Source organism: Agrobacterium sp. (assembly GCF_059499945.1).
Genome location: NZ_JCABZP010000009.1, coordinates 1 through 56,571, shown reverse-complemented (window position 1 = coordinate 56,571; position 56,571 = coordinate 1). Strand labels below are relative to the sequence as shown.

At 57.5% G+C, this 56,571-nt stretch carries 51 protein-coding genes and 8 pseudogenes (1 of these 59 only partly in view); 35 read left to right on the top strand and 24 right to left on the bottom strand.

All coding sequences use genetic code 11. The features are described 5' to 3' along the window. The 6 genes from AC5I5B_RS06285 to AC5I5B_RS06260 all read left to right on the top strand — a co-directional run. On the top strand, positions 1-1,083 hold the 3' portion of the coding sequence (locus tag AC5I5B_RS06285; protein WP_495752548.1) for an aspartate transaminase. Its footprint begins 126 nt before the window's first position; the window shows 1,083 of its 1,209 coding nt (coding positions 127-1,209); its start codon lies beyond the left edge, outside the window; the stop codon is at positions 1,081-1,083. 175 nt (positions 1,084-1,258) lie between these two features. Further along, positions 1,259-2,197, top strand: coding sequence for a nitrogen assimilation transcriptional regulator NAC (nac, locus tag AC5I5B_RS06280; protein ID WP_495752547.1), 939 nt, complete (start codon positions 1,259-1,261; stop codon positions 2,195-2,197). A gap of 146 nt (positions 2,198-2,343) precedes the next feature. Next, on the top strand, positions 2,344-4,407 hold the full coding sequence (locus AC5I5B_RS06275; RefSeq protein WP_495752546.1) for a hydantoinase/oxoprolinase family protein: 2,064 nt from the start codon (positions 2,344-2,346) through the stop codon (positions 4,405-4,407). 11 nt (positions 4,408-4,418) lie between these two features. Then, the gene (locus AC5I5B_RS06270) at positions 4,419-6,095 is read left to right on the top strand and encodes a hydantoinase B/oxoprolinase family protein (protein ID WP_495752545.1); all 1,677 of its coding nucleotides are present in this window, start codon (positions 4,419-4,421) and stop codon (positions 6,093-6,095) included. A gap of 8 nt (positions 6,096-6,103) precedes the next feature. Next, positions 6,104-6,910 (top strand): SDR family oxidoreductase, encoded by an 807-nt coding sequence (locus tag AC5I5B_RS06265; RefSeq protein ID WP_495752544.1) that lies wholly within the window; start codon positions 6,104-6,106, stop codon positions 6,908-6,910. A gap of 13 nt (positions 6,911-6,923) precedes the next feature. Beyond that, positions 6,924-7,625: an HpcH/HpaI aldolase family protein gene (locus AC5I5B_RS06260; protein ID WP_495752543.1), complete on the top strand. Its 702-nt coding sequence runs from the start codon at positions 6,924-6,926 to the stop codon at positions 7,623-7,625. Positions 7,626-8,658: 1,033 nt separating this feature from the next. On the opposite strand, the pseudogene AC5I5B_RS06255 reads toward AC5I5B_RS06260, so the two are convergent. After that, positions 8,659-8,892, bottom strand: a pseudogene (locus AC5I5B_RS06255) (hypothetical protein); the annotation flags it as partial. On the opposite strand from AC5I5B_RS06255, the pseudogene AC5I5B_RS06250 reads away from it, so the two are divergent. The 3 genes and pseudogenes from AC5I5B_RS06250 to AC5I5B_RS06240 form a co-directional block, all read left to right on the top strand. Next, positions 8,886-9,302 (top strand): annotated as a pseudogene (locus AC5I5B_RS06250) (MBL fold metallo-hydrolase); the annotation flags it as partial. The pseudogenes AC5I5B_RS06255 and AC5I5B_RS06250 sit on opposite strands and share 7 nt — an antisense overlap. A 569-nt stretch (positions 9,303-9,871) precedes the next feature. Then, complete coding sequence (locus AC5I5B_RS06245) at positions 9,872-10,246, top strand: hypothetical protein (protein ID WP_495752542.1); 375 nt, start codon at positions 9,872-9,874, stop codon at positions 10,244-10,246. A gap of 117 nt (positions 10,247-10,363) precedes the next feature. Next, a complete protein-coding gene (locus tag AC5I5B_RS06240; RefSeq protein ID WP_495752541.1) occupies positions 10,364-10,573 on the top strand; it encodes a glutathione S-transferase family protein in 210 nt (69 codons plus the stop codon). Positions 10,574-10,950: 377 nt separating this feature from the next. On the opposite strand, the gene AC5I5B_RS06235 is transcribed toward AC5I5B_RS06240, so the two are convergent. The 5 genes and pseudogenes from AC5I5B_RS06235 to AC5I5B_RS06215 form a co-directional block, all read right to left on the bottom strand. Continuing rightward, positions 10,951-11,469, bottom strand: coding sequence for a P-loop nucleotide/nucleoside kinase family protein (locus AC5I5B_RS06235; protein ID WP_495752540.1), 519 nt, complete (start codon positions 11,467-11,469; stop codon positions 10,951-10,953). Between the two features lie 11 nt (positions 11,470-11,480). Further along, a complete protein-coding gene (locus tag AC5I5B_RS06230; protein WP_495752539.1) occupies positions 11,481-12,224 on the bottom strand; it encodes a hypothetical protein in 744 nt (247 codons plus the stop codon). A 550-nt stretch (positions 12,225-12,774) separates the two neighbouring features. After that, positions 12,775-13,790 (bottom strand): annotated as a pseudogene (locus AC5I5B_RS06225) (transposase); the annotation flags it as partial. Between the two features lie 224 nt (positions 13,791-14,014). After that, positions 14,015-14,419, bottom strand: coding sequence for a RidA family protein (locus tag AC5I5B_RS06220; RefSeq protein ID WP_495752538.1), 405 nt, complete (start codon positions 14,417-14,419; stop codon positions 14,015-14,017). A gap of 12 nt (positions 14,420-14,431) precedes the next feature. Beyond that, entirely contained in the window at positions 14,432-15,871 is a 1,440-nt protein-coding gene (locus AC5I5B_RS06215) for an FAD-dependent oxidoreductase (RefSeq protein ID WP_495752537.1), read from the bottom strand. Between the two features lie 74 nt (positions 15,872-15,945). Between AC5I5B_RS06215 and AC5I5B_RS06210 the strand changes: the two genes are divergently transcribed. Both AC5I5B_RS06210 and AC5I5B_RS06205 read left to right on the top strand, forming a co-directional pair. Continuing rightward, positions 15,946-16,572 carry a TetR/AcrR family transcriptional regulator C-terminal domain-containing protein gene (locus AC5I5B_RS06210; protein ID WP_495752536.1) on the top strand — a complete coding sequence of 209 codons (627 nt, stop codon included), beginning with the start codon at positions 15,946-15,948 and terminating at the stop codon, positions 16,570-16,572. Between the two features lie 30 nt (positions 16,573-16,602). Then, positions 16,603-16,749: a hypothetical protein gene (locus tag AC5I5B_RS06205; RefSeq protein ID WP_495752535.1), complete on the top strand. Its 147-nt coding sequence runs from the start codon at positions 16,603-16,605 to the stop codon at positions 16,747-16,749. A 50-nt stretch (positions 16,750-16,799) separates the two neighbouring features. Here the strand turns inward: AC5I5B_RS06205 and AC5I5B_RS06200 are convergent, their stop codons facing one another. Beyond that, the gene (locus tag AC5I5B_RS06200; RefSeq protein ID WP_495752534.1) at positions 16,800-17,720 is read right to left on the bottom strand and encodes a LysR family transcriptional regulator; all 921 of its coding nucleotides are present in this window, start codon (positions 17,718-17,720) and stop codon (positions 16,800-16,802) included. Between the two features lie 97 nt (positions 17,721-17,817). Here AC5I5B_RS06200 and AC5I5B_RS06195 point away from each other — a divergent pair, with 97 nt between their 5' ends. The 7 genes from AC5I5B_RS06195 (at position 17,818) to AC5I5B_RS06165 (ending at position 24,795) form a co-directional block, all read left to right on the top strand. Next, positions 17,818-18,609, top strand: a complete 792-nt coding sequence (locus AC5I5B_RS06195; protein WP_495752533.1) for an SDR family NAD(P)-dependent oxidoreductase — start codon at positions 17,818-17,820, stop codon at positions 18,607-18,609. A gap of 12 nt (positions 18,610-18,621) precedes the next feature. After that, positions 18,622-18,924 carry a putative quinol monooxygenase gene (locus AC5I5B_RS06190; RefSeq protein ID WP_495752532.1) on the top strand — a complete coding sequence of 101 codons (303 nt, stop codon included), beginning with the start codon at positions 18,622-18,624 and terminating at the stop codon, positions 18,922-18,924. 55 nt (positions 18,925-18,979) lie between these two features. After that, positions 18,980-19,822: a type 1 glutamine amidotransferase domain-containing protein gene (locus AC5I5B_RS06185; RefSeq protein WP_495752531.1), complete on the top strand. Its 843-nt coding sequence runs from the start codon at positions 18,980-18,982 to the stop codon at positions 19,820-19,822. A 277-nt stretch (positions 19,823-20,099) separates the two neighbouring features. Beyond that, complete coding sequence (locus tag AC5I5B_RS06180) at positions 20,100-20,474, top strand: VOC family protein (RefSeq protein WP_495752530.1); 375 nt, start codon at positions 20,100-20,102, stop codon at positions 20,472-20,474. A gap of 455 nt (positions 20,475-20,929) precedes the next feature. After that, positions 20,930-21,919 carry a DMT family transporter gene (locus AC5I5B_RS06175; RefSeq protein WP_495752529.1) on the top strand — a complete coding sequence of 330 codons (990 nt, stop codon included), beginning with the start codon at positions 20,930-20,932 and terminating at the stop codon, positions 21,917-21,919. 149 nt (positions 21,920-22,068) lie between these two features. Next, positions 22,069-22,986, top strand: a complete 918-nt coding sequence (locus AC5I5B_RS06170) for an ROK family protein (protein ID WP_495752528.1) — start codon at positions 22,069-22,071, stop codon at positions 22,984-22,986. A gap of 60 nt (positions 22,987-23,046) precedes the next feature. After that, the gene (locus AC5I5B_RS06165) at positions 23,047-24,795 is read left to right on the top strand and encodes an amylo-alpha-1,6-glucosidase (protein WP_495752527.1); all 1,749 of its coding nucleotides are present in this window, start codon (positions 23,047-23,049) and stop codon (positions 24,793-24,795) included. Between the two features lie 67 nt (positions 24,796-24,862). Here AC5I5B_RS06165 and nagB read toward each other — a convergent pair whose 3' ends face one another. Further along, a complete protein-coding gene (gene nagB / locus AC5I5B_RS06160; RefSeq protein WP_495752526.1) occupies positions 24,863-25,609 on the bottom strand; it encodes a glucosamine-6-phosphate deaminase in 747 nt (248 codons plus the stop codon). Between the two features lie 11 nt (positions 25,610-25,620). After that, positions 25,621-26,760, bottom strand: a complete 1,140-nt coding sequence (locus tag AC5I5B_RS06155) for an ABC transporter ATP-binding protein (RefSeq protein WP_495752601.1) — start codon at positions 26,758-26,760, stop codon at positions 25,621-25,623. A 284-nt stretch (positions 26,761-27,044) separates the two neighbouring features. On the opposite strand from AC5I5B_RS06155, the gene AC5I5B_RS06150 reads away from it, so the two are divergent. The 3 genes from AC5I5B_RS06150 to AC5I5B_RS06140 are packed head-to-tail and all read left to right on the top strand — an operon-like array spanning position 27,045 to position 30,048. Continuing rightward, positions 27,045-28,286, top strand: coding sequence for an ABC transporter substrate-binding protein (locus AC5I5B_RS06150; protein ID WP_495752525.1), 1,242 nt, complete (start codon positions 27,045-27,047; stop codon positions 28,284-28,286). Next, positions 28,283-29,233, top strand: a complete 951-nt coding sequence (locus AC5I5B_RS06145; protein ID WP_495752524.1) for a carbohydrate ABC transporter permease — start codon at positions 28,283-28,285, stop codon at positions 29,231-29,233. Before AC5I5B_RS06150 ends, AC5I5B_RS06145 begins: the two co-directional genes overlap by 4 nt. Continuing rightward, positions 29,230-30,048 carry a carbohydrate ABC transporter permease gene (locus AC5I5B_RS06140; RefSeq protein WP_495752523.1) on the top strand — a complete coding sequence of 273 codons (819 nt, stop codon included), beginning with the start codon at positions 29,230-29,232 and terminating at the stop codon, positions 30,046-30,048. Before AC5I5B_RS06145 ends, AC5I5B_RS06140 begins: the two co-directional genes overlap by 4 nt. Positions 30,049-30,122: 74 nt before the next feature. On the opposite strand, the gene AC5I5B_RS06135 is transcribed toward AC5I5B_RS06140, so the two are convergent. After that, positions 30,123-31,271 (bottom strand): ROK family transcriptional regulator, encoded by a 1,149-nt coding sequence (locus AC5I5B_RS06135; protein ID WP_495752522.1) that lies wholly within the window; start codon positions 31,269-31,271, stop codon positions 30,123-30,125. A gap of 443 nt (positions 31,272-31,714) precedes the next feature. Between AC5I5B_RS06135 and AC5I5B_RS06130 the strand changes: the two are divergent. Beyond that, positions 31,715-32,167: pseudogene (locus AC5I5B_RS06130) on the top strand (Fic family protein); the annotation flags it as partial. Between the two features lie 31 nt (positions 32,168-32,198). Here AC5I5B_RS06130 and AC5I5B_RS06125 read toward each other — a convergent pair. Continuing rightward, a complete protein-coding gene (locus tag AC5I5B_RS06125; RefSeq protein ID WP_495752521.1) occupies positions 32,199-32,429 on the bottom strand; it encodes a BrnA antitoxin family protein in 231 nt (76 codons plus the stop codon). A gap of 590 nt (positions 32,430-33,019) precedes the next feature. Here AC5I5B_RS06125 and AC5I5B_RS06120 point away from each other — a divergent pair. Further along, on the top strand, positions 33,020-34,273 hold the full coding sequence (locus tag AC5I5B_RS06120; protein ID WP_495752520.1) for an ATP-binding protein: 1,254 nt from the start codon (positions 33,020-33,022) through the stop codon (positions 34,271-34,273). Positions 34,274-34,745: 472 nt separating this feature from the next. Here AC5I5B_RS06120 and AC5I5B_RS06115 read toward each other — a convergent pair. The 11 genes and pseudogenes from AC5I5B_RS06115 to rutA all read right to left on the bottom strand — a co-directional run. Beyond that, positions 34,746-34,877 (bottom strand): annotated as a pseudogene (locus AC5I5B_RS06115) (DUF1488 family protein); the annotation flags it as partial. A gap of 155 nt (positions 34,878-35,032) precedes the next feature. Further along, positions 35,033-35,236: pseudogene (locus AC5I5B_RS06110) on the bottom strand (hypothetical protein); the annotation flags it as partial. 39 nt (positions 35,237-35,275) lie between these two features. Then, the gene (locus AC5I5B_RS06105; RefSeq protein ID WP_495752519.1) at positions 35,276-35,692 is read right to left on the bottom strand and encodes a hypothetical protein; all 417 of its coding nucleotides are present in this window, start codon (positions 35,690-35,692) and stop codon (positions 35,276-35,278) included. 270 nt (positions 35,693-35,962) lie between these two features. After that, a complete protein-coding gene (locus tag AC5I5B_RS06100) occupies positions 35,963-36,412 on the bottom strand; it encodes a hypothetical protein (RefSeq protein ID WP_495752518.1) in 450 nt (149 codons plus the stop codon). A gap of 376 nt (positions 36,413-36,788) precedes the next feature. Then, positions 36,789-37,196 carry a type II toxin-antitoxin system VapC family toxin gene (locus AC5I5B_RS06095; protein ID WP_495752517.1) on the bottom strand — a complete coding sequence of 136 codons (408 nt, stop codon included), beginning with the start codon at positions 37,194-37,196 and terminating at the stop codon, positions 36,789-36,791. Then, the gene (locus AC5I5B_RS06090; RefSeq protein ID WP_495752516.1) at positions 37,196-37,450 is read right to left on the bottom strand and encodes a type II toxin-antitoxin system Phd/YefM family antitoxin; all 255 of its coding nucleotides are present in this window, start codon (positions 37,448-37,450) and stop codon (positions 37,196-37,198) included. The genes AC5I5B_RS06095 and AC5I5B_RS06090 overlap by 1 nt, the downstream gene beginning before the upstream one ends. A 339-nt stretch (positions 37,451-37,789) precedes the next feature. Further along, positions 37,790-38,299 carry a flavin reductase gene (locus AC5I5B_RS06085; RefSeq protein ID WP_495752600.1) on the bottom strand — a complete coding sequence of 170 codons (510 nt, stop codon included), beginning with the start codon at positions 38,297-38,299 and terminating at the stop codon, positions 37,790-37,792. Between the two features lie 32 nt (positions 38,300-38,331). Further along, positions 38,332-38,922 (bottom strand): malonic semialdehyde reductase, encoded by a 591-nt coding sequence (locus tag AC5I5B_RS06080; RefSeq protein WP_495752515.1) that lies wholly within the window; start codon positions 38,920-38,922, stop codon positions 38,332-38,334. A gap of 46 nt (positions 38,923-38,968) precedes the next feature. After that, positions 38,969-39,109: pseudogene (locus tag AC5I5B_RS06075) on the bottom strand (pyrimidine utilization protein C); the annotation flags it as partial. A gap of 34 nt (positions 39,110-39,143) precedes the next feature. Beyond that, positions 39,144-39,884 (bottom strand): pyrimidine utilization protein B, encoded by a 741-nt coding sequence (rutB, locus tag AC5I5B_RS06070; protein WP_495752514.1) that lies wholly within the window; start codon positions 39,882-39,884, stop codon positions 39,144-39,146. Then, a complete protein-coding gene (rutA, locus tag AC5I5B_RS06065) occupies positions 39,881-40,966 on the bottom strand; it encodes a pyrimidine utilization protein A (RefSeq protein WP_495752513.1) in 1,086 nt (361 codons plus the stop codon). The genes rutB and rutA overlap by 4 nt, the downstream gene beginning before the upstream one ends. A 397-nt stretch (positions 40,967-41,363) precedes the next feature. Here rutA and AC5I5B_RS06060 point away from each other — a divergent pair, with 397 nt between their 5' ends. The 8 genes from AC5I5B_RS06060 to AC5I5B_RS06025 all read left to right on the top strand — a co-directional run bounded on the left by AC5I5B_RS06060 (position 41,364) and on the right by AC5I5B_RS06025 (position 49,784). Further along, a complete protein-coding gene (locus tag AC5I5B_RS06060; RefSeq protein WP_495752512.1) occupies positions 41,364-42,398 on the top strand; it encodes an ABC transporter substrate-binding protein in 1,035 nt (344 codons plus the stop codon). Positions 42,399-42,403: 5 nt separating this feature from the next. After that, positions 42,404-43,213: an ABC transporter ATP-binding protein gene (locus tag AC5I5B_RS06055; RefSeq protein WP_495752511.1), complete on the top strand. Its 810-nt coding sequence runs from the start codon at positions 42,404-42,406 to the stop codon at positions 43,211-43,213. Further along, positions 43,207-44,052, top strand: coding sequence for an ABC transporter permease (locus tag AC5I5B_RS06050; protein WP_495752510.1), 846 nt, complete (start codon positions 43,207-43,209; stop codon positions 44,050-44,052). The genes AC5I5B_RS06055 and AC5I5B_RS06050 overlap by 7 nt, the downstream gene beginning before the upstream one ends. Positions 44,053-44,134: 82 nt before the next feature. After that, positions 44,135-45,493, top strand: a complete 1,359-nt coding sequence (locus tag AC5I5B_RS06045; protein WP_495752509.1) for an FAD-dependent oxidoreductase — start codon at positions 44,135-44,137, stop codon at positions 45,491-45,493. Then, entirely contained in the window at positions 45,490-46,650 is a 1,161-nt protein-coding gene (locus tag AC5I5B_RS06040) for a CaiB/BaiF CoA transferase family protein (RefSeq protein ID WP_495752508.1), read from the top strand. Before AC5I5B_RS06045 ends, AC5I5B_RS06040 begins: the two co-directional genes overlap by 4 nt. Beyond that, entirely contained in the window at positions 46,647-47,420 is a 774-nt protein-coding gene (locus AC5I5B_RS06035; protein ID WP_495752507.1) for an enoyl-CoA hydratase-related protein, read from the top strand. The genes AC5I5B_RS06040 and AC5I5B_RS06035 overlap by 4 nt, the downstream gene beginning before the upstream one ends. A gap of 46 nt (positions 47,421-47,466) precedes the next feature. Further along, on the top strand, positions 47,467-48,390 hold the full coding sequence (locus AC5I5B_RS06030; protein WP_495752506.1) for a LysR family transcriptional regulator: 924 nt from the start codon (positions 47,467-47,469) through the stop codon (positions 48,388-48,390). A gap of 128 nt (positions 48,391-48,518) precedes the next feature. Beyond that, a complete protein-coding gene (locus AC5I5B_RS06025; protein WP_495752505.1) occupies positions 48,519-49,784 on the top strand; it encodes an amidohydrolase family protein in 1,266 nt (421 codons plus the stop codon). Here the strand turns inward: AC5I5B_RS06025 and AC5I5B_RS06020 are convergent, their stop codons facing one another. Beyond that, a complete protein-coding gene (locus tag AC5I5B_RS06020) occupies positions 49,785-50,675 on the bottom strand; it encodes a dihydrodipicolinate synthase family protein (protein ID WP_495752504.1) in 891 nt (296 codons plus the stop codon). Between the two features lie 18 nt (positions 50,676-50,693). Next, positions 50,694-51,041, bottom strand: a complete 348-nt coding sequence (gene fdxA, locus AC5I5B_RS06015) for a ferredoxin (RefSeq protein ID WP_495752503.1) — start codon at positions 51,039-51,041, stop codon at positions 50,694-50,696. A 539-nt stretch (positions 51,042-51,580) separates the two neighbouring features. Between fdxA and AC5I5B_RS06010 the strand changes: the two genes are divergently transcribed. The 4 genes and pseudogenes from AC5I5B_RS06010 to AC5I5B_RS05995 all read left to right on the top strand — a co-directional run. Further along, positions 51,581-53,206, top strand: a complete 1,626-nt coding sequence (locus AC5I5B_RS06010; protein ID WP_495752502.1) for a hypothetical protein — start codon at positions 51,581-51,583, stop codon at positions 53,204-53,206. 65 nt (positions 53,207-53,271) lie between these two features. Then, the gene (locus AC5I5B_RS06005) at positions 53,272-53,970 is read left to right on the top strand and encodes a hypothetical protein (RefSeq protein WP_495752501.1); all 699 of its coding nucleotides are present in this window, start codon (positions 53,272-53,274) and stop codon (positions 53,968-53,970) included. Positions 53,971-53,982: 12 nt separating this feature from the next. Then, a complete protein-coding gene (locus AC5I5B_RS06000; protein WP_495752500.1) occupies positions 53,983-55,977 on the top strand; it encodes a GMC oxidoreductase in 1,995 nt (664 codons plus the stop codon). A 358-nt stretch (positions 55,978-56,335) separates the two neighbouring features. Then, positions 56,336-56,571, top strand: a pseudogene (locus AC5I5B_RS05995) (methyl-accepting chemotaxis protein); the annotation flags it as partial.

Sequence of the window (56,571 nt, the reverse complement as noted above, 5' to 3'; positions counted from 1 at the left end):
CCGGACTTCGATACGCCAGAGGCCGTCAAGGCCGCGGCGCATGCCGCCATCGACCGGGGAGAGACCAAATACACCTCGGTCAACGGCACACCGGCACTTCGCAAGGCGATCATCGGCGACTTTCAGAAGCGTCTCGGCATCACCTATGGCGATAGTGAAATCTGCGTTGGCGGCGGTGCCAAGCAGATCCTGTTTCTGGCACTGATGGCAAGCGTGGAAAACGGCGTGGAGGTCATCATTCCCGCTCCCTACTGGGTGTCCTATCCCGATATGGTCATCGCCAATGACGGCACGCCTGTCATCGTCGCATGCCCGGAGGCAACGGGGTTCAAACTGACAGCCGAGGCGCTTGAAGCGGCGATCACGCCGAAGACGATGTGGCTGATCCTCAACGCGCCTTCAAACCCCACAGGTGCGGCCTATTCCGAGGCGGAACTGAAGGCCTTGGGAGATGTACTGTTGCGGCATCCCCATGTGATGGTTCTGTCTGACGATATTTACGACCAGGTCTGGTTCAAGGACGAGCCGATGAAGACCCTCGTTGCCGTCGTTCCGGAACTGAAGGACCGCGTGCTTCTGACCAATGGCGTTTCCAAGTCCTATGCCATGACGGGATGGCGGATCGGTTACGGGGCAGGGCCGGCCGCACTCATTGCCGCCATCAACAAATTGCAGTCGCAGATGTCATCCTGCCCTTCTTCCGTCAGCCAGGCCGCCGCCGCGCATGCGCTTTCCGGCGACCAGACATTCGTGACAGAAAGCGTGGCGGTCTATAAACAGCGACGCGACTATGCCTGTGAACGCCTGAACGCGATCCCCGGCCTCTCCTGTATGGTCCCGGACGGGGCATTCTATCTCTATCCGAGCTGCGCCGGCGTGATCGGCAAGACGACGGCGGATGGCAAGGTGATCGAAAATGATCTCGACTTTGTCCTCTACCTTCTCGACAGCGTCGGCGTGGCGGCTCTTCAGGGCGCAGCCTACGGGCTTTCACCCTATTTCCGCATCTCCTTTGCCACCTCTATGGAAGTGCTTGAGGATGCCTGCAACCGCATCGAACGTGCGGCGGAAGCGCTGCGGTAAGAAATAGATCGGGCGCGTGGAAGGAGCTGCCGGATTCTTTTGCGCGCCCCACAGAATTTGGTGTTCGAATGAACGCAAAAGCGCTCTATCCTATTGAAATTACGCATCGTCCTTGCAGAAATAGATTCCTGTTCCTGCGCTGATACGCTAGGGTTTCCGCAAAGAGTGGGGACCGATGAGCGTCGACTTCAAAAAACTCAAAAGCTTCGTCAAGATCGTCGATACCGGCAGCGTTTCGCGTGCCGCCGGCATCCTTCGTGTGGCGCAGCCGGCGCTGTCGCAGCAGATTGCGTCGCTGGAACAGCACTTCAAGCACCAGCTTCTGCTGCGCAGCAATGTCGGCATCACGCCAACGGAAGCCGGGCTGATCCTTTACCGCCATGCGCAGATCATGCTGAAGCAGATCGAGCAGGCGCAGACCGACATTGACCGTTCCGCGCGTTCCGTTTCCGGTCGTGTCTCCATAGGGCTTGCGACATATTCCTCATCCAGCGCTCTGTCGCTGCCTCTCATCAAGGAGATGAGGGCGCGATTTCCTGCTATCACGGTCCATATCAACGACAGCTTCGGCCATATCCTCAGCGAGCTGATCATGACCGGCAAGATGGACATGGCGCTCATCTATACGTCCGATCCGATCAAGGGCGTGACGCTGGAACCGCTGTTCCGCGAAGAGATGTTCCTTGTCTCGCCCACTGACATGGTGTTGCCTGCCGAACCCGGTCAGCCGCTTCCACTCTCTGTGCTCGATGGTCGTCCGATGCTGCTGCCAAGCAAGGCGCATTTCCTTCGCCGGCTTATTGATGAAGGGCTCGCACGGGCGCGGGCGAAGCCGGAGGTGATTTCAGAACTGGAATCCGTGCCTGCACTGGGCGCTGCGGTACTGGACGGCCTCGGTTCGACCATCCTTCCGGCCTCGGTCGTTCTGGAAACCTCCAGCTTCAGAGGTGCGCAGCTGCATCCCCTCACAACCCCCGTTATCGATGCCACGGTTTCGCTTTGCGTCTCCGATCACATGCCACTTTCCGAACCGGCGCTAGCGGCGCGTTCCGTGCTTCTCGAAATCGTGACGAAGCTGAAGAGCGGGCGTCATCCGGGCATTCGCGCTGTGTGAATTCGCTATAAGCAAACCATATGGCGGCAGACCGAGGTTGTGTTGGTAAAGGCCGGCCGAACGTTACAATTTCCCATCAGTGAACGGGCCCGACCTGCGGGTCCACAAAGCAGCAAAAGACGCTGCATGGTCGCTCGAGGGAAACAATGGCAAAACTGGCTTTCGATACTGGCGGTACCTTTACCGATTTCGCGCTTCTGGATGACAGCGGCGAACTTCACCTCCATAAAGTCCTGAGCACGCCGAAAAATCCGGCCGAAGCCGTTGTCCAGGGCGTGTCCGAATTGCTCGAAAAGCACGCGGATGCGATTGCGATAGAAAATCTGCAGGTGCTTGGCGCAACCACCGTCGTCACCAATGCCGTGCTTGAGCGCAAGGGCGTGGAAACCGGTTTCGTCACCACTGACGGCTTTCAGGACATGCTGCGTATCCGCAACGAGGGACGCTACGATCTATACGATCTGAACATCAAATATCCCGATCCGCTGGTCACCCGCGCCAACAGCTTCGGCGCAGAGGAACGCATCGCCGCCGATGGCGAAGTGATGACCGAGCTCAAGGAAGAAACCGTCCGCGAGATTGCCGGACGGCTGAGGGAAAAGGGCATCCGCTCTGTGGCGGTCTGCCTGCTGCATGCCTACAAATATCCGCAGCACGAGCAGCGTGTCGCCGCCCTTCTGCGCGAGGAAGACCCTGACATCTTCGTTTCGCTGTCTTCCGAGGTCTGCCCGGAAATGCGCGAATTCGACCGTGCCTCGACGACGGTGGTCAATGCCTATACCCGCCCGCAAATGTCCGGGCACGTCGCCCATCTGCAGAAGGAATTTGCCAACAGAGGCATCGACCGGCAGGTTCTCTGGATGACGTCTTCGGGCGGGCTTGTCCCGAGCAGCCGCGCGGCCGAGCTTCCCGTCCGGCTGATCGAATCCGGCCCCGCAGCGGGTGCTGTGGCCGCCGCCGAATTCGGCCGTACGGCGGGCGAGGCGAGCGTTCTCTCCTTCGATATGGGCGGCACCACCGCCAAGCTCTGCCTCATTCCGGATGGCGAGCCGAATGTCGGCACCGATCTCGAAGTTGCGCACTACCAGCGTTTCCGCAAGGGCTCCGGTTTTCCGCTGAAAATCCAGTCGATCCAGATGATCGAGATCGGCGCCGGCGGCGGTTCCATCGCGGCGAAGAACCCTCTCGGCCTCCTCGATGTCGGCCCGCATTCCGCCGGCGCAATGCCGGGACCGGCCGCCTATCAGCGCGGCGGAACCGAGCCGACGGTAACAGATGCCGATATCCTGCTCGGTTACATGGGAACGGAATCCTTCGTTGGCGGCTCGTTCAAGGTTTCAAAGGACGCTGCACATGAGGCGATGTCCAAGCTAGCCGCCTCGCTGGATGTATCGGTCGAGCGTTGCGCCTGGGGCATCCACGATCTCGTCAATGAATCCATGAGCAAGGCCGCCGCCATGCATGCGACCGACCTTGGCGTCGATCCGCGCTCGCTGCCGATGGTGGCCTTCGGCGGCGCCGGTCCGGTGCATGCCTATGGTATCGCCCGCAAGCTCGGCATCTCGCGCATCATCTGCCCGACAGGCGCCGGCGTCAGCTCCGCCATCGGCCTATTGATCGCGCCCGTTGCCGTTGATCTCTCCGCAAGCCATCCGATGGCGATTGATGCCTGGGATATCGATGCGATGAACCGTCTGCTCGACGATCTTTCCGCCCAGGGCGCTGAGGTCGTTTCGGCGGCGGGCATTCCCAAGGACACGATCACCAATCGTTATACCGTGGACATGCGCCACGTGGGGCAGGGACACGAGATCACGGTGGTGCTTCCTGACCGCAGCCTTCCGAAAGAAGCCTTCCTTGCAGAATTGCGCAGCAGTTTCTTCAAGCTCTATCGCGAATTGTTCGGCCGCACCGTCGCAGCACCGCTGGAAGTCATCACCTGGCGTCTGCGCGCCAGCGGCGAGAAGGATCAGGTCACCCGGCCGCATGAAACCGTCGTTGCCGAAGCCCGGAAGGGCAGCCGGCAGGTCTATTTTCAGGAAGCGGGCGGTTATGTCGAAACCTCGGTTTACGACCACTACAAGCTGCCGGTCGGCCACGAGGTCAAGGGGCCTGCCATCGTCGAGCAGCGCGAATCGACGGCTGTCGTCGGGCCAAGCGGCACCTTCCACGTCGATGCCCACGGCAATCTCGTGATCAACATTCTCTAAGGGGTAATCAGATGTCGAAACCCGCTACCGATTTCAACGATCCGATCAACCTCCAGGTCATGTGGAACCGCCTGATCTTCATCGCGGATCAGGCCGATAATGTGCTTGGCAAGACGGCGTTTTCGCCGATCGTGCGTGAGAACCACGATTACGTTACCGTACTGCTCGACAGTAAGGGCAGGGCGCTGGCGCAATGCACCTGGTCGATCCCGGTCTTCATCACTTCGCTGCCTGCGGCCGCGCAGAAATATTTCCTGCCGAAGTTTCCGGTTGATAAGCTGGAAGAGGGCGATGTTCTCGCCACCAACGACCCCGAAATCGGAACCGGCCATCTGCCTGACGTGACGATGATCACGCCGATCTTCAAGAACGGCAAGGTCGTCGCCTATGCGGGATCCATCGCCCACCTTCCCGACATCGGCGGTGCACCGCTGCATTCGGAAGCAAGCGACATTTTCGCGGAAGGCATCCGTTTTCCCATCGTCAAGCTGCTCAAGGCAGGCGTTCCGAATGAGGACGTGTTCGACATCATCGCAGCCTCCGTCCGCCTTCCCACGGAAGTGCGCGGCGATCTGGAATCGATGATCGCCGCCAACAACGTCATGGGCCGCGAACTAGTGAAATTCCTCGATGAATACGGGCTGGACGACGTCGACGGACTGGCCGACGCCATCCACACCCGTTCCGAGGCGCAGACCCGCAAGGCCATCCGCGAATGGCCGAACGGTACCTATTCCGCAGAGGTTCTGCTCGACGGCTACGATGTCGACGTCAAACTGAAAGCCTCTGTTATCGTCAGGGACGATTCCATCCATGTGGATTACACCGGCACGTCGGATCAGGTGCTGCACTCGATCAATTGCCGCACGAACTACCGTTATGCCCATTCGGTCTACGCATTGAAATGCCTGCTCGATGCGGAAACCCCCAATAATGAGGGCTGCATCGTTCCGATCACCGACGAGGCGCCGCTCGGCTGCATTCTCAATCCGCAGGAATGGACGGCTGGCAATTCGCGCAACCTGATCGGTCACGTTATCCCCTCGCTGATCTTCAAGGCGCTTGAGGGCATCGTGCCGGAAAAGGTGCTGGGCGACAGTGGCGGTGCGCCAATCTGGGCTGCCAATTGCGTCGGCCAGCGCAACGACGGAACGCAATATGCCTCCGTGCAGAATTTCCATGGCGGGCAGGGCGCGCGCGCCGAATTCGACGGACTGGACACGCTGAGCTTCCCGTCCAACTGCAAGGTCACGGCCGTTGAAATGTTCGAGGTTGCGGTTCCGGTCCTTACAGAACGCAAGGAATTGATCGCCGATTCCGGCGGTGCCGGCAAACATCGCGGCGGCCTTGGCCAGCGCGTTATTCTGCGCAATCTCGGCAAAAACCCGATGAACATCTACCTGGCGTCGGAACGCGTGCGCCATCCATGCTTCGGCGTCGTGGAAGGCCAGAGCGGCTCCGCCGGCAAGGTGATGAAGCAAGGAAAGTCGCATTTTCCGAAGGGCAAGGTGGTGCTTCGGACAGGTGAACGCCTTGAGGTCCAGACACCCGGCGGTGGCGGCTGGGGCCGTGCTGCCGAACGCTCGCGCGAATTGATCGAGCAGGATATTTCCGAAGGCCTGGTAACCTCGAAGGCGGCGAAGGAAATCTTCGGCTATTCTGGCGCCATTGCTGCCGCAGCCGAATAGGAGACGACATGGGACTGCTGAAGGGAAAGATCGCGCTGGTAACCGGCGCCGGCTCGGGCATCGGCCGCGAAACCGCAATCCTGCTTGCGAAGGAAGGAGCGACGGTCGTGCTGACCGGCCGCCGCCTCGATCCGCTGCGGGAAGTCGCGGAACTGATCGAAAAGAAGAAGGGCAAGGCCATCGCCCGCACGCTCGACATCGCCTCGCGTGAGGCGATCTTCGATACGGTCAAGTCGATCAGCGAGGCCGTCGGTCCCATCGATATCCTCGTGAACAATGCCGGTTCCGCCAGCAAGGTGCTCAACGCCCGCTTCATCGGTGAGGAGGAGTGGAACGCCACCATCAACGTCAATCTGACTGCGGTGTTCAACCTGACGCAGGCCGTGTTGCCTGAGATGATCGAAAAGGGTGAGGGGACTATCATTACAGTTTCTTCGCTCGCCGCCCTCAATCCCAACCTCCTGGGTGGCGTGGCCTATGGCGCGGCAAAGGCGGGCGTGAAGAACTTCATGACCTTCCTGCACAATACCTATCGCAATCAGGGTATCCGGGCGACCACCATCCTGCCGGGCGAGACCGATACGCCGATCATGAACAACCGCGCGCGGCCGCCCCTGAAGGAGGAACGCGCCGTGATGATGGACCCGCATGACGTGGCCCGGGCCATCGTGCTTTGCGCCAGCCTGAGCGACAGCGCGGTCATTCCGGAACTGCACATCTGCCCAACCCATATGCGCGACACTTCGAAGGACATAGAGATCGCGCGCTGGGTAGGGGCGCCGGACGACACGCCGGATATGCCGAAAAAGAACTGAGGGAGAGACTTCCATGAATGGAGCAAAGTTGCGCGCCCGTCTAGCGGCGGGTGAGGCTATCAGCATGTTCACGCCCCACCATACACATTCAGGTCTTTCCGCCCGGCTGGTGGAACTTGGCGCGGATGCAGTCTTCGTCGATTGCGAGCATGGCACATGGAGCTTCGAGGATGTGCGGGCAACAGGGCAGGTGGTACGCTCGGTGGGCGGTGCTGCCATCGTACGCCCGCATTCGCACGAACGGCCGATCATCATCCGCTACCTGAACGCCGGCGCTGACGGGATCATGGTGCCCATGGTCAGCAATGCCGACGAGGCCCGGGCAATTGTCGATGCGGTGCGTTACGCCCTGCCGTCCGATTATGAGAAGCGGCTGGTCATCGCCATGGTCGAGACCGTCGATGCAGTCGACGCTCTTGAGGAGATGCTGACAGTCGAGGGGATAGACGTGTTTTTCATCGGCCCCGGCGATCTGTCGCAGGACATGGGCTATCCGCCCGCACCGCCATTCGGCGAACCGCGCCCGGATGTGGTGATGGACAAGGTCGCCATCGCTGTCGACAAGATACGCGCGGCAGGAAAGATCGCCGGCACCCTTGCGACACTGGAAGAAATGCCGCACTGGCGTGAGCGTGGGGTCCAGTTCTTTTACGTGCACTCCGACCCGTTTTTACGCCGGGGCATCGCTGGCGTGAAAAAGATTCTGGCAGGGTAACTTTGTAAGACCTTCCTTTTTAGTCTTTTTTGGCCTTCGGGTGGGGGACTGGTTTTACATGACCATCACCGTGTAATGCCTTTTGGGGAGAAGCTGCGCGCTGCGCCGCTTTCTATCCTTTGGACAATGTGGCTGCTGCACTGCAGAACCACCATGTGTCTTGCAGGAGGATCATCCATGGGGCTATTCAGAGTGATTGAAACCGAGGAGCGTGAGGATATCTGCGCCATACTTGAAGAGATGGCTCATGTCGCGCGGCAAAAGGTGTTGGTGGATGAAATAGACGAGTGTCGAGAATGGTGATCCACCCGACAGCCCGAGCATTTGTTTCGGGATTTTTGCACATAACGCAAGCAAGGTGAAAGCTATATGAGGCGTTGCGGCATTTGTGGGCGACTGTTGGGGCTGCATCGGAATGATTGAAGCCGAATGCGGAGGTGACCCAACCGAGAATATTTCGATCGGCTTTGTGGCGAAGGAAATTGCTTGGCGTTGGCATGAGATCGATGGAAACCCCAAGCCACAGAACATATTTCTAGCAACTCCTGGTCTAAAAAAACGGCTTTAGAAGGCTCTTGCAAAAAAAGACCCGAAATTTTGTCCCATGAAACCGTTTCGGTTTACACTCGATCAACTTGAAGTTTGGTATTTCGCCACCGCTTGCGCCCAGAGAGAGTGTTGCAGCATCGGGCGGCGCAATGACAGTAGAATATATCCCATGAATTGGGTGGCCCAAGAATTTTTGCAACAGAGCCACATAGACTCGGCCGATGACGTTGCCCGGTGGAGGCGGACGTTGCCCAGAACTCAGAGCTTCGACCGATGTCAATCACCGGCGACAGCACATTCTATCTCGCCCCCGTGTCCGCCGAAAAGGATCGTGCATCCTCCGCCTTCGTGACTGCGACTGGCCGGGATGACGGCAAGAGCATGATAGATCGGCGCCACGCAAGACCGCACCGTCACTGATTGTGACCTGCGCCATCCATTGGGAGCGAACACGAATCTTCCCGCCGGAGGGCGGCATCCACCCCATCAGTTCACTACGCACGACATCGCCGGCCTTTTCAGCGCCAGCCCTTGTTCGAGCGACAAGAGATCCAGTCTCTTCAGCTCTTCGCGTGGAGTCGCGCATCGTCGTTGTAATCTGTTCAAGCGCCGCCGCAGTTTCCTCCACGGAAGCGGCTTGCTGTTCAGTTCGCTTGGCGAGATCATCGGCCACCGATCTGATCTTGTTTGCACCGCCATCGATACCGCGTTTATGTGACAACGCCCATCGACGACGTCGTTCTCACCCATATCCATACCGATCATTCCGGCGGCCTGATGAGCAATGGCAAGCGTACCCCCCCCCAACGCCACATTATGGGTCAATGAACGCGAGGCGAAATTCTGGCTGAGTGCGGCAAACGCCAAGGCGGCAACCGGCATTGTCAAGCAGCATTTTGGCGAAGCGGATCAGTGCGTGACGCCATATATTGAGGCCGGAAAATTCGAAACCTTTGCGGATAACGCAGCGCCCATTCCTGGTCTTGGTTCCATCCTATATGGAGGATATACGCCGGGTCACGGGAAGGCGAACATCTGGTGGCAGGCGCGCACATCGCCTTTCCTGGCATTGGCCATGTCCGCAAAGACAGCACGAATTACGATTGGCTGCCTATCAACTACGTTTAAGGGTCTGACAGCCGGCTCTCATCCGGCGAAACAGGCGCATCCGAGAAGAGGCTCCCTCCAGCCTCTTCTTCCATAACCACGAACGTCGATTTCTCCGCGGGTTTTGCCGCTCCGACCTTCAGAAGCCGGGTGTCCATTGTCACCGATTTGCGCTACCTTAGCTTGGTTCGGGCTGGCGAATCGGCGAATAGCTGGCACTAACCGCGTCCAACCCCACGCACAAAACCCAGTGTGCTCTGGCTATTGACAGCTAGGAAGACGTCGGTTTGTATGCACGAACGTGGTCGATGAGCGCGCGCAGCTTGGGCGCCATATTCCGGCGGTTGGGGAAGCATCCTGATCGCGTTTCTCGGCGCTTTGCTATCAGCGTCGATGTTCTTCATTCCGATCATGCTTCAGCAGATCTTGGGCTACGCGCCGATGGAAAGCGGCGGCGCAATGTTGCCGCTAGCCCTCATGCTCGGTCTTTCGCCGTTGTCTGCTCGCTTGCTGCTGCGGACAAGTGACAGACTTCCGGGGCCGCATTGGGGTTCGCCCTGACTGGCTGCGGTTTGCTCTGGCTTGCCCGAATGCCGGCTTTCCCGATCTATGGCCTGGATATCCCGCCCGCGACACTGCTGATCGGCGCGGGGATCGGGTTTGCCATGGTAAGCTTCACCCGGGTTCTGATGACCAGCGTAGCGAACGCCGATGCCGGGCTGGCGTCCGGTCTGCACAATAGTGCCCGCCAGCTCGGCGGCGCGATCGGCATCGCCGGGCTGGGTGCACTGGCCCAGACGCTAGTTCGGCCGGCAGGATCGGCCCCGGTTGGGACGACCGAGAAATTGCTTGGCTTCCATGTTGCTTTCTGGAGTGCCGGCATCGTCAGCCTGGTCCTGATCGGCATTGCGATGTTATTTGCGCCCGACGAGCGCGTTTCGCGTGCGACACCAACTGACCGATAAGGACTGGAGAGATGGCGGTTTCCGCTGAATATCAGCGAGTCGGCTAAGTCGTCGGGTCTTGGACCTCGAAGACCCAGCTTGGCGCTTCCGTTCTTGAGTTGATCACCGCTCGATAACGTGACAACTCCCTCGAATTTCTTGGGAGATAGTGTTTGGCTCGGCGGTGATCGTTTCTCGCTGGCCGATATCTATATTGCACCGATGCTCGAATATTTCCTGATGGTGCCCGAAGGGCGAGAGATGTTCTCCAAAAAGAAAAATCTTGAAGAATGGTGGCGTCGGACAGGCGATCGGGAAAGCAATCATGTCACTCGTCCCGCTGAGTAGCGCTACCAATTTCGCAAAAGTCCCGATTAAAGCGAAACTTGTTTTCCCGACTTTGCGACGTCGCAGAATACGTTATTCTGCGATAGCGGCAATGACCTGTAGAGCGGAAGCCGCCTATTCGGGCGGCTCCGCGAGAACCATCGCATCGTATGCCGCTTCTTCCTCGGCCAGTTGGCGCTCGGAATCAGAAAGCTCCTTGAGGATCCATTGCCGCTCGTCCTGATACACAGAGTTACGCAGCTCGGCGCGTTATCCTGACAGTCAAGGATCAAGTGCCGCTTCTGGCACCCAGATTGGACCAATTGCTAGACGCGAGATATTAGACGACCCAATTCTGAAGATTGCCGGGCTATGCGCTTGCCACGCATATTTCGAGGTTAAACATCCTTGAACCTCAAATACCAAAGGACGCGGTCAATCGCTTGTTCCAGGGTCAACGCTGAGGTGTCGACAATTTCACACCCATATGCCAACGCCTCATTTCTAAGGAAGCTGGCCCAGTTCATCATGTCCGTGTTGGCAAGATCAGGTTGGCCTCGATCGACCGTGAGCCGTCTGGCCCTCGTTTCGTCGTCACAATCGATGAGGATCGTGGTATAGGAAGTAATACCCGCGTGTTCGACGGCCTCAGTCAGAAACGAAAATCGTGACTGGCCTTCGAAAAGAACGCTCCGGCCTTGTGCCAGGAGCAGAGATAATCGAGCCATCCACTCGAAAGTGGCAGCTCTCTGCCACCCCTCGACAGAGCCGAATTTATCGATCATCTCTTGCACAGACGGAACACCGATACGGTCCTTGTAGAAAACGTCGAACTCTTGGCCGTGCCGGTGTTCGATCGCTTCCGCAATTGTGGTCTTGCCGGCCCCTGATGCTCCGGTGAGAATAACGAGTGGCATAGAAATCGCCTTCAGGATTTAGCAGCGCCGGCTGTGAGGTTGCTTTTTCTGAATAGCCATAGAGTGCGATGGCCATGACGATACTTGCCGGCTCGATCGAAGCCGGGATGGTCGAATTTTATTCCTTTGGCAGTTGCCAGAACCACGACTGGAACGTTGATGCTGGCTAGTGAGGTCAGCAGGGCAGGTTCGTGTGATCCCGTGCGCCATTGATCTCGCTTGCCGTAAGGCACATCTGCAATGACGAGATCAATAGGTGGTTGAGCAGCGAGCTTTGAAGCAACCAGATCGGCACGTGTCGCATCGGCCTGAAACACATTTGTAGATAAATGTCGGCACAGGGCGAAAAGCTTGTTCCCACCTTGAAGGGCGGCACGATGGCTTTGGCGGTCGTGCTGAGCAACAAGGTTGCTCAGCTCATTGAGACGCCGAGAGAGCCCTTCTGGCGTGAGAAGAGCTGCGTTTTTGACCGCGACCGAAACGGCATTGGCCGAAATGTCGGACATGCTGACATTTCGCAGCTGGTCGCCATGCAAAAAGCCCAACACGCTTGCGAGATAGCCGCCTCCGCAAGTTGGATCATAGATATGATAGGGCGGCGGTCGGCCCCCGCTTGCTAGAAGGGATGTCGCCCGCAGGAACAATTCACTGGCGAGGCGGACGGGAAAGGCAGTGAGTCCGGGTCGGCTGAACAGAACTTTACCGCTCGCCAAATCTTCGCATGGAAGATCGGCGCGAGAATACGCGAATTTCATGGAAGGCTCTCAGAATCGCAGCCAGCATTACAAGCTCGCCAAGGCGAGGCTGGCTCAACGTACCCAGGTGTGATGCACCTGCTTCGAACCCCTTCGGCAAGGGGAGAGCCTTTAGGCGTCGAAGAAGGCCGTTGCGATGTTGAGAACAAAGGTTTTCATAGGGAGGTGAGCTTACCGTCTGGTAGGCCCCTCTGCAAGAGTGTCACGTATCTTCCTCGATGGCCGCGAAGACTCCTGTTCACGCAAAGCGGAAGCCGCCCTATAGGGGCGGCTCTGAGGAAACCATCGCATCGTATGCGGCCCTCTTCCTCCGCAAGCTGTACTTCTGCCGCTGCAAGCTCGTTGAGGATCCACTGGCGCTCGTCCTGGTACACGGCGTTACGCAGCTCGGCCCGTTATCCTGACAGTCAAGCCTCGAGGACCGCTTTCGGCCGATATCGTTGAAAAACTCGCTGGACTTGCTGCCGAGCCGCTCAAATCTGCTCTCGGAACGAGATAGACGTAGCATATGCCCCCGCGCTCTAGCGCAGGATATCGATCAACGCCGTTATTAAGCGGCATTGATGCTACGCGTCGGCCTCAGTTTGGCTAATCTCCTCAGGTTTTGGGCGGTTGCGGCAAGGAGGAATTCGTCTCGCGCACCACACGGCCCTCTCAGTCTTAATCGCGCCATCCGCAGGATGGGCTTGAGGTGTGCGAAGAGCATCTCGACCTTCTTCCGGCGATGGCGCGACTGCACGTATTCCGGCGTCGTGGCAATCGCGCGGGCGACATCACGGGCATCCTCATTCAGATCACGAGGCACCTTGCGCATCGGCATGTTCGGGCAGCAGCGAGGTTTTAGTTCGCAGCGATTACAATCCCTCTTGCTGGCACGGGAGAGCCGCGTTCCTTCAGCCGTGATCCCTGATCTCGGCGTCGCATAGGTTCGGTGGAATTGTTTTAGCTCCTTGCCCGCCGGACAGATGTAGCGATCATTTTCGGCGTCCCATGAGAAGTCCGAACGAGAGAAAGTGCCATCCGTCCTGTTGGACTTGTCGAAGACCGGAATGTGCGGTGCTATCTTCTTCTCCTTGACCAGCCATGCGAGGTTGTCAGCAGAACCGTAGGCACTGTCAGCAGCGAGATAACCAGGTCGTAAACCGAAGCGATTCTCCGTTCGGTCGAGCATCGTGCGAGATGCTCTGACCTCCGCCTGGCGGATTGCGCGTGTCGCTTCCACGTCCAGAATAACGCCGTGCTCTGTGTGTCGATCAGGTAGTTGGTCGCGTAGGCGAAGAAGGCATGGCCTTTGTGGGCACCAGTCCATTGAGCAGCCGGATCGGACGGAGAGATAAACTTCGGCGTCACTGGCGATGCAGCCCCGAAAGCCGCATCATCAAGAACGACCAGATATTCCTGCACTCAACGGCCAGCTTCCTCTTTTGCTTCCCATTTTGCTCCCGGCACCGAGCGCTGCTTGTTGGCATCCGCCGCAATCAGACTGGCATCGACGGCAAATCCTTCTGCACCGACCAACCCTTGCGCAAGGCAGCGCTCCACCACCGTTTCAAACATATGCCGCAGGCGTAGTTCGATCACCGCTCGATAACGTGACAACTCCCCAAGCCAAGTTCTTGATGAGCTTACGGATCCCACTCTGAGGGAACTCGCGAATAACAGGGTCGTTTGGTTCAGCTCCTTTCAAGGCGTAGTGGTCATCCGAATTTAACTGGCTGTATTCGTGGGATGAGACGCCGGCCCTCGGTTCCCCCGACGACGTGCGTCTCATATTGCTGTGAGTGCGCGCGCTAAGGCAGGGCTACCAGAACCTCTATCTCGACAAGCCATTCGGGCATCGCGAGTGCTTCGACGCCGATCCAGATACTTGCGCATACCGGCCATTTTTCGCCGAATATGTCGGCGCCCGCAAGAAAGATCGCCGGAACGTGATCCGGAGTGTGCCGGACCACGTAGATCTTCATCTGCAGGATGTCATTAGGATCCGCCTTCATGGCCGCGAGGGCGTTGAAGACATTCCCGAAGCATTGCCTTGCCTGGGCGACGTGATCATTTCCACCAATGAGTTGACCTGACCTGTCGATCGCGACCTGACCCGAGACGGCGGCAAGACGCGCGCCGGGCGGAGTTATGGCGATTTGTGCGATCAGGTGCGAGAAGGCATCGGTCAGGGACGAGGGATTTAGAGTTTCCATCGATACCCTCCCTTACTCCTGATCGACCGCGGCGACATAACCGTCAGGCCTGACCAACAGCGCCCGAACGCCGCGAAGGGCCGTATGGCCGGATGGAACTGCCGCTACGGATTTGACGAGGCTGGATTGCAACCAGTCCGGCCCGGAAACCGATGCACCTGGTTTGAAGGAAAGGTGAAGCCAACGACCTTCGCCCATCTGGCTATAAAGCGACATGAATACGCCGTCCTTGCCGACCAGTTCTATATCTGGAACGCGGACCCCTGCCGCCAGTCGTCCGGCAGGAACGGCTGCCTTTGCATCGGTGCCATAGGCGACGTCAAAGCTGGAAAGCTCCCCGGCGAGACGATGATTGACCAAAGGCATTTTCAGGAGCTCGTTCAGGGTCTCGCGCAAGGCAAGGGTCGCCGGATCAAACCGGGTGACGAGCCCAACCTGTGCTAGGGTGTTGGTGTAGAGGATTTTTCCTATTGGACGACGTTCCTCATCATAGGTGTCCAGCAGTTTGTCGGGCGCTTCGCCCTTCACGACCGCGGCCAGTTTCCAGCCGAGATTCAAAGCGTCCTGCAATCCGACGTTCATGCCCTGTCCGCCCATGGGGGCGTGGATATGGGCTGCATCGCCGGCGAGCAGGATGCGGCCCTTGCGATAGGTTCCGGCAAGACGCGTCTCATCGGCGAAACGCGAAAGCCAGATCGGGTCGCGAGGCTGATAGTCCTCGCCGATAATGCGCGCGGTCGGTCCCGCTACTTCGTCCAGAGTGACCGGTTCGGTTCGTGGCACATGGGTCCGCCGGGGATCCACGAGCACGATGCGGTGGTGTTTGCCGTCACCGAGAGGCGCGATCATCACCGAGCCATGCTCATTGGTGGCCGATACGACGGGTTTTGCCGGTGGCAAGGCAAGAACCACGTCTGCAAGCATGAGTGAATTGCGGGCTTTTGCTCCCTCATATGAGATGCCCGCCTGTTCACGGACGATGCTGCGGGCACCATCCGCTCCCACCACATAGGAGGCGGAATACTCTCCGCTGTCGGTAGAGATGTGCACCCGGTTCCCGTCCTCCAGAATTCCGGTTGCTGCAACGCCCCGCACTATGACGACGCCAAGTTCAGTCGCGCGCTCCTCCAGACGCTCCTCGGTCACGGCCTGTGGAATGAACAGGGCGTAAGGGAAGCGGGTGTCGAACGGTGAGAAATCCAGCCGCGTATCGAGGACCCCATAGTGGCCGGTCGGGATCGGCTTGCCAGTGCTGAGGAAGCGGTCGGCAAGGCCGCGCAAGGCAAACACTTCCAGCGAACGTCCATGGATGGTGAGCGCTCGCGACTGTGCCGTCCGCTCAGTTCGCCGCTCGACAACGGCTACATTCACGCCGGCAAGTTTTAGTTCGCATGCCAGCCACAGTCCCACCGGCCCGGCGCCGACAATAACAACATCGTAGTTCAGTTTCATAAGGGTACTCCAATCTAACGTTGTTAGTTAGATCTAACAATGTTAGATAGTCAATCATAAAAGTGGAGATAAAAATGCGCATTGTGAAAACAGAGGTCATCGCGACGGCATTGAAACTGCTGGATGAGGTCGGCATAGAGGGGCTGACGATGCGCAAGCTGGCGAACGCCCTCGCCATTCAGGCGCCCTCGCTCTACTGGCATTTCGCCAACAAGGACGCCTTGCTCGAAGGGATGGCGGATGCGCTGATGGACGGGGTCGCAGCAGACAATCCAGAAGGCGAGGCATGGGATGCAAGGATCGGGCGTGTGGCTTCCGAAGTGCGTAACGCATTGCTGTCGCGCCGTGATGCTGCGCGCGTCTTTGCGGGCACCTATGCCTTGTCCGATAATGTGCTGCGCGTCGGCTCCCTTCTGATCGGCTCTCTCAAGCAAGCCGGCGCTGACGACCGGGTCGCAAGTTGGGGTGCGTTCACGGTGGTCTATTTCGTGATCGGCTTCGTCATTGAGGAGCAGGCGTTAGGCGCGGATAAGGCGAACGTCAGCTGGGAGCAGCAGCCGCACATCCCGGGTGCGTTCCCGCTTGCTGTGATCGCAATGCGGGAAACTACGGCTGCTAATGCCGAGCAGCGCTTCGCATTCGGCCTCGACATGCAGATAAGGGCGCTGCGAGCAGTAATCAGTGAAACGGCTACGAACTGACCGCCAGAAGGCCAATGCCTGCAAGCTTCCATGCTGCTCCAGTTTGCGGAAGCCTGGGACGATTTCTACAGTCTCGAATGTGTTGTCGAGGTTCAGCCAAAGGCGATGAGCACCGGCCGTAACCTGCTGCCGGTTTTGTCAGAGGTCGACCGGCAGGTGTCAGAGTATAGAGACTGATAGGATGAGAAAAAGAGAAGCTTCTGGAATTCGCTTTCTCGCTGTTCAGGTCAGAACGTCCCTTTCAACAGCGGTGAATCGCCGAGTGTCACGATCATATGTTCTATGAAGGCGCGGACACGATGGGGCAGGGGACCGCCGCCGACATAGATGGCATGAACCAGTTCGAGGTCACCTGGATTGTAGTCTTCGAGGAGGGGTATCAACCGCCCTGCTGCAATCTCGTTGGCCACATGAAACAGACCCACGCGGGCAATGCCAGCACCCGCCAGCACCATTTGCTTCATTGTCTCGCCGTTATTGACGACGATGCTGCCTTTGACCGGTTGCGCGATGTCCCGGTCATCGGTGCGAAACGGCCAGGACGGCCTTGCGCGCCGGAAATTGAACGTCAGGCAGTCGTGATGCTCGAGATCTGACGGGTTTCCCGGAAAACCCCGGCGCGCCAGATAGTCGGGTGAAGCACAGACCACGCGCCGGCTCTGTCCGAGCTTGCGGGCGATCAGCCCGCTATCCGGCAGGTTGCCCATGCGGATGGCGACATCGGTCTTTTCCGCCACCAGATCGACAATCCCGTCGGTAAAGGAAAGATCGACGATCAGATCGGGATTGCGCGCGATGAACTCCCGGATGGCCGGTGCGACGAACATCGTGCCGAAGGGTATCGTTGTATTGACGCGCAGCCGCCCGCGGACCGCACCACCCGCTGCCTCCTGATCCGCATCGTTCAGTTCCTGCAGAATCCGAAGCGCGGCATGATGATAGGCTTCGCCTTCTTCTGTCAGCGTCAGTGCGCGGGTCGTTCGCACCAGCAGGCGTGTGCCAAGCCTTGCTTCCAGGCGGGCGATCAACTTGCTGACTGCTGATGGCGTGATGTCGAGATTGCGGGCGGCGGCAGAGAGACTACCATCCTGAACTACGCGGGCAAACACTTCCATTTCGCCGGAACGTTCCATCAGAATGCGTGGCATTGACGATCCTCATTCACAGGTGCATGTCTTCTGCAGGCGGTAGTACCTCTGGCTTTCAAATCATAAATTGTCTCCAGTAACAATCTGGAGACGCGACATGGACCTGCAACTGAACGGAAAGACCGCCCTCGTGACCGGCGCCACCGCCGGCATCGGCCTCGAAATCGCCCGATCTCTCGCCGCAGAGGGTGCCCGCGTCGTCATCACCGGACGCGATCGCGCCAAGCTCGACACCGCAATCGCCGCAGTCAAGGCCTCCGGCGGATCCGAGATCACAGGCATCCTTGCAGACGCCGCAAGCGGCGAGGGTGCAGCACTAATCGCCAGGGCCGAACCATCGATCGATATCCTCGTCAACAATCTCGGCATCTATGAGAGCAGGGCCTTTGGAGACATCACCGACGCCGCCTGGAGCCATCTGTTCGACGTCAACGTCATGAGCGGCGTGCGTCTGTCGCGCACCTATCTTCCCGGCATGTTGGAGCGCAACTGGGGCCGGATCATCTTCATTTCCAGTGAGTCTGGCCTCGCCATCCCTGAAGACATGATCCACTACGCAACGACCAAGACGGCACAACTGTCGATCTCGCGCGGATTGGCGCAACTGACCCGCGGCACCAATGTGACAGTCAATTCCGTACTTCCGGGACCGACCCGCTCGGAAGGCATCGAAGCCTTTCTGCGCAGCCAGGCAAGCGACCCGTCCGCACCGATCAAAGAGATTGAGACCGAATTCTTCGCCACCGCCCGCTCGGCTTCGATCCTCCAGCGCATGGTGGAAGCGGAAGAGGTGGCAAACCTCGTCGCCTATCTTGCCAGCCCACGCTCATCGGCCACCAACGGCGCGGCCCTTCGTGCCGAAGGCGGCCTCGTCAACACCATTGCCTGAAGGATATCGGCTATGTCAAACGCACCTCTCACCATCATCGCCATCACTACGGCAAGGCCCGGCAACGAAGCGGCCCTTGGCGTCGCACAGGATAAGCTGGTCGCGGAGACATTGGCGGAAGATGGCTGCCTTCGCTACGAACTGCACCAGTCGCTCGATGATGGACACGTGCGCATCTTCGTCGAAACCTGGGCAAGCGAGGCCCAGTGGCGCGCCCATATGGAGGGTGCCGCCATGCAGCGGTTCCAGGCAAGCGGCATGGGCGAGTACTTCGCTGATTTTTCCCTGCACCGGCTGACCAAGGTCGCTGGCTGAGAAGCATCCACCTTTTCATTCCCAATCAGATTTTCTCATATTAGGAGATAAGCCCATGAAGCTCTTACGCAGCCTTGCCATCACTCTTGCACTCGGTGCCAGCACCCTGAGCGCCTATGCTGGAAACGTCCTGATCGTCCTGTCCGATTCCGACCGCCTTGATCTGAAGGACGGGAAGGTGTTCAAAACCGGCTTCTACCTCAATGAACTAATGCAGCCGGTGAGGGCACTGCTCGACGCCGGCCATGAGATCACCTTTGCGACGCCGAAGGGCACCGCGCCTTCCGTTGACGTGACCTCCATCGACAAGATGTATTTCGGCGGTGATGAAGCGGCGATGAAAGCCAGCGAAGCGCAACTGTCGGAACTGGGCCTGATGTCGAGCGACAAGTCGCCGGTCATCAGCCTCGCGCGGGTCGAGCAGATCGGTTACGCCCATTTCGACGCGGTCTATGTGCCCGGCGGTCATGCACCCATGCAGGATCTTCTGGTGAGTACCGAACTCGGCAAGCTGCTCAGCTATTTCCATGCAAACGGCAAGACAACCGCGCTCGCCTGCCATGGTCCCATCGCGCTGCTTTCCACGCTGGCGGACGCAAGGGGTTTCGTGACGAAGTTCGAGGCGGCGGGAGCGGCAAAGGCGGAAACGAACTGGATCTATGCCGGCTACAAGCTCACGGTGTTCAGCAACCAGGAAGAGGAAATGGCCAAGGGACTGCTGGGTGGCGGCGAGATGAAATTCTATCCGCAGGATGCGCTCACGCAAGCAGGCGGCCAGTTCAGCCAAGCCGAAGCAGCTTTCTCGGCGCATGTCGTGACAGATCGCGAGCTGATCACGGGTCAAAATCCCGCGTCCGCTCCTGCGGTGGCTCAGGAACTGTTGAGCCGATTGAAGTAGCGTTGTTATAAGTCGTGGTGACGCTCGCGGGGCGTCACACAATCTTATCCACCGGGCGTATGCACCTTGTTTAGTCCGCCGTGAATTCGAGGAAACGCTCTACAAAGTGTGACGTAACGCTTACTTGACCAGATGCGCGGGTTCGAATCTCATCAAGAACTTGAAAGCTCTTCTATTGTTGTACCGGTCGAGACGCCCGCTGAGCGAGAGCCCTGGAAAACAGGTTTCTATTTGATCGGGCGTTTGGCGACCATCGATATTTTACTGGAGATGAAGCATGTTCACGCACGTCATGATTGGAAGCAACGATTTGGAGCGGGCGAGAGGCTTCTACGACGCCACGTTCGCAGCATTGGGAGGCAAGCCCGGAGAGATGGATGCGAGAGGAAGGCTGATCTATGCCCACGAGGGTGGTCGCCTGATGATCACGAAGCCGATCGACGGCAAGCCCGCGACCGCAGCCAACGGGGGGACTATTGGTATAGCCGCTGTGAGCCCCGATCGTGTGCTGGCGTGGCACGAGGCTGGTGTCATGCATGGTGGCACGGCGATCGAGAGCCCGCCTGCGGAGCGTCCGAACGGAGCGTTCGTCGCCTATCTTCGCGATCCGGACGGAAACAAACTCACCGTGCGGTCTCAGCCAACGAAATAAGATCGGCGCGGAAGAAGACATTGTCGTTAAAGCAACCTGGTGGTTTGGGCAACATCCCCAGCGACATTCGGGATGATCGTTGACGAATAGAAGAGCTTAGACATCGAAGGCATTAAACGCGTTTTGTGCAGCAGTTGCGGCCTCGGCAGCTTTAAAACGACGGATGAACCGCTTGAGAATTATTGTAAGTCGCAAGATTTGCTCAGGCGCAGGTTCTGCGATGTTTGGTATTAAGCACTTCCGCCTGGTAAACGTAAGCCATGAACGGCGCCAAATATTTCAGCCCGAATTCCGTTTCCGCATGCTCGACCTTTGCCTGGCGGATTGCCCATGCCGCCGGGCATTTGCGTTCTGGAGTTTTTGGAATGTCGAGATATTTCGGTAAGCTGGTCTTTATTTTATCATTGTAAACCACGGTTAGTCCTTATATTAGTTCGTCATGTTGACGAACGGTAATGAGCGCAGGCATTTTGTTGAAGGTTTTAAAGATGAGTATCGGCATGCCGCGGAAAACGACACAAAACAGTTTGTTGCCGTCCACGGATCACAAAGCCAAAGCCGCGGGCATGATGTTGATTGCTGTGACATTATTTGCTTGCCTCGACAGCAGCGCCAAGCTGAGCGGCGCGAATGTCCCGGCGATCGAAGTTGTCTGGTTCCGTTTTACCATTCACTTCGTTCTTGTGGCTATCTTGCTCAATCCCTGGAGCGCGCCTTCGGCCTGGCGGACCACTGCGCCGAAACTGCAGGCCGCGCGTGCTGCCGTTCAAATCGTGTGCACCGGACTGAACTTTCTGGCGCTGAGCTATCTTCAGATTGCTCAGACCCTGTCGATCCAGTTCATGGGTCCGATTTTTGTTACTCTGCTTTCGGTTTTCTTTCTGGGGGAGACAGTCAGGCGCTATCGCTGGACAGCCATCTTTATCGGTTTCGTTGGCGTGCTGATCATCACGCGACCGGGCGTTGGCGAATTCAACCCCGCTTTCTGTCTCATCATCCTGTCCGTCCTGATCGGCGCCAGTTACAGCATTATGACGCGTCGTCTTGCGGCAACGGAATCCGCCGGCAGCATGCTACTGATCATGGCTGCCTTTCCTTCAATTATCCTGACGCCGGCTATGCCTTTTATCTGGGTTTGGCCCACAAGTTCCACTGATTGGGTTCCGCTGATCGCAACGGGACTTTTCGGTGCCCTCAGCCATTACTTTTACATAAAAGCCCATCGTTACGCGCAGGCATCCTTTCTCGCGCCATTGCAATATTTTCAGTTTCTCGCGGTTCTTGTTCTGGGCTTTGTCATATTCGGCGATGTGCCGACCATCTGGACCTTGCTGGGCACGCTGGTGCTGATCGGTTCCGGTCTGTTCATCTGGTACCGCGAACGGAAAATTGCGCTGGCGCAAGAGCGGCAGCGTCTACTGGAAATTGACATGGCGGCAGCTTGACAAGAAGAGGCGTGCACCATAATAAATTCGTCAACATACCGAACAAATTAGGAAAAGTATTTATGTGTAGTTCGGCAAGGCCCTGTCCTGACGGAGTGTCCGCATCGACGATTAGCAATGGTTCCGTTGAGGTGAGGGATACGGGATATGTGATCGGTGTTGATCTGGGCGGCACCAAAATCCTTGCCGGCATTGCAAATTCCAGCGGCCGCATTCTGGCGGTGCGCGAGGAGCAGACATTGCACGGTGAAGGCGCGCCGGTGCTGGACCAAATGGCCCTGATGATCCACAATTTGATCTTTGATGTCGGTGGTCAGGTAGATGAGGTGGACTGTGTCGTCATCGGCATCCCGAGCGCAGTCGAGCCGACAACCGGTCTGGCATCCCTGTCACCCAATTTGGCCCTTCCATCAGATCGCTCGCTGAGCGATCTGATGGCGTCGCGGATTGCATGCCCAATCTACGTCGAGAATGATGTCAATCTTGCCGCATATGGCGAAGCATGGGCAGGCGTCGGGCAAGGTAAAAGTTCGCTGGCATTCATCTCGTTCGGAACCGGGGTAGGCATGGGGCTGGTCGTCAATGGTGATCTGTGGCGGGGTGAGTTCGGTCGGGCAGGGGAAATCGGCTACCTCCCTGTCGGAGCGATGCCCCACGGGACCGCTCCGCTTTCCGAAAATGGCCTCTATGAAGATGCCGTAGGCAGCCGTGGCATAAGGGACCGGTTTGTCAGCAACGAAGGTACGGTTGCGGACCTGTTCGCATCGGCGCGCAGTGGAGACCACCAGGCACTTTCGGCGCTCGATGAAATCGCCCGGTCTGCATCGGTTGGCATCGCTGCCGTTCACGCGTTGTTTGATCCAGCCGTCACCGTTATCGGCGGTGGCATTGGTAGCCAGATCGAATTCCTGGAGCTTCTCAAAACGCATTTGAGGCCGCTGTTGCCATTCTCCTGCCGCCTTGAACCGAGCCACTTCGGCGCAAGAGCCGGCTTGATGGGAGCTGTCGTGCTTGCCGCAAGGCATCCCATCCGGAAAACTGAACATCGCGCCGCCGCGCTTGGCTGACGTCGGCAGTCAACGCGCACGGACGAACATATGGCTGAGGCTGTGTCAAAGGAGAGCAAAATGCAGAAAATGCCGATGGCGAACGCCCGACCTGACGGCTTCGTTGAAAGCACGCGACCGCTGCAACTGGCTTTCATGGCGCCGCGGCTGCAGGGAGACATCTTTCCCGACGGTCGCCTTGAACTGTCGCTCTGGGGTTGCGGCAAGATGGCAAATGTTTTCCTGGAGCCCTGGACCGGACCGTTCGTTTATGCACCCAACAGGTTGACGGCGAATGGACACAGTCTGCATGTCGCGCAATCTGCGCCCGTGCTCGTCCTCACGGGCGCCACCATCAAGGCGGTGCGTCCTGCGCGCCGTTGTGCATGGTGGGGAACGTTGACGAAGCCGCAGAAAATTATCCGTAAAGGCGCTCGTCGTATTGCGACAACGACCTGGGGCGTCACCATCGTCGAGGACCGTGGAAACGGTGTCATCGTGATCGCAGTCGGCGCAAGCCTTTCGGAAGCCGAACGGGGTCTGGCACTTTCGGCCGATGCCATCATCGCCGAAGCTAACGCCTATGTTGCGCGTTGCGACCTTCTGCCGTCAGCACCTGCTTTGTTGAGGAGCATGGCGGTCCAAAGTGCGCATGCTTCCTTGTCAAGTATTCGCCGTGCAGAGGACGGCACGTTTCTGGGGCTTGCGGCCGGACAGGCCTACAGCGCTCCGACCCGCACCTATTATCGCGACGGATACTGGACACTGCAAGCGTTGCTATTCCTCGATACGGATGCGGTTCGTGACCAGATCGACTTGTTGGCAACGGGCATCCAGCCCGATGGCGAGGCGCCAAGCGGCGTCATCCTGACCGGGCCTGAGCAGGGACTGGAATGGGAAAAATTCCGGGTCACAGCTGCGGACTACAAGATGGAGCATCTGCGCCCGACAGACTGGTGGAGCGATCATTTCGACAGCCCCTTGTTCTTCATTCTTACCATCGGCGACTATATCCGGACGACGGGCGACGATGCAGTGCTGGCCAGACACTGGAAGAAGGTCGAAGCGATTTTTCATCGCTATCTTGCCTTCGACAAGGTTGGAAACGGACTGCCGCAGAAACCACGTCACGACCGTGACTGGGCTGATAACGTCTATCGGCACGGGTACGTTGCCTATGATCTCGGTCTCTGGATCGGGGCGCTCGACGTCATCGAAAAATTCGGAGGATCACTCGACAGCAAGCTTGCCGATCAAGCACGGCAAACGGCGATCAAGGCACGGGCCTCGCTTGATGATGCCCTGCTGACTGCGTCCGGCTGGTATGCTGACTATGGCACCAAGGCCGATTTTGTCGAGGATCACCTGGCCCTGGACAGCCTCACGCTTCTGCGCTTTGACGCGGTCTCGGCGGAACGGGCAAAGATCGTGCTTGAGCATGCTTCACAACTGCTCGAGACACGCAACAATGCCAGGCAGCCCTATGGCGATTGGGGTGTGATGTGTGCCTGGCCGCCGTTCAAGCGGCCTGCCGATACACGCGCCAAGTCCGCCTTTGCCTATCGCTATCACAACGGGTCCGATTGGCCATATCTGTCCGGTCTCTATGCCGAACAAAGGCTGAAGTTCGGGCTGGATGGCTGGGAGTACCCCATGCTGCGCTGGTGGCAGACGAGCCTGGAAAATGGCTGGATCGGTTCGGTCGAATATTTTGCGCCACCCTTCGGGCGCGGCTCCCTGCTTCAGGGCTGGACCGGTATGTCTGCGGCGGCGATCCTCGAATTCAAGCCGAGGATCGAGGCGGTGATCGCTGAAGGCAAAGTACGATAAACCAGAAAGGCCGGCGACAAGCCGGCCTTTCTGGTTTTCAGGGAGGCAATGCTCAAATCTGGAAAGGTCAGGCCGCCATCGGCAGGCCAGCGGCGGCGGTATCCAGAAACCAGCGGACATCACCATGCTTTTGCAGCGCCGAGGCAGGGCAATCGATCTGGAAGCCGCCACCGGTGGCGCGGCGGATCGCATCCTGCTTTGAGGCACCTGTCGCCATCAAGGCGATCTGCTTTGCGGACAGTATCGTGCCGATACCCATGGTGATGGCCGTGGCTGGCACCGGCTGGTCGGAGAAGAATCGGGCGTTTGCCTCAAGCGTATCCTGATGCAGTTCAACCAGCCGTGTACGGCTGTCTTCTACCGATCCTGGCTCATTGAAGCCGATATGACCGTTGCGGCCGATGCCGAGCAATAGCAAATCGATGCCACCGGCTTCCGCGATCATACGCTCGTAATGCTCGCCGGCTTTATCTGGTGCACCGGGAGATGCCTCTGGAAGGAACGTCCGCTCCTTGTCGATATCGACATGATCGAATAGCAGCCTGTTCATCGTGCTCCGATAGGAGCCCGGATGGCTTGCGGAAAGGCCGGCATATTCATCGAGATTGAAACTCGTGACGCCGGCGAAGCTGACCTCTCCTTTTTGAAATGCAGCCACGAGCCTGGCATAGACGGGCTCCATGGTCCCGCCTGTGGCCAGACCGAGAACGACAGCAGGCTTGCTGCGAATAACCTCAGCGATCCGATCTGCGACTGCCTGAGCCACAGCATCAGTTGTGGAAAAGATCAATTTCTGGACGGAAGAGACGAGCATGGCAGCGCGGTTCACTTCTTGCGTAGGGCAATGATGCTGCCATCGGCACGGCGTCTGGAGAAGGAAAGGTTGTTTTGACCGTGAAACAGATGGAAACGCGCCGGCTCGATGCCCAATTCGATCGTGTCGTTTTCAGCGACGTGCACGTGGTCGGGCAGATGGACGACTGTTGCCGTATCGTTGCCGTTGATTTTGCCGTAGACATAGGTCTCCGTGCCGACGCTTTCGGCATAGTCGGCATTAAAGCGGACCAACTGGCGCAGATCGGATGTCTGCGACGGGAGATGAAAATGATTGGGTCGGATGCCCAGCACAACCTTTTCGCCGATTACGGCGGCGGAGCCGTCGACCGGCACCTGAACTATGCCGAAACCATCGACGACCACGGAAACGCTCTCGGCCTCCACATCACAAATGACGCCGTTGTAGAAATTCATTTGCGGTGAGCCGATGAAGCCGGCGACAAATTTGTTCGCGGGGAATTCGAACAGCTCAAGCGGAGCGCCAAACTGTTCGAGATTGCCGCCATTCAACACCGCGATCCGGTCGGCCATGGTCATCGCTTCGATCTGGTCATGAGTGACATAGATCATTGTTGCGCCGAGCCGCTTGTGGAGCCGGCTGATTTCGCCGCGAGTTTGCACGCGCAGTGCCGCATCGAGGTTGGAGAGCGGTTCGTCAAAAAGGAAGATCTTCGGGTCGCGAACGATCGCACGGCCAATGGCCACACGTTGGCGCTGGCCACCGGAAAGCTGTTTGGGCTGACGGTCGAGCAGGGGCTCGATGGCCAGCATGCGCGCAGCCTCCGCCACCTTGGCGTCAATCTCCTGCTTGCTCAGGGGAAGATTTTCCAGGCCAAAGGACAGGTTCTTCCGAACTGTCATATGTGGATAGAGGGCATAGGACTGGAACACCATCGCAATGCCGCGTTCACCTGGCTGCAGCCCCGTAACGTCGTCGTCGCCAATGAAGATCTGTCCTCTGGTCGTCGTTTCCAGACCGGCTATGATACGAAGCAGGGTGGATTTTCCGCAGCCCGACGGGCCAACCAGAACCACGAATTCGCCGTCTTTAACGGCAAGATCAACGCCGTGAAGAATGGGATGGGTTCCGTATTGTTTGACCACACCGTCCAGCGTTAAGCCTGCCATTTCTCGTTCCCTTATTCTAATCCGGTGACAAGTCATTGCTTGCCTCCCGGATACTGTGATCGGATTATTATAGTTCGTCAAGGTGCCGAACATAATTTCGCGCATGAGCGTCTTACCGCTCCGTTTCACCCAAAAGAGCGCTTGACAGAGAACAAACTCCATATTTAATTCGTCTTGGTCACGAACAAATACAAGTCAAACAGAGACCCACCAAGGGATTATGTCGTGAGCCCACACTTCAGCGTGTCATCCAGGCGCCTTGCGCCGGAAAAAAGGGGAACCAGATGAAGATGTTAAAATTGATAAGCGGGACAGCATTGGCGTCCTTGCTGATGGTCGCGGCGGCATCGGCCACTGAACTCAAGGTTCTTTGGTATGTGGAAGATGACGCGCAGGAGGCCGTCATCCGCGACGTACTGAAAAAGTATACGGCCGAGCATCCTGAAACAACGTTCGATCTCCAGATCACGCCATACAGCGGCATGATCCAGAAGTTCCAGCAGTTTGCGGCTTCTGGCATAATGCCCGATGTTTCGCTGACCTCTTCGATGGAGCCGGTCATCCGTCCTTTTCTGGCGGACCTGAACAAGGAAATCGGTCCCGAATGGATCAATGATTTCGTTAAGGGCTGGGCTGACGGCGCCCGTTTCGAGGGAAAGGTCATTGCGGCTCCATTGAATGTGAGCTCAACCGGGATTTTCTATAATGTCGACGCCTTCAAGAAAGCTGGCGTTGAGATTCCTGCCCAGGACAAGAGCTGGACCTGGGAAGAATTCATTCCCAAGGTCAAGGAAGTGGCCGAAAAATCCGGTATCCGTTACCCCTTGGTCTGGGACGTGTCAGCCAGCCGCTGGATCGTCCACGAATTCCAGTATGGCAATCACATCTTCTCTGAACAGTCTCCGGTCAAGGTGACTATGGATGAAGCAAAGTGGCAGAAGTCTCTGGATGATTTCATCGCAATCACAAAGACTGCCATGCCTCCGGGGCTTTGGAGCGGTGCAAGTTCCGATAATCCCAAGGAGCTGTTTCTGGGCAATCAGGCAGTCGCATATATGTCGGGCAGTTGGCAGATCCCGGCACTTGCTGCAAATGCAAAGTTTGATTGGCAGGCCGGGCCGACGCCTTATGGCACAGTCCGCTCCTCTATCTACGGCGGCGACTACCTGGTGGCCTTCAACACCAGCCCCAACCTGAAAGAGTCGATCGAATTCATCAAGTGGATGACGAGCCCGAAGATACAGGCGGAATATGCAAAATCGATGGGCGCCATTCCGACGAATTTGAAAGCTGACGCGGTTGACTACGGAAACGCCAAGGCGACCGACGCTGTCAAAATCATGCAAGGCGAGCTCGATGCCAGCCCCGTCTATGCAGCGACTGACCAGGCCTGGCCGGAAATGCAAGCCGTCTGGGGTCCGATAAAGACGGCAGTTACCCAGGCAGTTGCCGGGCAGATTTCGTCCGCCGAAGCCGTGGCGCAGATAAAGAAGGCTGCTGACGCCGCGGTCGAGGCCGCGAAGTGAGTACGATCATCGCCTCGAAGACAATGACGACGACCGCAAGGTCGTCGTCATTCAGGCCGATTGACGAGGCAAAGCGTAAAATCTGGCCATATTTCCTCATGCTGCCGACTATGGCGCTGATTGTCACCTTCACGCTCTATCCGCTGGCCCAGGGCCTCTATATGTCGCTGTTCAAGCGAGGTGTGGTGGTGCTGCCGCAGGTGCCGCAAACGGTGCCGCAATTTGTTGGCCTTGATAACTTCCTCAGCCTGATCGACAACGCCGACTTTCGTATCTCGTTGCTGAAGACAGTTTTGTTCGTTGTCGTAGCGGTGCCGCTCAACGTCGTTTTGTCGTTGTCGCTTGCGGTGCTTTTGCAGCCGCAGACCAAGCTCTTTGCTTTTGCCCGCACCATCGTCTTCTTTCCGTCCATGATCAGCCTGCTAATCATCGGCATTACCTGGCGCTGGCTGTTCGGGCTGAACAATGGTCTGGTGAACTACGTATTGTCGCTGGCCAGCATCGCACCGGTTCCGTGGCTCGAGCAGGACACGATGGCGCAGATTGCCGTCGTGGTTGCCTGGGTATGGTGGCAGGCCGGCGTCAATATGATGATATTCCTGTCCGGCCTGACGGCAATCTCGCCGGATTATTACGAGGCCGCATCCATCGATGGCACCAGCAAGTGGCGCCAGTTTACCCATATTACGCTTCCCCTTCTGCGGCCGACCATGGCGGTCGTCGTGGTCCTGTCGTCGATCGAGGCCTTCAAGGTGTATGAATTGGTCGTGTCGCTGACGGGCGGCGGTCCGGGCAAGGCGACCGTCTATCTCATCCAGACGATCTACGACACCGCCTTCCAGCTTCCCATGCAGGCCGGTGTTGCTGCGGCCCAGTCGGCAGTTCTTTTCGTTGTCCTGATGATCCTCGCGATCGTTCAACTGCGCCTCGCAAGGAGGAAAGCATGACGAATGTCTATTCGCCCACGCGCCTGGTGTTCCTCGCCCTCGTGCTTGTCGTCTTCCTTCTGCCGCCCGTCTGGTTGTTCCTTTCGGCGCTGAAGCCGCAGGCGGAAATCTTCCAGTGGCCGCCGACTTTGTGGCCGGCTAACCCGACGCTTGAGAATTTCGTCAACACACTTTCTCGCGCCAAGTTCCTGGTGTTTTTCAAAAACTCGGCCATTGTCTCCATCGTGTCAGCCCTGCTGTCGGTGACGATCAGCGTGATGGCTGGTTATGCCCTGGCCAAGTTCCGCTTCAAGGGTGACACGATCTTCTTCCTTCTAATCATGTCGTCGCTGATGGTTCCGCTGCAGATCATCATGATCCCGGTTTTCCTTGTTCTGCGTGATCTCGGTTTGCTTGAAACCCTGGCAGGCGTCATCATTGCGCCGGCCGCGACGCCGACGGGCGTGTTCCTGATGCGCCAGTATATTGTCAATATACCCGACAGTCTGCTCGAAGCGGCGCGCATCGACAAAACACCCGAATGGCGGATTTTGTGGCGCATTGTCGTGCCGTTGTCGCTTCCAGCAATCGGAACGCTGCTTGCCTTCAATCTGGTATGGCGCTGGAACGATTATCTCTGGCCGTTCCTGGTCATCACAGATCAGGACCACTGGACGCTGCAGCTCGCCATCGCCAATTCGATAGGCCGCTTCGGTATAGACTGGCCTAAGCTGCTCTCCATGTCGGTTCTGTCCGTATTGCCAGTGCTGGCGGTCTTCACAGCGCTGCAGCGCCTGATGATGGGCGGCATAATGGCTGGCGCGACAAAGGAATAAGGTCCTCCCAAGCCTTATAAAGCAAAGCCCGCGGATGGGCGATCATTCGCGGGCTTTGTGATGGAAGAGGACAGTTAGAGTACTTCTGCAACGGGTGGCGGCAGGCGCATCTCACTGGGTAAGTCCTGAGGTGAAAACAGGTCATTGTGCAACTGGTTAAGCGCGATTGCGACCGCCCCGATCAGCGTGGCGCGAGAGGCAAGTGTGCTGGCTTCAACCGAAATGGTCCGTTTGGTACAGGCAGGTAGCGCCTCCTGGATGAAGCGCACCATCAAGGGGTGGCGTCCGACATTGCCGCCAAGAATGATCTTCTGAGGGTCCAGCATGGCGTCAACCGAAACGACGAGAAGGGCAGCCAGCCTTGCCGTTTCCCTGACCGTCGCCAACGCTTGCGCATCGTCCTTGTCCGCCTGCTCGAGAACGTCCCGGGCAGTCAGCGAACCGTCATGCGGGCCGTAGCGTTCAACAATGCCACGCGCACCGATGCCACATTCGAGCGCACCGCGTTCCAGACTTTCGGGATGATAGGGATCAGCACCGAAGGGCAGGTAGGAGATTTCGCCAGCCGCACCCTTGGCGCCGCGCATCAACTTGCCATTCACGAGTGTTCCAAGACCAATGCCGGTTCCAAGGGAGATGAAGGCGACAGAGCCGAGACCAATGCTGTTGCCCTTCCAGCTTTCGCCGATAACAGCTGCGTTCACGTCATTTTCGATGATGACGTCGCAGCGCAAAATCTCCTGCAAGGTCTTCGTTATATCCAGGCTGCCGGTATCGGACATGTTTGGAGCGAGCGATAACGTTCCTGTCTCTGGATCGACAACACCGGGGGTCGCAACGGCAGCGAGCAGCACCTTGTTGCGCGGAATCTTTGCCTTCTTCAGGCTTCCTTCCACAAGGCTGTTGACGTACAAAAGCAGGTCCTTGCCCGCATGACCCTTGGCGGGTGCTTCGAGTTCTTGCGATATTTTTCCAGCGATATCAACGACAGCAACCCGGATCGTGGTAGCGCCGAGATCGATGCCGATCACACATCCTGCATCGGGCGCCACTTCATACGTAACGGCACTACGCCCCACTTTTCCGGAAACCATTCCCTTGACCCTGACCCAGCCCGATTCCTCGAGCGTTCGGATTACTTCGGACATGGTCTGCTTTGAGAGCCCCGTCTTCTTTGCAAGGTCCGCACGCGAGGTTGGCCCTTCATGGAGGAGAATCTCCATGGCAGCACGCACCGAAATTTGACGAAGCATAGGTGGTGCATTAGTCCATACGTTCATCTATGTGTTCCATCTTTAACGGTAAGGCAGTAACCTTAAATGCCATGCCAGCAGGTTGAGTGCAAATCGTTCGTTCGCTTGACGAATAATAATGTTCGACATGTCAATGATTGCGTCCAGGAAAGATGGCGAGTATTTTCTTTCTGAGCGCGCCTGCGGCCTCGCTGACCTTGCCCCAAGTTTTATCCGGTTTTGAGTTCGCTCCAGCGGTTTTTGAAGTGCTCCCCGAGTTTGGGCCAGCGGGAGCTGGAATTTCCGGGGTTTTGAACCCTTCAAACTGGACCGTTTTTGGTTAGAGTTTTCCGGTGCATTTTCCTGGCTGGGAAAGGAACGGAAAACTCTAACCAAAAACGGTCCAGTTTGAAGGGTTCAGATCAGTTCAGATCAAGACGCTGCTCTACCTCAGCCTCTATCTGAAGTCCCATCGGAGAGAATACTATCGGCTACTGCAAGAGGTTCGCGAACATGGTAACTGGGAAGCCTGGCTGGAGTTTTTCCTGACGGGCGTCGCCGACACTGCCAATCAAGCGTTTGAGGCTGCTACTCAGATCGTCGATCTTTTCAAGGAAGATCGGGAGCGGATAACGATGGAGAGTGATAGAGCAGGGTCGGCCCTTCGCATTCACGAGCTTTTCCAGCAGAATCCTTTTCACACGGCGAACCAGATTGTTCAGGTAACGGGCTTGTCCGCACCAACGGTCAACGCGGCACTCGTCGATCTAGAGCGATTGGGCATCGTTGATGAGGTTACCGGCCGCAAGCGTGGCCGGGTGTTCAGCTATCGACGATACCTTGCGATTCTAGGAGAAGGCACCGATCCCTTGCCTCTCAATTCATGACAAATAGGAAGGTTCGATCTTCATCAAGAGCTTAATTGGACACATTCATTGCGGCTCGCAAGGTATCGTTTATGCGCTCTTGCCAGCCCTGACCGTCCGCCTGAAAATGCGCGAGGACATCGCTGTCGATCTTCAATGATACGAGTTCCTTGGTGTTGGGGATTGTAGGCCGTTCAACGGCCGGCGCTGCGACCTTCTTTGCCGGTTTGAACAGCGCCTCGGCTGCGTCTTTCGGATTGGACGGTCGTCGGGGTGTTGCCATAGTCATATCCTCTTGTGTCGTGCGCTTGAATAGCGCAGCCGGTCAGTTTTTGTTTCCAGGCTGTATTGTCCAGCACAGCGGTGGTCGCCGCCCACGTGAAGCGCGCAGCGGAAAGAACGTAATTGCTGCTGATAAGCCGGTCAGCAGCCCCGCAATCAGGAAGAGATCGCATATTGCGAAGTGAAACTCCACTGGCTTCCTGCAATTGCCGACCTGGTTGCAGGAAGCCTCACCCGATAATAGCCTTCGATCTGCGCTAGGAGTCTAGTTGTTCTTGAAGCCCGCCACGCCTGCTCCGAAACCGTCCGTGACTGGTTTCAACAGAGGCTTATGGCGGGCAGTAGCATGTGATCAGAGACTTAGCTAAATTAAGCCGAAGCCCGGCGGTTCGATTCCGTTCAAGGCGAATACCGCCGCAAATTGTTTCCATTTTCAAGTTGCGGACGTAGCTTGCCGGGAAGTCTCTCGGTCACTGATTTCGGAAGATGAATCGGAAACCTCAGTCTTGAGTTTGAATTAGACGAACGGTTTGTTTAAATCAGACGGAAAATCTCTTTAAATTGGACGGCAATTGGTTTATGAATTGCCGTATGAAAACTGATGGTGTCACCCGCTTGTATGTTGACCGTAAAGCGAAGCTAATCGTTGATACGGCTCTGACAGATACACGTGTTGTTTTGATCTCTGGGCCGCGACAAGCAGGTAAAACAACGCTTGCGCGGCAATTCTCAGACGCAGATCACCCCTACCTGACGCTAGATGATGCAGGCACATTAAGCGCTGCGCGAGCCGATCCAACAGGGTTCATTCGAGGCATCGACAAGGCTGTCATCGACGAGATACAGCGCGCACCTGAGCTGATGCTCGCCATCAAGGAAAGTGTGGATCGGGATGAACGGCCTGGCCGGTTCCTTTTGACTGGGTCCGCGAATCTAGCGACGGTTCCAGCTATAGCTGACTCACTTGCCGGCCGGATGGCGGTCGTACCACTGCTGCCATTTGCTCAAGCCGAAATCCAATCAACCTCCGGGCAGTTACTCGATAAAATCTTCAATGGCGACGAACCCGCGATCGGAGAGAGGGTCGTGTTCGGCGACGATCTTATGGAGATTGTTCTGAAGGGAGGATATCCGGAGGCATTGCGTCGTCCGACGGCTGCCCGCCGGGCAGCATGGCTTGAAGACTATGTCGCTCTCATTCTTGATCGAGACGTCCGTGATATCGCAAATATCGACCAACTCGATCGGTTGCCAAAATTGCTGAATGTGCTTGGTGAGCATGCAGGCCAGCTCGTGAACCATAGCAGCTATGGGTCGGCATTGGGATTGTCGAGCGTCACCGCAGGCAAATACGTAGCTATACTGGAGCGCCTTTTCCTGGTGCGCACACTTCCGCCTTGGTCGAACAATCGATTAAGCCGGCTCATAAAAACCCCAAAGCTGCATTTTGTCGACACCGGTCTTCTCGCAAGCTTGCGAGAGGACAGCCTAGATAGTCTTCGACGCGACAAGACCCGGTTTGGCGCGCTACTGGAGAGTTTCGTTGTATCTGAACTGTTGAAGCTTGCCTCCTGGTCAGAGCGCCGTCTGACGTTTTCACATTATCGAACAAAAGATCAGGATGAGGTCGATATCGTGATCGAAGACCGTCGTGGTCGCGTGGTCGGGATTGAAGTCAAAGCATCTGCCACGGTCAAATCAGATGATTTTAGAGGTCTTCGCCAACTCGAGCAGGCGGTGGGTGATCGTTTTGTGCTGGGACTGGTTTTACATGACCATGATCGTGTAACGCCGTTTGGGGAGAAGCTGCGCGCTGCGCCGCTTTCTATCCTTTGGACAATGTAGCTGCTGCACTGCAGAACCACCATGTGTCTGGCAGGAGGATCATCCATGGGGCCTTGACATCGTCAATACGCGCGATCCTTTGTCGCGCCCTTTTCTCTGAGATAGCGGGGTGCCATTCTGACCTGCCGTAATCATACTTCGTCGGCGCGCAATGCTGGCGCTGCAAACGCGTGAGGATGCTGGACAGGTGGGCGATACAGCGCCGCTTTGGCGAGGTCGGGTCGATTGTATCGATGGAGCCACTGTTGCGTTGCCTCGGTTGTCAGAACCGGGAGAAAAACAGCTTCGTTCCAGCTCGTTCAGAAAAGAGATTGATCCCTGAACCTTACTCATATGGGTTCCTGCAAGTCCGGTTGTGCTCGTCGGGCCTCATACGCTTCCACCACAGCAGAAAGTTCTTTTTCTTTGGCATCCGCGCTTTTGAGGCTCCCGAACTGCATGCTCAGCCCAGACACTCAGAACTGATGTTCGACGAGCTTGATTGCCCAAGTGCAGCAGCCTCAATGAAGAATCGCACCTCAACTATGCCGTCGTGACCCAGAAAGCGGACGGCGTTTCTGGTGTCGTCGTAACTACGGCTGCGATTTGGAAAGATTAGAGTCATAAGCTGAGCCTTTCACCGACTGGTGCAGGCCGATTGGAAACAGTCGGCCTTGCGATATTGAATTGGTACATGACACCGACCAATCTGGACGAAGATGAAGCCCATCGGACGTAATGAGGATTGTCTTTCGGCGCCGCAACGCTTGGCAACCCTCCTTAGTTCGTTGCGGTGGCACTCCCCAATTCGGCGTCTTTTCGTAGCACATCCTCAATCTCCGCAGCGGACACCTGCAAGAACTGACGTTTGACTGTTTTTGCGGAAATTGCAGGTATCTCGAGGTGGGTTGCCACTCGCCTGTAGGCCGTAAAACTAAGACCTTCAACGAGCTCTTCGTCGACGACGAGACGATAGGTGCCAGCTTCTATCCTAACAGGAATTTCCCTGGTCGCCGCACGTTGTTAACGTTTCAGCAGGTAGTTTGCGACCGGGGACTGCGCTGTCTTCAAAGCATTCGCCAATTCGCAGTATTTTCTTGATGGGGAGTCCCACGCCACTCCTCGATCCAGAAAGAACCGCCTCAGGTCTTCGCCCATTTTGGCTTTCTCATTGATGCCCGCCGCTTCCATAAATGCCTCTCCAGACGCAAACATGGTTTTTGCTATGCCCATCACAGCATCTCGTTTGGCCGAAAGTTTCTGATCATCGACCGTGAAATCTGCGCATAGTTCCACGATGCGTTGGGCCACGCCTTTGGAAAGCACAGTCTCATTCATTTCCTGAGTGATCACGCGTTGACTGACGGTCAACTCGGCGGAGAACGCCGACAATGGGATTGATGAAATGACGAAAGCAGATAGCAGAAGCGTCTTGTTCAATTGAGGGGGCTCCCGTTCCAAAACGACCGAGTTGTGCATTTCCGCTAATCCGGACCCGTCAAACTCGTCCAGTTTGACGGGGCCGGATCGGTTTTTGATACGCCAACTGACGCAGTGGAGGCAAGCGGCGGAAACGGCTGCAGGCTATCTCCGTGACGAAGATATAGAGGAGGGCGGTTCCAGCTCGGGGCGAAATGACACTAAGGGGTGAACTCCGGTTTTCAGCCCAGAGGCGACCTTCGCGCCCGACGAAGCATCACGATGAAAGTATCATCGTGCCTTCGGCAGCCCCAGCGACCCGCCGTAGCATGTCTGCTGCTTCTCGGCACTGCCAACGAACAACTTATTTTTGTGATCGTATGAATATATTGTTGACCAGACCGGGCACTCATCCTGATATCTTTGGCAATATTTGACTGAAATGCAAAGCTGTGAGCCAATCACGCTTATTTTCGCAGGAGGCTTGTCGTGGATGCCCTCGAAGAGGACTTGGGACCGCGGTTCTCCGTCTTCCCACGAGGCGGAAACTCTAGCCTCAAAGTGGTCATAACCAACACTGGAGTAAGCAATTTCATAAATAACAGTGCCAACCGGCGGCACCGCAATACTACCACTGCGAAACTCATCCCAATCGTGGACCTCCTCATCCCCTTGGGACGATTTTTCGGTGACGATCAGACTTAACCCGGTCAAGATGAGCGAAAAAACTGTGCGCTTCATATTCTTCTCATGTGCCTGTTCGCTCTAAACGCCGTTGACGGCACTTCCTCCATGCCGCGAACAACAGCAATGTCCGCTCAGCAGCCGTACCAAGCCTTCCGACATCAAAATCCACGAGGGTTCATGCGACACCGGAACCTGCCCTATGGTGTCATTCCGCCCTCAGCCTGAACCGACCCCACGTTCTTTACCTCGGCGGCGAATGATTTCACCGGTACGTCTTTTTACAAAGCCCCGAAACCTCGAAAAGAAAGAGCCAACAAACCGCCCAGATGTTCCATAACCATGTCAGTTAATCTATGGCTGAATTTAGTTAAATAATACAACTTTACTCTTTCCGATTGAAGTCAACCGGGCCGGGCTGGAGCCGATCTACTCACGCAGTCGCCTCCCATGGATTGATCAAGGCCACACCCGCATCTTCAAAATCCCTGACGTTACGTGTGACGAGAATGAGATCGTGGACGATCGCGGTTGCAGCGATTAGCCCGTCGATGTCGCCACGTGGCCGGATTGCGGCGATACGGCCCCATTCGACGGCGACCTTGTCTGTCACCGGCAGAATACGGTCTTCATGGTCGTGGCGCAGCTTTCGATGCCATTCGGTGAGGTGAGCAGCGGTCTTTGGATCCGACTTCTGCTTCAGCGCAATACCACGCATGATTTCACCGAGGGTCAGCACACTCAGGTGGATACCAAGCGGGTCGATCGAACGCAGCCAGGCAACCGCTTGCGGCGTGCCGCGCCGTGCCTCCGAAACGATATTGGTGTCAACGAGATACATCAGAAGGCCACGCCGCGGGTTGGCATTTTGGCGCGCACTTCGACCGCGTCGGCAAGCTCATCGTCCCACGCAGGGCCGCCGAGCAGGTCGTCGACCAGTGTCGGCCGGCCGGCACGCAGAGCGTCGTAGTCGTGGGCAGACAGAACCACAGCGGCACGCTCGCCCCGAAGTGTAACGATCTGCGGTCCCTCATGTCGTGCTTTTTGCACCACTTTCGAGAATTGGTTTTTCGCGTCCTGCAGTTGCCATTCCATCGCCTCGCTCCAAACTGTCTAGCCTGTCTAGACTTACACTGTATATCAACTTCTCGCCTGTGAAAAGCGCACCTTCCTAAATTATCCAGCGGGTCGGTTCAGTAGAACGGTGATGAGGAGATCCGCCTCGTAGCGGAATACAAGGGCCTTCGTGAGTGGTCCGCTGAGCAGCTACCGTTCCGCCGATCCGCACCGAAATTCGCCTGAAAGACCGGAAACCCGGGCGTTTCCGCTCATTCAGGGCGACCGACAGCAGGTTGGTCAATGCCTGACCATATAACTATCGATAACCGTTTGAAATCATTCGGACTATTGCAGAAACGACTACGTCCTGCGGCGTCAGACCTGGACGTATTTCCTGTCGAAATAGACGAGCCCGCGACCGTCAGAGCTCTTGCGAACGGCGGTCACCTTGCAGATCAGGACGTCATGGGTTCCAGCTTCGAGGATACTGCTGACCTTGCAATCGAAGGATGCGATCGCATTTACGAGCGTCGGCGCGCCGGTTTCGAGCGGCGACCACTCGCCGAGCTTGAAGCGCTCAGGCATCGGTGTCTTGCCGCCGAAGAGGCGGCTGATATCTTCATGGTCGCTTTTCAGCACGTTGACGCAAAGCACGCGATTGGCGTTGACGGCAGGATAGGCTGAAGAGCCGCGGTTGATGCAGACGAGAAGGGTGGGGGGCGTGTCGCTGACGCTGCAGACGGCCGTCGCCGCGAAGCCCGCGATCCCGCCGGGACCATCGGTTGTGACGATATTGACGGCAGCGCCGAGTCTCGCCATCGCATCGCGAAACAGGACCCTGCTGTCCTCAGCATGTGTGAAGTCGTTGTTTTCGACAGGAGTCATGGTTTGCATGGCGGCGGGCTCCGGCAAAGAGGTCAGGAGAGGAGGCATGCCTCTTCGAAGGAGAGACGTGGCAGGCGGTCGAACAGCTTCGACCGATCCCCGTGGCCGAGGTTGATGAGGAAATTTGATTTCCAGGTCGTGCCGGTAAAGAACGCTTCATCAACTTTTGTCTTGTCGAAGCCGGACATCGGGCCCGCGTCGAGGCCACGGGCACGCACCGCGAGGATCAGATAGGCGGCTTGCAGGCTGGCGTTGCGGAAGGCCGTTTCGTCGGCCAGTGCCACGCTCGAGGTGAACCAGGATCGCGCGTCACCATGTGGGAACAGCGCCGGCAGCTTGTCGTAGAAGGCTGTATCATAGGCCGCGATAACCGTGACCGGCGCGGTCATGGTCTTGTCCAGATTACCCGAGGAGAGCGCGGGCCGCAGCTTTTCCTTGCCCTCTGCCGTACGCACGAACACGAAACGCGCCGGTGAGCAGTTGGCCGAGGTCGGCCCCATTCTGGCAAGTGCAAAAATATCTTCGAGCTGCCCGTCCGTCACAGGCCGGTCGGTCCAGCCGTTATGGGTGCGGGCTTCACGAAACAAGACGTCCAGGGCGTGATCATCGAGATGATTGGACACGGTCGGCCGCTTTCAAATGTGCCCGTTCGAGACACGCCAGTAAATTGGCGTCACCCACATGGACGTTGTTGTTCTCGTTGAAGGGCAGGATGCCCGAAACATACACGATGCCATCGGCGAGCGTGCTTAGCGAATAGGGAGCGATGGGTTTGCTTGTGCCTTCCGGCACGATGACAGTGTTCGGCATTGCGCTTTTCCCTGGATGCGGATGTCTCGGAAAATTATCCGGATGCGGGCGCGACCTGACCGATCGCGCCGCAAAAGTCTGCCGTGGTCGAAACCCAGCCGAAAAACTTCTCGATATTGTAGATGCTCGCTTCCTGCATGATTGGTGGCCCGAGATGATGGGTTGCATCTGAGAGCATGACGCCGAAATATTCGAGATGGAAGGCGTCGCGCAGCGAGCTTTCGACGCAGACATTGGTGGCAATACCGACGAAGACCAGATTGCGGATGCCGCGGGCGCGTAGCACGCTGTCCATGTTTGTGTTGAGGAAGCCGCTATAGCGGGTCTTCGGCACGAGAATGTCGCCCGGTTGCGGCTTCAACTCCTCGACGAGGTCGTAATCCCAGGTGCCTTTGGCGAGTAGCGTGCCTTGCAATTCCGGCCTTGCCCGCATGGTCTTCAGCGCGTTCGACTTGTGCCAGTTCGGCGATCCGGGGCCGCCGGCCTCGATATAGTCCTTGTCCCAGCCGTTCTGGAAATAGACGACGAGAACGCCGTTGGCGCGGGCGACGTCGAGCGTCTTCCTGATGTTGGTAATGGTCGAGCGAGCGCCAGCTATGTCGAAGCCGGCGAGATCGACATAGCCGCCCTCGGTCGAATAGCCGTTTTGCATGTCGACCACAACAACTGCCGTTTCGGCGGGGTCGATCGACAACGGCTCGGGACGTGCCGGAAGCGTGATTCGTCCAGCAAGATTCTTCTCGGGCAAGTGGCCGACTGCTGACATGCTGCTCATTCGGCGGCCTCCGCATAGACATGCCTGCGCGATTTCATCAACGGCTGGATATGCTCACCGAACTTTTCGACGCCCTCCAGGAAGTCGTCGAACGTCAGCATCGCTCCACCTGTGCCAGGCACCTCCGCCATCTCGTCGAGCATCGCCGCCACCTCCTCGTAGGAGCCGACCAGCGTGCCCATGTTGATGTTCACGGCCGAGACGGGGCTCGACATATGCCGGACATTCGTGTCCGTGCCCGATTTGGTGTCGGCAGCGCTCTGGAGGCCGAGCCACTTGATCGCCTCGTCATCGGCGCCGGTCTTGTAATGTTCCCACTTCTCCCAGGCGTCCTCGGACCTTTCCTCGGCGATGATCATGGTCAGCACGAAGGAACGTACGTCCCGTCCGGTTTTCGCAGTCGCTGCTGTCAGGCGTTCATTGGTGGATGCGAAGGCTTTGGGTGTGTTGACGCCGACACCGAAGCAGAAGCTGTAGTCGGCGAATTGCGCCGAAAAGGCCATGCCGGCATTGGAAGAACCGGCGCAGATCAGCTTTACCTCCCCTTGAGGGACGGGCTTCATCCGACAATCGTCCATGTGGAAATACTGGCCGTCGAAGTCGGACTGGCCGGTGGTCAGGAGTTCTTTCAGGACGGCGGCGTATTCCGAAAGGTAGGTGTAGCGGTCGCCGAAATAATCGTCTCCGGGCCACAGCCCCATCTGGCTGTATTCAGGGCGCTGCCAGCCCGTGACCAGGTTCACACCGAACCGCCCGCCGGAGATCGAGTCGATGGTCGTCGCCATCCGCGCCACGATCGCTGGTGGCATGACCAATGTCGCGGCGGTACCGAAGAGCTTGATCTTCGAGGTGACCGCCGCCAGGCCCGCCATCAGCGTGAAAGATTCAAGATTGTAATCCCAGAACTCCGTCTTGCCGCCGAAGCCGCGCAGCTTGATCATCGAGAGCGCGAAATCGAAGCCGTATTTTTCGGCTTTCAGAGTAATTTCCTTGCTGAGATCGAAGCTCGGCTTGTATTGCGGCGCATTTTCGGAAATGAGCCAGCCATTGTTTCCGATCGGGATGAAAACACCGATTTCCATAAGGTAATTCCCCGGTTTTCCGGCAAAATTTCCCATCATTGTTTCCAGTAATGGGAATGTTCTGCCGATATGTTTGTGATGGAGTGAGCTGCGCACCACCTTTGCTTCGACAATTGATGGAAACGGTGTTGCGATAAAGAACAATTTTTCGCATCGGAAATTGCTTCAAAGGCAACGCCGCGTCGCAACGCTTCGCCAACAACCAAAGTGCGGTGCCTCGGCGATAGGCCGATAGCTGAATTTTTTGGCGCAGAGTGCTGTAAAAACACGCAGCTTCGCGTGTTGCATTTCTAGCAATGCTTGAGACTAAAAATTGTTCTTTGCGCGAACGCCGGCTTCGGTGATGATCCGGAGAATTACAAAAGTCTCTCACGGCAACGAAGAAGAGGGGAACTATATGTCAGAACTTTCGATGAACAGGCGGGGTTTTGTGAAAGCGGCCGCTGCACTGGGCGGCCTTGCAGCCGGACAGACACTTCTATCCGTGCGTCCGGGCTCGGCGGCTTCGCCCGCCAGGATCCGCATGCAGCTCGGCTGGCTTGCCTCGAACGGCCTTCTCGGCGAGGTCGTCGCTCTCAAGAAAGGCTTCTATGCCGAACAGGGCGTGGAGCTCGAAATCGTTCCGGGCGGGCCGAATGTCGATGGCGTCGCTGGCGTTGCGGCCGGCCAGTCGGCTATCGGGCAAATCTCCTCCAGCCCTTCGGTGATGCTGGCGCGTGGCGCGGGCATGCCAGTCAAGGCGATCGCGGCCGGCTACCAGAGACACCCCTATGCCTATTATTCGCGCAACGCCAAGCCGGTTCGATCAGCCAAGGACATGATCGGAAAAACGGTCGCCATCCAGCCAACCGGCGCGATCCTATTGCGGGCCCTGCTGGCGAAGAACGGCGTTCCCGACGACCAGGTCAAGGTGGTCAACATGGGCGCCGACATGAACCAGCTGATTACCGGGCAGGCCGATGTCGTGGTCGGCTGGATCACCAACACGAACGCGCTCAAGGTCCTCGGTGATGACCGCGTTGATCTGATGCTCTGGGATACGGGCATCCAGCTCTACGCCAACGTCTACTACACGACGGACACGGAGCTTGCCGAACACTCAAAGGAACTAACCAGCTTCCTTGCGGCCACGGCGAAGGGCTGGGGCTATGCGCGCGACCATCAGGAAGAGGCGGTCGATATCCTGGTCGAGGCCTATCCCAACCTTGACAAGGCGAGCGAGTTGGAGACGATCGGCCCGCTGATGCAATTCGCCTTCAACGAGACCACGAAGGCGAACGGTTGGGGCTCCATGACCAAGGAAAACTGGGCCGAGCAGATCAAGACCTATGCGGACCTGGGCCAGTTCAAGGAAAAGGTTCCGACTGTCGATGAGGTCATGACCCTTTCGCTGCTGGAGGCAACCACCGATATCCGCAAGCAGGTCGGGTGACCGTCATGCCCGTCCCTCTGGAGAAAGATGACACCTCGGTATCCGATGAGCCGTCGCCGGCGGTTTCCGTCAACAAGCTTCACATCCGTTTCGGCAAGGGCGAGGCGGAATTCACTGCGTTGCAGGACGTATCCGTTGAAATCCCCGGCGGGGCGCTGGTGACTATGCTTGGTCCGTCCGGTTGCGGGAAATCCACGCTTCTGCGGGCGGTCGCCGACCTCGTGCACGTTTCAGACGGCTCCATTTCCGTGCTCGGCCGGCCGCCCCGGAAAGCACGTGAAGGCCGCGACTTCGCCTTCGTCTTCCAGGAGGCGACGCTGCTGCCATGGCGCAGCGCCATCAACAATGTTCGCCTTCCCATGGAAGTCGGCAAACGCGATCCCGGCGCCGTCTATGCCGATCCCGAACAGCTCCTCGCGATGGTCGGTCTGAAAGGGCGCGAAAATGCATTGCCTCACGAGCTTTCCGGCGGCCAGCGGCAGCGTGTGGCGATCGCACGGGCTCTGGTCACACGGCCTCGCATACTGCTGATGGACGAGCCGTTCGGAGCGCTCGACGAGATCACGCGTGACAAGCTGAACGAGGAGCTTCTGCGGCTCTGGCAGGAGACGGGAACAACCATTCTCTTCGTGACGCACTCGATTCCGGAAGCGGTCTTCCTTGGCCAGTATGTGCTGATGCTGGCTTCCCATCCGGGACGGGTCAAGGAGTTCATGAAGATCGACCTTCCCCATCCACGCTCCCTGCCCATGCGCGACACGGTGGAGTTCATCCGGATCACCGCGCATCTGCGTGCGCTCCTGGAGGAATGCTGATGACAGATACGATTCGATCCGCAGACCCCACTCCAGCGAGTGCCCTTCCCACCAGGAAAGCGGCTTCCGTCAACGCAGTTCTTGTTCCTCTTTTCGACAATCTGCCCGCGATCCTGGCCATCGCTGGCTGTATCCTGCTCTGGCAACTGATCGTTTGGGCATTTTCGGTTCCAACCTTCATGGCGCCGAGCCCGGTCGCGGTACTCTACGCCTTTAGGGAAAACGCGGGCATTCTCTGGACCAATCTCCTGCCGACCCTGATGGAGGCGACGCTGGGTTTCGTGTTCGGTAATCTCGTGGCGATCCTGCTGGCGGTCTGGTTCGTCTACAGCCGGACGGCGGAAAAGGCATTCTATCCGATCGCGGTCATCATCAAGTCCATTCCGATCATCGCGCTCGCGCCAATCCTTGTCCTTCTTTTCGGCAACGGAGTGACACCGAAGATCATCATCGCCGGGCTGATCTGCTTCTTCCCGACGCTGGTGAACATGGTACAGGGCCTCAAATCGGCGAGCCCCGCCATGCTCGACCTCATGCGGGTTCTCTCGGCCAGCAACGCGGAAATATTCTGGAAGGTCCGCCTGCCGGCTTCCCTGCCGTTCCTTTTCGCGGCGCTGAAGATCGCTGCTACGAGTAGTGTCATGGGCGCCATCGTCGCGGAATGGATCGGCTCGAGCTTCGGTCTCGGCGCCCTCATCATTGAAGCGACCTACAATTTCCGCTCCCCGCTTCTCTACGCGACGGTGGTGGTCGCGGCGGCGCTTGCCGTAGTGCTCTTCTTCGCGGTGTCGATCATCGAGAAGAGGGTCATCCGCTGGAAACCAACGAATTCGGAGTGATTCCGTTTCGCCTGCCCAAAGCGACGCGGCAGCCATCGCCGCATCGGAGCCATTGCGTCGGCTTGCCCGACAGGAGGAAAGAATGAACAGCATAATCAGAATACCCGAGGGACATGCCACGATCGTTGACCGCTCCGATGTCGTGGTGGTCGGCGGCGGGCCGGCCGGCATCTCCGCTGCGGTCTCCGCGGCGCGAAACGGCGCGAGCGTCACCCTTCTCGAACGTTATCCCTACGTGGGTGGCCTTGCCGCCGGCGGCATGGTGCTCGTTCTCGACGACATGGTGAACGGTCTCGAGATCACCGTGCAGGGAATCTGCACCGAGATGATCGAGCGCATGCGCAGGAAGAACCTGTGCATGGTTCCCGACGAGAACGATCGTCAGCTCGACCGGCGCGACCTGCCGGAAAGCTGGCGGCGCTGGGCACGCTGGGGCCTTTTCGATTTTCACACGCCGTCCGCGCCGCACCCGATCTGCTATGCAGCGGCATTTGATCCCGATGCCTTCAAGCAGACGGCCTACGATCTCTTCGCCGAGACACGCGTCAAGTTGCGCACCCATAGCTGGTTTTCCTCGGCGATCGTCGAGGACGGTTCGATCAAGGGTGTCGTCTGCCAGACCAAGGAGGGATTGCAGGCAATCATGGGCAGCGTGGTGATCGATGCCACCGGCGATCTCGACGTCGCGGCAAGCGCTGGCGCATCCCATATCGAGGACAGCTTCATCTTGACGACGGTCTCGCGCTGGGGCGGCGTCGATACGGAAGCCGCGGAGCGCTTCGAGTTCGAGGAGCCGGAATTGTTCAAACGGCTCGACCATGAGGCCAAGCGTTTGCTTGGCGGCTGCTGGGCCTATTGGTGGCTGAAGACGCCCCTTCCCGGGGTCGTCTGGCTCAACTGCCCGCATATGCCGAAGCTCTCGGGCCTCAAGGTCGAGGATCTGACGGCCGCCGAACTGGAAGGTCGTGCCCGCATGGCGCGCCTGCTCGATTTCGCGCGGGAAAAGCTCCCCGGTTTCGAGAACGCCTATGTCATCGACTTCGCACCGCAGACCGGGGTGCGCCAGACCCGCATGCTACAGGGCGAATACGTTGTCACCAAGGACGATGTCATGAACCGCAGGCATTTTGCCGACACCATTTCCCGTGGCCGTGACTACTACACGCCCTATCGCGCCCTTCTTCCGAGGGAAGTCGACCAGCTCCTCGTGGCGGGCCGGCACTATTCGTCGACGCCGCAGGCGCAGAAATCGAGCCGCGAGATCCCGCCCTGCATGGCGATGGGCGAAGCGGCCGGAATTGCCGCCACAGTGGCGCTCAATGCCGGGACGACGGTGCGCAAGGCCGATGTCAGGGCCATACAGAAACAGATGCGGGCGCAGGGAGCCGACCCCGGCGATATCCCGTCCGCCAATGCGACCTATTTGGAGGCAGCAGAATGACGACACTTCCCCTCGACGGCGTCCGCGTGATCGATTTCACGCAGGTCATGCTCGGCCCCTGCTGCACCCAGATGCTGGCCGATTACGGCGCCGATGTCATCAAGGTCGAGAAGGAGAAGATCGGCGACCTGTCACGCTGGTCGCTCGGTTCCGATCCGGACGGGCTCAACAATCCCGTCTTCTGTTCGCTCAACCGCAACAAAAGAAGCCTGGCGCTTGACTTGAAACGCGAGGACGTCCGGGCAGCCGTGCTCTCCCTCATCGACAAGGCCGATGTCGTCGTCAACAATTTCCGGCCCGGCGTCATGGAGCGCATGGGCTTTGGCTACGAGGACCTGCGCGGGCGCAATCCCCGCCTGATCTATGCGGTCGGCACGGGTTTTGGGCTCTCTGGCCCCTATGAACACAAGGGCGGTCAGGATGTGCTGGCCCAGGCGCTCTCCGGCGTGATGCGGCGTAAATCGGACGCCGGCCACCCTCTGTCGATTTACGCCACACCGCTCGCCGACTTCTCGGCGGGTATGCATCTGGTGCAGGGCATCCTGCTTGCGCTTCTGCAGCGGCAGAAGACAGGGGAGGGGCAGCAGGTCGCGGTGAACCTCTACAGTTCCATGCTTGCCATGCAGATGCAGGAAGGAACGGTGCAGATGATGCGCGACAGGGAACTGAACTGGGGCGCCTTTCCGCTGACCGGCGTTTTCGAGACGACGGATGGGGCCATCGTGATGGTCGGGGCCTTCAAGCCGAATCCGCTGCGTGATATCTGCGCAGCGCTGGAGATCGAGGATCTCTCGCTGCAGTCGCGGTATGCGAATTTTGATGTCCAGATGCAGCATCGGCCCGAACTCCAGGCAATTTTCCGGGAGAGTTTTGCGAAGAATTCGACCGGGCACTGGATCAGGCGTCTGGAAGAAGTCGACATCCTCTGCGCGCCGGTACGCTCCATCGCCGAGGCTCTCGCCGACGAGCAAACCATCATCAACAAGATGATCCTCGAAGCGGGCAGCACCGACGCCGGTCCGGTCCGTCTTATCGGTTCGCCGATCGACATGTCGGCAGCCGAGGTCGTCGTCCGCATTCCGCCGCCCCGGCTCGGACAGCACAATGCCGAGATTTTAGGCCCGGTTCCGGGTGCAGAACGGGACGATGCGGCATGACCGTCGAATTCAGCGTTTCCAATCGGGTTGCCCGCGTGACCCTCAACCGGCCGGAGCGCCTGAATGCCGTCGACGCGGCGACCGAGCAGGAGCTTGAGGGCATCTGGCAGGAGATCGAAGGGCGTGACGACGTAAGCTGCGTCGTGCTGACGGGCGCGGGGCAGAAGGCGTTCTGCGCCGGCGCCGATCTCAAGGGGGTTGAGAAATCCGGCCTGGATTATTGGGCGGAGGAGCGGCCGAACGGTTTCGGCGGCCTTGCTTTCCGGCGCTCGCTCGACGTGCCGGTGATTGCGCGGGTTAATGGTTATGCGCTCGGAGGCGGTTTTGAAATGGTGCTCGGCTGCGATATCGTGATCGCAGCGGAGGCTGCAAGATTCGGCCTGCCGGAGGCTCGCGTCGGCCGTATGCCGCTGGACGGCGGCATGGTGTTGCTCCAGCGCAAAATCCCGTTCAACCGCGCCATGGCCGTGCTGATGACCGGCAGACAGTTCACCGCGGGCGAGATGTTCGACTTCGGCATCGTCAATGAGATCGTGCCGGCAGAAGGGCTCGACGAGGCCGTCGAGCGCTGGACGAGGGAGATCGTCGCATGCGCGCCGCTGTCGCTGCGGGCCATCAAGCAGACCGTAAACCGCACCGGCCATCTCTCGCCATCGGAGGCGCAGGCGTTGCGCACGCCAGCGCTCGTCCGGGCGCTCAAGAGCGAGGACGCTCTGGAAGGCGTGACAGCTTTCCAGCAAAAGCGCGCCCCCGTTTGGCAAGGTCGATGATCGTGTCGTAAAACACATCAGAAATGACACCCAGGCGGGAGGCCTCATGCACGCCAGCATTCTCAAGTATTTCGCAGCGGTTGCACGATCCGGCTCAATCCGCAAGGCTTCGGAAGAGGTGCATGTCGCCACGTCAGCTCTCAGCCGCCAGATCAAGAAGCTGGAAGAGGAGCTCGGGATCACTTTATTCGAGCGTTTTTCCAACGGCCTCCGGTTGACGACCGCTGGTGAAGAAGTGCTCAGGCATGCGAGAAGCACCTTGCGTGAATACGAGATATTGAGAAGTGATCTCGGCGCCATGCAGGGCAAGAAGACCGGCAGGGTTCGTATCGGATGCCTTGATAGTCTGACGGTAAAGTTTCTGCCTGAACAGGTTCGGGCGTTTCACCAGCTCCATCCTGCCGTCAGCTTCCACATCCAGACGGCCGGTCATGGCAATGTTACGGACTATGTTGCAGAAGGCGATGTTGATCTCGGCATTACGTTCGATCTTGCCAGACCGGATGATACAGAAATGGTGTTTCGTGTTCCAATGCCGCTGGTGGCTTGCGTCAGCAAGGGGCACTCTCTTGCAAAACACAAGAAGGTCTCACTGACACAATGTTCACAGTTCAACCTGCTTTTGCAACTGGACACGCAGCCCATCCGCTCGCTCGTCGAGATCGAGTTGTCGGCCTTCGAACGGACGGGTCGCTCGTTCATCGTCTCCAACAGCCAGGCGATGCTGAAACCGTTCATCATGTCAGGCGACGGTGTCGCCTTTTTCACGCCTCTCGGTTTCATGGACGAAATCAGAACGGGTGAGATCGTCATCATTCCAATTTCTGGCTCCAGACTGCAAAGCCTTCACATCGGGATTCTGGTCCAGAAGCGCAGGCAACTGACGCATGCGGCTGAAGCAGTCATCCAGAGCTTTAGTAGTGCCCTGCAAAAATACAGCGATATTATCCACGAGGCGACTGCGAGTTGAACACGCACACACCCGACATCCGCCTCCTTTTGAAACCCGGCCGCGGTCCTGCCCTTCGCTGCCTCGAAACCCCGGATTGCCTGTCTGACGGTTTCATGACCGCTGGCATTCAATCAGGCGCGTTGATTATGCCGGCTCCAGTGAATGCGCATGATCACGGCTATGGTATCCGCACGCTCGATTTCGGCGGGCTCGACGACGCGCTCGAGGTCTGGATTCCATCGCTGCGGTTGCGGCCGCGGACGGACCCGTATCTGGAGGCGCTGGTTGCCTTTTCCCGCCTGGCGCTGACCGGCGTCGGCGCGACGATGCACTGCCACAATTCGCTGAATGTCGACCGTCTGGCCGTTGAGGCGAAAGCTGTCATCCGCGCGGCGGCGGATGTGGGCATAAGGCTGGCGCTTTCCTGCCCGTTGCTTGACCATGACCCATGGGCATATGGAGGCGGGCCTGGACGGTTGAGAGAGTTCCTCGGTGAGGCCGACTGGACGGTACTATCTCCTTCGATCCCAAACTATGTGCCGATCATACGCCAGATCGAGGCGGTCGAGCAGGTCGCCGCAGAGAATGCCGGGCCGATGGTCGATGTTCAATTCGGGCCGATCGGCCCGCAATGGTGCTCCGACGGGCTTCTCGAAGCGATCGCGGAGGCATCGGCCCTGAGCGGCCGGCGCATCCATATGCATCTTCTGGAAAGTCCGCGCCAGCGCACTTGGCTGGACCGCCGTTTCCCGCAGGGCGTGGTGCGTCATCTGGACGAGATCGGTTTTCTTTCCCCACGGCTTGCCGTCGCGCATGGCGTGCAGCTTCGCGAGGACGAACTGGAGCTTCTGGCCGAGCGGGGCGTGCAGATGGTGTCCAACCCATCGGCCAATCTGCGGCTGCGGTCCGGCGTCGCGCCATTGCCGCTCATGGTGCGGAACGGCCCGGAATTCGCGATCGGACTTGACGGAACCGGTTTCGGCGATGATCAGGATCTCTGGAGCGAGCTGCGGCTGGCCTATCTACTGCACGGTGGACGGGAGCTTTGCCGCTCCTTCACAGCGGAAAGGCTCTTCGACGCCGCGATCCATACCGGTGCGAAAGTGCTCAACATGCCCGCCGCGGCGGATTTCGCCGTGATCGACTACGCGGCGCTCACCGCCGACAGTCTTTTTGACGATATCGACGAGGCGGAAGTCATCCTGACCCGGATGCGCGCCGCTTATGCCACGGGCCTTTTCGTCGGCGGGAATGAAGTCATGCGGGACGGGCGGCTTCGAAACATCGATTTTGCTTCCGCCCGCCGGGAACTCCTGGAACAGGCGCGGGCCGACTTGCCCAGGCTTCAGCAGGAGCGCCCGCGTGCCAGGGCGCTTGCCGAGGCGACACGGCGGTACTATGCCGATTGGTGATCAAGCCGGGTGAACAAGCCGACCGGCGAGGGCGTCGAGCCGCGCCAGCGCATCGGCGTCGCCGATCGCCATATTCGGAGCCGCGACGTTGTTCCAGACGGGGTTGCCGGTGCGCCTGCCCACCAGATGCTTGACCGCCGCCACCAGCGGGTAGGCGGCAACGCCCTGCCGAAGCGACCGCACATTTTCCTCCAGTGCCTTATCGCTCTGGTTCTTCCACAGGGCAGCGGAGGAGGCGGGGTCGATGTTGACCGTCGCCGAGATGCAGCCGGCGTAATTGTCCCGGCCGGCATCTGCCAGCGACACTTCGTTGCTCGGGAACACGGCAAAGCCCGGAATTGCGGCGAGCTGGCGGGCATAGTCGAGATTGCCGGAACTGTCCTTCGCGCCCCTGATGCGATCGGGGAAAGCGGATTGCAGACGCGCGGCGAGTGCGGGGCTGAATTCGATCCCCGTGAGCTGCGGGAAGTTGTAGAGATAAAGATCGATCGGCCTGGCCTGCGTCTGTCCGACGAGTCTGCCGAACCATGCGAAAATACCGTCTTCCGGAACCGGCTTGTAATAAAAGGGCGGCAGGACGAGGGCTGCCGCATATCGGAGTTCCGAGGCGCGCCGCGTCAGAGCCACCGTGGTCGCCAGATCGGGCGTTCCCGTGCCGACCATCAGGCGGCCGGCGTCGAGGCTGGAGGCGGCGATCTCCATGACGAGGCTTCTCTGGGTAAAAGAGAGCGAATTTGCCTCGCCGGTGGTGCCCAGGACGTTCAGGGCATCACAACCGTTGTCGAGGCACCATCGGCAATGTTCGACGAATGCGTCGGCGTCGATCTCGCGCGAGGCGGAAAAAGGGGTCGGTACAGCGGCGATGACGCCTTTGAGAGGGTGTTTGGACATAAGGCGCCTTTGCTGGGATCAGAGATGGAGTGCCGAAGCAGGGCTCCGGGGATGAGCGGCCACCAGGGCGTGGTCCTTGTCGGTGGAACGGCTCTTGTCCCACCCGCCGGGAGAACCCATCCCCGTCACCGACGGTTCGAAGAACTCCCGATTAACGTCGAGAAAGATCCGCCTGTCGTCAGATATTTCCTCGTCCCACACGATCGCATCCACCGGACAGATAGACAGGCAGAGGCCGCAGTTTATGCATTCGCCGGGATGGATGTAGAACATGCGGCCGCCCTCATAGATACTATCGACCGGGCAGGCGGCCGTGCAGGCGCCGTCCTTGATGTCGATGCAAGGCGAAGTGATGACATAGGCCATCCGGGCAGCCTCCTTCTGGAATCCTCGAAACGGAGGCAAATAGCCTCCGACGGCATTGGTCCCAGAAATCCGTCTCGCAAGGAAGTTCAGAGTTTCGCCCGGGTGATTGCCATTATGGCAACGCTAACTGTGCGCGTTCCATAGGCTCTGCCATGGCAGATAATCTGTATCGAGACGACCTGACGGAGTGCCAATGCAATCCTCGAGCAGCTCGCAGCGGACCTTGGCCAGGACTGGTTCCAGAATTTCCGCGTTCGGAAGTTTAATACGCCCGATTGACCGGGCTGGATACTGACCAGTTCATGCTTCAGCGAAGCGTGTTCTATTCCCGGCAATTTGATCTCCGAAAAGTTGAAATTCCCAATTCGAGATTCGTGTCGCTACTATGTCGTGTATTGGTTCTTTCCTCAAAGACGGAAAGATGATGGGAGCGGTTGGTCGTGTCGATCGCAAAAAAGCTCCGCTGCGATGAATACGTTAAGTGCATCTGCCGATCTTGAGAGTTTGCGTCTTTTTGATGTTCCAGGGGAGACTTCATAATGCGGCTTTCCACCATTGCGTTCGTTATGTCGCTTGCCTCCGGCCTCTGTCCGACGATGCTCAACCAAGCAAGGGCTGAGGTGGCGTTGGTGTGTTTTGACCAAACGGATGCGACAAACTGTATGCCGAGGGTCGATATCCAGCCTGCTAGAACTGCCGGGAGCACGTACGATCAGCTTTATAGGGCTTATGCCGAGTTAGCGTGGCAGGACTTTCTCGCACTCAGTCTGCCTGATTCCGGCGATTTGCCGCAATCAGGCGGCCCGCAAACCCCGAGGCCAAAACCGCACTTAGGATATTACGCAACCGCTAAGAAAGAAAATCGCTCCTATATCCCTAAGTGGTTGAAGTTCATCTCCGCGACAGACTTATTTCCCTCAGACGGCAATTCGCCGCGGAAATTCGCCGCTTCGGCGCTGGTCCCAAAGGAGTGCCAGGCGTTGAACGCTGGTAACCTTCCCGTACTCGATGAATATTTCCAGGCCAACAGAATGGGGCCGGTAATTGACCAGAGCAAAAACTATCTACGATTTGGCATTGGCTTCAATGAAGTAATGTACAATTACGTCGTCAGTCATCATTTGTACTATAAAAAAGGGCAAGTCGATTTCGATGCGCGGGACAAAAAGGATGGGCAGCGCATAAAGTGGGACCTGAAAGTAAATTGGCCTTCAAAGTTGGAAAGCAATAATGGTACAATCGCTGGTTCCATTTTCGTCAAGTCTGCATGGAAAATCATCGAAGACGCCGACAAAGACGAGTACCTAATGATCGACGCCTATATCTATACACCCCAATCTGACAACCTCGCTGCCAGCCTAAAGAATCCGAAGACCGTCCCGTTTATCGGAGAAACGCGAGTTGCGGAGCCGGAGTGCTTGGTGAAAAAAGTGGCTTTAGTTGGGCTGCATATTGTTCATCGAACGCCATCCGCACCGCAATGGGTCTGGGCCACGTTCGAGCACAAAGATAATGCTCCCTGGATTGATGAGCTTTCAACGGGCACGCACGCGGCAGGTCCTGAGCGCGCATTCAGCTTATTCAACTCAAACTCAAATAAGTGCTTGCTGCAGAATGGGCAGTTTGTGCCCGAATGCAACGAATTACCTAAACATCCATGGGATCCGCGGCTAAACACTAGCAATTCCAAACCGGAGCCGTCGCAGGTCGTCAGGTCGTTTCGACCGGGGTTGAAGGCCGCCGAGGTCAATGCTGAAATGACAAACCCTGAAAAGAAGGGGCATCTCGATAGCATTCCAGGCCCGTGGAAGAACTATTTCCTGGTGGACGTTCAGTTCCCGACCGTTGTGAAGCACGATGACAAAGGCAATTGGTCGGAAAATCCGGCCTATCCTGATGGCATGCCTACGCCCTCGTTTCTCGCGAATTCCACGATGGAAACTTATGTGCAGGGCTTGCTGAGCGGGCAGACGTCCAATGGGAACGAAATACCAACCGAAGATCGCATGCAACTTAAATCTGGCCACGGTATCTCCGGTGGCGCGGTGCGAGTTACCTCAAGCTGTGTCAGTTGTCACTACGACGCGACGACGACCACCGGCACCAACTCCAATTTCGTATTTTCGCTGAGCCGAGCCAAAGAGCAGATCAAGGCAGCACGATAAAGCCAGCGCGGCTGCGGCAAAGTCAGGATCTTTCCTTTAACACGAAACAATCGGAGTAATTCGGCATGGTCAGTATCGATAGGCGCACTGCCTTACAGCTTGGCTTCGGTGGATCGATTGCAGCCTATGCCTTGAGTCAGATGCCAATGCTTGCTTCGGCGGCAGCTATTCCAGAGGTGAACGCAACCCCGGAATTTATCTGGCTGTCGAGCAAGCTCATTCACGTCAAGGAAGAAATGATCGCGCCGACGGTTCCGCAGGACGGGCGCAGACTTTGCGACCTTTACTATAGCCTCCTCAAGGATGCGGCGACCACGACGGCATTCCAAAAATTTGAGGAGAAACTTAAGGACGTGAAGGATAAGCCATTTGATCAAAACTTGCTGGGCAAGTCGGGAGAGGTCGGAATAGTTGGAGACTCGCAAAAGCCTGGCAAACCAGCGGAGCCTGCTACAACGGAGATTGCATGGGCGTCGCGAATGACAATGATGATGTGGCTATTCGGCGCATGGTACGGCGGGGAAGAAATCAGACGGTTAAAAAGGAAAGACCCTCAAGACAATCAAGCAATCGGCCCAACAGAAAGTTACTTTTCCAAAGATATTTACAAGAAGGATTTCGTCATTTCGAGCCGGGCTTACGCTAACGGCTGGATATGGAGAATGGCGCAAGCGCATCCCATGGGTGTGAGCCAGTTTGCCTTTGGGAGCTGGGCAGAGGTACCTCCCGAGCTCGTGGACTATGGATTTGATCTAACGACGTGAAGGGGACCTCCGATGGCGAATGAGAAGAAACAGTATCATGTTATCATCGTCGGGTCCGGTTTTGCCGGTGCGACCTTGGCCAAGAAGCTTGGTGAAGCGGGGAAGAAGGTGCTGATCCTTGAAGCCGGGCCGGCCGTCCCGCGCGGCCGCGAGGACTATATGGAGAACTTTTTCCTCAATACATTCAAGTCGCCGGAATCACCATATCCTCCTAACCATACAGCTCAGCTCCCCACTCAAACCAACGTCCCTCGTCCGTCGATCCCGGACCTTGCACTTGGCTGGACGAAAAAGGGTGATAAATTCACTCACAATCTCCAAGATGGCAAGGAATCGTATCTCCTTTACAAGGAAGACGGTGACAAAAATCTTACTCCCTTCGCAAGTACCTACGAGCGAATAGCTGGTGGCACCGGCAATCATTGGATGGGTACGTGCCTTCGGATGACCGACAGCGACTTCAAACTGCAAAGCAAATATAAGCCAGTCACTCAAAAGGGTGACAAAATCGGCTTGGATTGGCCAGATGACATTACATACGCAAAACTCGAAGAACATTATCAGTTTGTTGAAAAATTGATTGGCGTTGCTGGTGATGACCTTGAGCAGAAGGCCGAAAACCCTTCGATGAAGTTTGAATTCCCGATGAAAGGAATTCCGAAGTCATATCTGGATATGCGTATTTCAGATAGTCTCAAGAAGGTGGGTGCCCAGTCAGACCTAGTGAAGGCATTTGGTGGTCAAGCACCAATAGTTACGTCCACACCTGCCGGGAGGAATTCTGCTCCCTACCAGAATCGGCGGGTTTGCCATGGAAACACCAACTGCACTCCGATTTGTCCCATTCAAGCGAAATATGACCCCACGGTGGCTCTAAGCCAAGCCTTTGAGACCGGAAACGTTGATATTCTGTATATGCACGTTGTCGATTTTATCACTTTCGAGGCTGCAACCAGTAAGGTGAAAGATCTCCACTTCGTCACATACGATGATACATCCGTACCGGCAAAAGATTCGGTAGATCTTAAAAGCCGACAGAAAAATCTCTCTGAGATTGCTGAAATTACTGACAAGACAATATTTGTTCTTGCGGCTCATGCCATCGAGAACGCAAAGATCATGTTGAATTCTTTCGAAGAAAAACATAACCCGAACTATAAGAAAACATCATCCGATGAGTTCGTTGGCAAATATTTGATGGACCATCCGGTCTATCTTGCATGGGGACTCACCAAAGCGACCCACAATCCGAAGGAACGCGCCTATGGATATCGCGGGCCGCTTTCAACAAGCGGAATTGAAACCGGCCGGGACGGAGCGTTTCGAAAAGACCAGGCTGCCTGGCGCATTGAGATTGGCAATGAGGGTTGGAACTGGCCGGCTGAAGATCCCTATAATACAGCCATGGACTTCATCTATGGCACGAACAAGAACCAATTGAACCCAGGTAAGGAAATCCTGTTTGGCCAGCCCTATGTGAAGAAGCTAAATGACCTCCTCACGCGGCAATTCCGGGTGGCCTTCCTAGTTGAACAAGATGCCAACGAGAAAAGCTATATTGAATTATCGAAGGACAAAACAGACAATCTAGGCATCCCTCGAGTAGAGGTGCACTATCACATATCCGACTATGTGAAGAAGGGGTTCGAGTCAGCGAAACGGGCTGCCGAAGAACTCTTCAAGCACATGGAGGCAGAGCCGTACCATGAGCAAAGAGTGGGTTTGGAGGACAGGCCATTTAACGACGTCGATGAGAAGGATCCTCTGCAATTCACGTATGGTGGCCACACCTACCACTATCAGGGCGCTGGCCATGTATGCGGGACGCACGCCATGGGGAAAGACCCCAATAAGTCAGTGGTTAATTCCTACCAGAAATCCCATTCGCACGACAACCTGTATTTGGTTGGTTGCGGATCGATGCCAAGCATCGGTACGCAGAATCCGACACTTACGATGCTCGCGATAACGGACCGCACAGCGGATAATATCTTGGGAAAGGTATGAATTCTGTTTGCAGATTGCCGCCGACCAGGACAAGAATGCAAGATACCCGGATTCTTCGTTCCTAAACTATAACATGCAGCGAACGTTGGTATCGGTGACTGCATGCCCCCGATACCACCGACACTTGTATATTTTACCATTCAAGTCGCTTCATAGAAAGCTCCCCCGCGTAAGCGTCGGGGAGCTTTTTTGTTTCTGCTCCGTATCCAACTCGCCCGCTCGCAGCCGCTCCAGGTAGTTGTGGCGCGCCAGAACCTGATCAATCGCGACTTCCATGCAAAAGCTCTGAATGTGAAATGGCTGACAGACATCACCGAGTTCCAGATCCCAGCCGGGAACGCATCGAACGGTCATCAACCAAATCTCCAGCATCATCGGCGTCATCGATGAGATTACTTTCCAAACTAATCTGCTGGCGCTGAATGCCGGTGTTGAGGCTGCGCGGGCCGGGGAGGTGGGTAAGGGCTTTGCGGTGGTCGCTCAAGAGGTGCGCGAACTCGCGCAGCGGTCGGCTCAAGCGGCCAAGGAGATCAAGGATCTTAAAGCCCTCTTCTGCCGCGCGATTATCCAGCTCACTTTCGAACAGAGCTATCA

Coding starts and splice junctions, on each gene's coding strand:
- AC5I5B_RS06210 (WP_495752536.1), top strand. CDS start 15,946: ATGCGCATTGTGAAAACAGAGGTCATCGCGACGGCATTGAAACTGCTG.
- AC5I5B_RS06030 (WP_495752506.1), top strand. CDS start 47,467: ATGCACGCCAGCATTCTCAAGTATTTCGCAGCGGTTGCACGATCCGGC.
- AC5I5B_RS06055 (WP_495752511.1), top strand. CDS start 42,404: ATGCCCGTCCCTCTGGAGAAAGATGACACCTCGGTATCCGATGAGCCG.
- nagB (WP_495752526.1), bottom strand. CDS start 25,609: ATGCTCGTCTCTTCCGTCCAGAAATTGATCTTTTCCACAACTGATGCT.
- AC5I5B_RS06175 (WP_495752529.1), top strand. CDS start 20,930: ATGAGCGCAGGCATTTTGTTGAAGGTTTTAAAGATGAGTATCGGCATG.
- AC5I5B_RS06265 (WP_495752544.1), top strand. CDS start 6,104: ATGGGACTGCTGAAGGGAAAGATCGCGCTGGTAACCGGCGCCGGCTCG.
- AC5I5B_RS06140 (WP_495752523.1), top strand. CDS start 29,230: ATGACGAATGTCTATTCGCCCACGCGCCTGGTGTTCCTCGCCCTCGTG.
- AC5I5B_RS06205 (WP_495752535.1), top strand. CDS start 16,603: ATGCTGCTCCAGTTTGCGGAAGCCTGGGACGATTTCTACAGTCTCGAA.
- AC5I5B_RS06010 (WP_495752502.1), top strand. CDS start 51,581: ATGCGGCTTTCCACCATTGCGTTCGTTATGTCGCTTGCCTCCGGCCTC.
- AC5I5B_RS06135 (WP_495752522.1), bottom strand. CDS start 31,271: ATGGAGATTCTCCTCCATGAAGGGCCAACCTCGCGTGCGGACCTTGCA.
- AC5I5B_RS06185 (WP_495752531.1), top strand. CDS start 18,980: ATGAAGCTCTTACGCAGCCTTGCCATCACTCTTGCACTCGGTGCCAGC.
- AC5I5B_RS06100 (WP_495752518.1), bottom strand. CDS start 36,412: ATGAAGCGCACAGTTTTTTCGCTCATCTTGACCGGGTTAAGTCTGATC.
- AC5I5B_RS06220 (WP_495752538.1), bottom strand. CDS start 14,419: ATGGAAACTCTAAATCCCTCGTCCCTGACCGATGCCTTCTCGCACCTG.
- AC5I5B_RS06095 (WP_495752517.1), bottom strand. CDS start 37,196: ATGTATCTCGTTGACACCAATATCGTTTCGGAGGCACGGCGCGGCACG.
- AC5I5B_RS06195 (WP_495752533.1), top strand. CDS start 17,818: ATGGACCTGCAACTGAACGGAAAGACCGCCCTCGTGACCGGCGCCACC.
- AC5I5B_RS06000 (WP_495752500.1), top strand. CDS start 53,983: ATGGCGAATGAGAAGAAACAGTATCATGTTATCATCGTCGGGTCCGGT.
- AC5I5B_RS06020 (WP_495752504.1), bottom strand. CDS start 50,675: ATGTCCAAACACCCTCTCAAAGGCGTCATCGCCGCTGTACCGACCCCT.
- AC5I5B_RS06150 (WP_495752525.1), top strand. CDS start 27,045: ATGAAGATGTTAAAATTGATAAGCGGGACAGCATTGGCGTCCTTGCTG.
- AC5I5B_RS06025 (WP_495752505.1), top strand. CDS start 48,519: ATGCCGGCTCCAGTGAATGCGCATGATCACGGCTATGGTATCCGCACG.
- AC5I5B_RS06165 (WP_495752527.1), top strand. CDS start 23,047: ATGCAGAAAATGCCGATGGCGAACGCCCGACCTGACGGCTTCGTTGAA.
- AC5I5B_RS06005 (WP_495752501.1), top strand. CDS start 53,272: ATGGTCAGTATCGATAGGCGCACTGCCTTACAGCTTGGCTTCGGTGGA.
- AC5I5B_RS06270 (WP_495752545.1), top strand. CDS start 4,419: ATGTCGAAACCCGCTACCGATTTCAACGATCCGATCAACCTCCAGGTC.
- fdxA (WP_495752503.1), bottom strand. CDS start 51,041: ATGGCCTATGTCATCACTTCGCCTTGCATCGACATCAAGGACGGCGCC.
- AC5I5B_RS06090 (WP_495752516.1), bottom strand. CDS start 37,450: ATGGAATGGCAACTGCAGGACGCGAAAAACCAATTCTCGAAAGTGGTG.
- AC5I5B_RS06180 (WP_495752530.1), top strand. CDS start 20,100: ATGTTCACGCACGTCATGATTGGAAGCAACGATTTGGAGCGGGCGAGA.
- AC5I5B_RS06190 (WP_495752532.1), top strand. CDS start 18,622: ATGTCAAACGCACCTCTCACCATCATCGCCATCACTACGGCAAGGCCC.
- AC5I5B_RS06230 (WP_495752539.1), bottom strand. CDS start 12,224: ATGAAATTCGCGTATTCTCGCGCCGATCTTCCATGCGAAGATTTGGCG.
- AC5I5B_RS06085 (WP_495752600.1), bottom strand. CDS start 38,299: ATGACTCCTGTCGAAAACAACGACTTCACACATGCTGAGGACAGCAGG.
- AC5I5B_RS06275 (WP_495752546.1), top strand. CDS start 2,344: ATGGCAAAACTGGCTTTCGATACTGGCGGTACCTTTACCGATTTCGCG.
- AC5I5B_RS06155 (WP_495752601.1), bottom strand. CDS start 26,760: ATGGCAGGCTTAACGCTGGACGGTGTGGTCAAACAATACGGAACCCAT.
- nac (WP_495752547.1), top strand. CDS start 1,259: ATGAGCGTCGACTTCAAAAAACTCAAAAGCTTCGTCAAGATCGTCGAT.
- AC5I5B_RS06060 (WP_495752512.1), top strand. CDS start 41,364: ATGTCAGAACTTTCGATGAACAGGCGGGGTTTTGTGAAAGCGGCCGCT.
- AC5I5B_RS06245 (WP_495752542.1), top strand. CDS start 9,872: ATGCCGGCTTTCCCGATCTATGGCCTGGATATCCCGCCCGCGACACTG.
- AC5I5B_RS06035 (WP_495752507.1), top strand. CDS start 46,647: ATGACCGTCGAATTCAGCGTTTCCAATCGGGTTGCCCGCGTGACCCTC.
- AC5I5B_RS06120 (WP_495752520.1), top strand. CDS start 33,020: ATGAAAACTGATGGTGTCACCCGCTTGTATGTTGACCGTAAAGCGAAG.
- AC5I5B_RS06215 (WP_495752537.1), bottom strand. CDS start 15,871: ATGAAACTGAACTACGATGTTGTTATTGTCGGCGCCGGGCCGGTGGGA.
- AC5I5B_RS06235 (WP_495752540.1), bottom strand. CDS start 11,469: ATGCCACTCGTTATTCTCACCGGAGCATCAGGGGCCGGCAAGACCACA.
- AC5I5B_RS06040 (WP_495752508.1), top strand. CDS start 45,490: ATGACGACACTTCCCCTCGACGGCGTCCGCGTGATCGATTTCACGCAG.
- rutA (WP_495752513.1), bottom strand. CDS start 40,966: ATGGAAATCGGTGTTTTCATCCCGATCGGAAACAATGGCTGGCTCATT.
- AC5I5B_RS06200 (WP_495752534.1), bottom strand. CDS start 17,720: ATGCCACGCATTCTGATGGAACGTTCCGGCGAAATGGAAGTGTTTGCC.
- rutB (WP_495752514.1), bottom strand. CDS start 39,884: ATGAGCAGCATGTCAGCAGTCGGCCACTTGCCCGAGAAGAATCTTGCT.
- AC5I5B_RS06045 (WP_495752509.1), top strand. CDS start 44,135: ATGAACAGCATAATCAGAATACCCGAGGGACATGCCACGATCGTTGAC.
- AC5I5B_RS06260 (WP_495752543.1), top strand. CDS start 6,924: ATGAATGGAGCAAAGTTGCGCGCCCGTCTAGCGGCGGGTGAGGCTATC.
- AC5I5B_RS06125 (WP_495752521.1), bottom strand. CDS start 32,429: ATGGCAACACCCCGACGACCGTCCAATCCGAAAGACGCAGCCGAGGCG.
- AC5I5B_RS06050 (WP_495752510.1), top strand. CDS start 43,207: ATGCTGATGACAGATACGATTCGATCCGCAGACCCCACTCCAGCGAGT.